Consider the following 56,183-nt stretch of genomic DNA (forward strand, 5'->3'; position numbering starts at 1 on the left):
GGGTCCATGCTGCCCGTCCCCTTGCGGTGCAGTCCAGTTGGCGGACGGTCGGTTCACGCCACCGATCGTGACCGACCGCCTTCCGGCTCCAGATGCCAGGAGATGATTCGGCGCGGATGGACTCTGATCACCTCGCGGCTGAAGAAGTCCGGGGCCAGCGGCGGGTCGACATCGCGCAGCACCTCGGCCACGCCCCTGATCTCGACCCCGCGCCCCCGGCCGGGGGCGACCGCCTCCTCGTCGTCCGCCGGGGTCATGTCGTCCACCACGAAGGAGACCTGCGGGCGTTCGGCGGCGTTGCGGAACTTCTGACTGCCGCTGAGGCGCGGGCCGCCGATGTCGATGGTGCCGTCCTCGTTGAGCCGGAAGCCGACCGGGCGGACCTGGGGGCCGCCGTCCGGTCCTGTGGTGGCGAGCCGTCCGAGCGACTGGCCGCGGAGGTAGGCCCTCTCGGCGGCGTTGAAGGGAGTCTCGGTGTCCATGCCTCGCACGCTAGGACTTCAACCGCACTTGAGGTCAAGGGCGGGCAAGGGGAACCGGGGAGTCCGCGGGGGAGAGAACAGGCGGGCAGGTGGGGCAACCTGCCCGCCTTCGTTGAGACGCCGACCTGGAACCGGTCCCCACCGGTCCGGTCGCCCTCTCCTCCCGTTCCTGCGATTCTTTCACGTACCGGACACTATGAGTGCACGCGGTCAGATAACGGCTTGGAATCTTCGCTTCCGGTCGCCGGCGATGAACTCGCGGTCACCGCGGAGTCCCCACTTCTGAGAAGCCGCCGCTCCACCCATCGAGGAGTACCGCTGATGGCGCAGCAGAAGATCACCCCGTTCCTGTGGTTCGACGACCAGGCGGAGGAGGCCGCCGAGTTCTACACCTCCGTCTTCCCGGACGGCCGGGTGCTCGGCAGCACCCGCTACTCGGACAGCGGGCCCGGCAAGCCGGGCTCGGTGATGACCGTGACCTTCGAGGCCGCCGGGATCACGTTCACCGCGCTCAACGGAGGCCCGCACCACACCTTCAGCCCGGCGGTCTCGTTCGTCGTCGACTGCGCCGACCAGGTCGAGGTGGACCGCTACTGGGCGGCGTTGACCGCGGACGGCGGCCAGGAGGGCCCCTGCGGCTGGCTCACCGACAGGTACGGCCTCTCCTGGCAGATCGTGCCGCACGAGCTGCGCACCCTGGTCGCCGACCCGGATCCGGGCCGCGCCCAGCGCGCCACCCAGGCGATGCTCGGCATGAAGAAGATCGACATCGGGGCGATGCGCGCGGCCGCCGACGCGGGCTGAAACGGCCTCCGCGTACCGGGGCCGCCGTGCCACCGACCCCTCCCTCCCGACCCCCGCGCCCCGCTTCGGGCGCGGGGGTCGGCTGTCAGTGGAGCGTGGTATAGGGGGTGGTCCTCGGGGCGCATTCGGACGTAGTATCGAACATGTGAGCGAAAGTCTGTGGCCGGAAGACATCCCCACCCCCGACAGCCCCGGCTGGCAGGAGGCGGCAGCCGAGTGGCTCGGGCGGCAACTGCCCCCCTACCTCACCGCCGACCCGTATCTCGGCGGCTCGCCCGTGCTCACCGCCTGGCTCGGCCGACATCATCTGTACGGGCAGATCCAGGGGGTACGGGAGTCCCACGCCACCGCGCGGATTCGGCTGGCCTCCCTGGCCGGACCGGCGCTCGGCCTCGAACTCGCCCTGATCGACCGGGTGTTGGAGCCGCTGGCCGAGGAGGCCGACCGGCTGTCGCGACTCGAACGCCAGGTGTGGGCGGTGGACGACGCCCTCGCCGCGGCCCGCTGGGGCACCCACCGCCTGCCGCCGGAACGGGACGGCGGCGGGGGCGCGGCGGGTGCCGGCGGGGTGTGAGGGAGGGAGGGGGAGGGGAGATCGGCAGGGGGCCGTCAGGTGTTCGAGCCGTCGGTGGAATCGGCTCCGTCGCCCCGCTCCTCCGGCGTCGGCGCCGGCGCCGACTGGGGCCTGGGTCCCGGCCCGGACTTGGGCTCGCGGTGGAGGAGGCTGGAGACCTCCGCCTCCACGGTGTGCACCACGTCCTCCACTCCGCGCTTGACCGCGCCGAGCACCGAGTGCTGCGCGCCCTGCGCGGGGGCGGGTTCCGGGGCAGGGGCCGGGGCCGGGGTCTCCGCCGGTGGCTGCTCCGGCGGGCGTGCCGGGGTCGGCTCGGAGGAGGGCTGCGGGATGGTGCTCCTGGCGGTGTTCGAGAGGCGCGCGCGGGCCCAGGAGCGCAGGCCGGCCTCGGTGGAGAAGTTCGCCAGATCGCGGTCGATGCCGCCGGCCTCCGAGTACTGGTGGATCGTCCAGGCGTGCTTGACAGCCGGGTGGCCGGCGGGGGAGCTGGGATCGGCGATCCACAGGCCGTCGCCGCAGTCCGAGGTGGTGTCGCGGTCCAGCCAGAACGAGCGGTTGCAGTAGAGGAGCACCTTGTGCTGCGGGCGCAGGCGCCGGACCGCGGCGAGGAAGGCGTCCTTCTCCGCTCCGGTGGCGGCCGTGCCGTCGGTGGTGATCTCCCAGTCGCAGGCCAGCAGGTCGCCCTCGACGCTGGCGCACTGGGTGACGAAGTACTCGGCCTGGGTCTCGATGTTCCCCGGCCACAGGAAGTGGTAGAAGCCGACGACCAGTCCCGCGGCGCGGGCGTGCGCGGCCTGTTCCACCTGTACCGGGCTGGTGTAGGTGTGGCCCTCGGTCGCCTTGACGATGGCGAAGGAGAGCCCTGTGGTGCTGGGCTTGGCCGGCTGGTTCGCGGACCAGTCCTGCCCGTAGACCGCCATGTCTGTTCCCCCTGTCCCCGAAGTGGATGCTGCGGAGCGCGTGCCGCTCGTGGCGAATGTCGGGATTCGCCGGTTCTGCACGGGTGATTCTCCCGGGGGAGGCGAGGGTGCGGGGGGCAGCGTTGCGGTGTTCACCGGATCGGGCGGAATCACGAACACCGGATCCACATACGTGCGCCGGGTGGCGAGCGCCGTGCGCCGGGCGGCGTGCTGCGTGCGCTCTGCGCAGGGTGGCGGCGTGCGGCGAGCGCCGTGCGCCGGGCGGCGTGCGCTCTGCGCCGGGTGGCGGCGTGCGGTCAGCCGAGGCAGGCGCCGGTGCTGGTGCCGTCGCCGGTGGGTGGATCGGTGGGGGCGGCGGAGGAGACGGGGGCGGGGCCGAGGGTGGGGCCGAGCGCCGGGCCGAAGGCGTTTCCCAGGCCGAAGGCGATGGTCGCGTCCCGTGCGGGCGGATACGGGCGGCGGCGGGGCAGCCCGGGGCCGGGGCCGGGCATCCGCGGCACGGCCGGGGGCCGAGGCGCGGCGAACGCCTGCGCGGGGGGTGCCGAGGACGCGGTCGCCGTCGGCCCGGCGGACGTCCACCCGGTCGGGATGATCGGTGGCCCGAACGCCGCAGGGGGCGCGGGGGCCGCCGGCCGCGCCTGTGCCCTCGGGATCGGCGGGACCTTGGGGGCGAAGTACGGCCTGCTGGTCAGGCGCGCCCACTCCTCGTCCTGTTCCCGCCGGCCGGGGACGCAGCGCCCGGCCTCGGCCCAGGCCGCGGCGAGCTCGGCGAAGATCGGCTCCTCCCCGAAGTAGCCGAGCGGGCCGGGCGGACGGTCGGGGCCGGCGGGCCCGACGCCCTCGGCCGGCGCAGAGAGGATCGTTTCTTCGCGGCGCTCACGCTCGGCGGAGTACGCCGCGGAGGAGAACGGGCGCGGTGGTTCGACGCGGCGCCGTCTGCCCTTACCGGGCGCCGTGGATGGAAGCGCGCTTGTCGGCAGGTTCGCATTCACCCCCTGCCAACGGCCCCCGCCCCCGCCCGGCAACGCGCCCGCGGACACCCTCACCCGGTCGAGTGAGTGCCCGGGGCACCGGGTGCGCCGGGGTGCTCGGCGCGCGGGGCGGCGAGCCGGCGAGGCGGGAGGGGCGACGGGGAGGAGGGCCCGCGTCGCCTTCGGCCGTCGGCCCGGGGGAGGGCGCGGCCCGCAGGTCAGACGGCGTCCGTGCCGGCGGTGCTGCGCGGGCGGTCCGGCGGCGCGACCGCGAGACGGTGGAGGTCGGCGGGGGTGACGTAGCCGGGCCACCGGTGGTCGTCGAAGAGGTGGACGCCGGCCTTCTCATAGGAGGCGTCCACCAGTTGACTGCAGATCATGTGTTTGGTGGTGGCCACGTAGTGCCGCAGGAAGGGGCCGCCGGGCAGGTGGAAGCGGTGGGCGGCGATGGCCAGGTAGTCCAGGAAGCTGTACGGGACGCCGAGGAAGCCGCGGGCCGCGTCGGCTATCGCGGCGCGCTGGGCCTCCGTCAGGTCGAAGCCGCCGGTGGACCAGACGATCGCCCGGTCCGCGTACTCGTCGGCCGGGGCGAGCCGGGCGCCGTGCGGCTCGGCCTCGACCACCTGGCCGTTCCCGACGTACACCCCGGCGTGGTCCCAGGGGCCGAAGCCGTCGCCGTTGAGCCACTCTCCGACGGAGATCAGCCGTCCGATCGTGCCCGCGCCGCTCACCACGAAGTAGTCGCCCAGCAAAGGGGTCTGACCGTCCATCAGCCACCGGTCCCTGACGTGCACCGAACGAGGTCGCGGTGGTGATGCCCGTTCCGGCACGGCTCACACCTGGTGTCCGGCCCGTCTCCCGGCTAACCGGCCGCGGGCTCCTCCACCAGGCAGAACGGGTGGCCCACCGGGTCGGCGTAGACCCGGAAGTCGCGGCCCGGCGGGCCCGGGTCGAGCAGCCGGGCGCCGGAGGCGATCGCGGCCTTCTCGGCGGCGTCGAGGTCGGTCACCCCGATGTCGATATGGGCCTGCTGCGGCCGGTCCTGGCACGGCCAGGTCGGCGGCCGGTAGCCGGAGGCCCGCTGGAAGGCGAGCACGGCGCCGCGCTCGGTGTGGAGGGTGACCCAGCCCGCGTCGGTCTGCCAGCGCGGATCGGGGCGGTTGACCTCCCCGCCGAGCAGTTCCCGGTAGAACCCGGCCAGGGCGGCCGGATCGGGACAGTCCAATGCCACGCACTGCAGGTATCCGGACATGGCACCACAGTACGCAGGGCGGAGCGGCCCGCCTATCCTCGCGTAGCGCCGCGCCCGCCGCCTCCGGCCGGGCCGAGGCGGCTCCGCCAACTCCCGTGCGGGGTAAGCGATTCCGCGACGTCGCCCTTCCTGGGCGAGACGGGCCCGGGCGGCGTGCCGTGGCGGCGCTGCTGCGCGCGGTGGTCGGACGCGCGGGCCCCCCGGCCGGTCTGGCTCGACGTCAGGTCCGGGGATTGGCGCGCGCGTTCGCTGTACGAGCCCGCGGGGCTCCGCCCGCCGCCCGGGCGTCGCGCGGGCGGCGGGCGGTGCTGCGCCGCCGGGCCGGTCCCGGTGGGGCGCGCGCCGCGAGGGGCCGGAGGTTGCCGGTCCCGGTGGGGCGCGCGCCGCGAGGGGCCGGAGGTTGCCGGTCCCGGTGGGGCGCGCGCCGCGAGGGGCCGGAGGTTGCCGGTCCCGGTGGGGCCCGTGCTCCGAGGGGCCGGAGGTTGCCGGTCCCGGTGGGGCCCGTGCTCCGAGGGGCCGGAGGTTCCCGGGCCGGTGGGGCCCGAGCGCCGTGGGCCCGGCCGTGGTCATCTGCTCCGGGCGGGGCTGACGGCGGTGGCGGGGCCGGCGATCCGGGCGGGGCTGCCGGGCCGGGCAGGGCCTGCGGGCCGGGTGGGGCCGGCGATCGGAGCGGGGCCGGCGGTCGGTCAGCTGAAGTAGTGCTTGCCGGCGAGGTCGGCGAGGAGCGTCGGGTGGGTCGGCGACCAGCCCAGCAGCTCGCGGGTCGGCTCGATGGGCATGGTGATGTCCATGCCTATGAAGGGGAAGCCGTGGAAGTGCTCCGCGGCCTCCTCGTCCGGGATGCTCTTGGCCGGGATGCCCAGGCGGTCGGCGATGGCCTCGGCGATCTCGCGGACCGGGATCCCCTCCTCGGCGGCCCCGTACAGCCGCGCTCCGGCCGGGGCCTTCTCCAGGGCGAGCCGGTAGAGCCGGGCGAGGTCCAGGGTGTGGACGGCCGGCCAGCGGTTGGCGCCCTCGCCGAGGTAGCCGGAGACGCCGCTCTCGCGGGCGAAGGCGATCAGCCGCGGGACGAAGCCGTGCCGGTCCCGCGAGCTGTGGGTGACCGGCGGCACCCCGACCAGGATGCTGCGGACCCCGCGCTCGGCGAAGCCGGCGATCTCCCGGGAGACGGCCACCCGGGGGTTGGCCTCGATCGTCGCGTCCCGCTCCGGGTCCCCGGTGGGGGTCAGGCCGATGCCGAAGAGGGCCTTTCCGGTGCCGGCCAGGGCCTCACCGAAGGTCCGCACCACGGTCAGGTCGGCGGCGACGGCGTCGGCGAACCGTCCCACGGCGATGGAGTCGTGGTCGAAGGCGAGGTGGATGACGGCGTCCGCCTCGGTCGCGGCCCGGTGGAGGCCGTCCAGATCGGCCAGGTCGCCGCGGCGCACCTCCGCGCCCAGGGCCTGGACGGCGGCGGCCGACGCGTCGGAGCGGACCAGGCCGACGACCTGGTGGCCGGCCTGGAGGAGTTCGGGGATCACGGCCGAGGCGATGTGGCCGCCGGCACCAGTGACGAAAACGCGCATGTCAGCTCCCTGCACACAGTGATGTGACTTGGTAACATCACCATAGCAGAGTGACGGTACCGAGTAACATCACATAGGGTGGGGTCATGGCTCGATGGGAACCCAATGCGCGGGAGCGGCTGGTGGTCGCCGCGATCGACCTCTTCGCGGAGCAGGGCTACGACGGCACGGCGGTCGCCCAGATCGCCGAGCGGGCGGGCCTGACCAAGACCACCTTCTTCCGGCACTTCCCGGACAAGCGCGAGGTGCTCTTCGCCGGCCAGGCGGTGCACGGCCGGCTGCTGGCCGAGGGGATCGCCGGGGCACCCGACGGGGCGGACCCGCTGGCCGCGGTCGCCGCCGGGCTCGACCGGGCGACCGACTCCTTCACGCCCGAGCAGCGGGAGTTCGGCCCGCGGCTGCGGGCGGTCGTGGAGAGCAACGCGGAACTGCGGGAGCGCGCCGTCTTCAAGCAGGCCAGCCTGGTCGAGGCGATGAGCGGGGCGCTGCGCGGGCGCGGGGTGCCCGAGCGGGTGGCCGCGGTGGCGGCGGAGCTCGGGGGGCGGGCGTTCCACAGCGCCTATGCGCGCTGGTGCGAGCCCGCCGAGCGGCGGTCCTTCGGCGAGCTCGCGCGCCGGGAACTGGACGAACTCCGGACCGCCGCAGCGGAGTTGGGCGCGGCGGACTAGCGGTCGGCCCGAGCCGTCAGCCTTCGTCCGAGAGTTGACGTCGGGTCAGGAAGACGGTGGTGCTGCCGTCCTTCTCGGCTATGTCCCGGACCTTGGTGAAGCCGACGGCGCGCAGCACCGCCAGCGACGCGGCGTTGGGGGCGGCCACGGTGGCGTGCACCTCGGTGAGACCGAGGGCGTCGAAGGCATGCTCGACGAGGGTGCCGGCCAGCTCGCGTCCCAGCCCCGCGCCCCAGACGTCGTGGGCCAGCATGTAGATGATCTCGTGGCCCCCGGATACCGCCGTCGGCTTCACCTCGGCGTGGCCGATGTAGCGGGAGTCGTGGGGCTGCCGTACCGCCCAGACGTCGAAGAGGTCCTGGTCGTAGACCTTGCTGAAGATGCGGCCGAACAGCGCGCGGTCGGCGGCCTCGGTGGACGGCCCGTCACCCATCCAGCGCGAGACCCGGTGGTCCTGGAAGAGATCGACGAAGTCCTCCTCGTCGGACGGGTCGTAGGGCGCCAGCACCAGGCGTTCGGAGCGGAGGATCGTCGACGTCATGGGCGGCGACGCTAGACGGTGCGGCGCCGCTGGGCAAACCGGTTGCGGAGGCTCCGCCTCGTACCCCGCCGCAGGCCCTTCCGCGGTGGCGGCACGGGCCCGCCGTTCCCGCCGGGCCGGGTCCAGCGCGGATCCGGGGAGGGAGCCTGGAGGATGCGGTCGGCCTGGGCGCGGAGCTCGTGGTGGGCCGCGTGCGAGGTGGTGCGCATCGCCTCCTCGTAGGAGGCGAGCGCGCCGCTCAGCCCCGAGCCCACCCTGCCGTTCCGGCGGGCCCAGGACTTCACCCAGGTCAGGCCGGAGAGGAGGAGGCCGAGGGCGGCGGCGAGGATCAGATACGGCAGTACGGGTCCCATGGAGCGCTTCCCCTGGTTCGCTTCCCCTCGGTCCTTCTCGGTCTTTCTCGGGCCTTCTCAGTCCTTGCGGCCGGTGACGGCGACCGTCACGCCCAGGCCGATCATCGTCAGTCCGCCGACGCCGCCGATGGCGGCCATCCGGCGCGGAGAGCGGGCGAACCAGGCGCGGGCGCCGGCGGCGGCCATGCCCCAGACGCTGTCCGAGACCAGCGCGATGAGGTTGAAGACCACCCCGAGCAGCAGCATCTGCAGGACCGTGTGCCCGGCCCCGCGGTCGACGAACTGCGGGAGGACGGCGGCGAAGAAGACCACCGTCTTCGGGTTGGAGACCCCGACCAGCAGGCCCTCGCCCATCGCCCGGAGGACGCCCGATGCCGATGCCGATGCCGATCCCGAGGCCGAATCCGATGCCGAGGCGGACGCGGACGCGGGGGCGGTCGCCGGGGTGGCGAGCGCGGCCCGTAGTGAGCCGCGGTGCCGGATCGCCCGGACGCCGAGCCAGATCAGATACACGGCCCCGGCCAGCTTCACCGCCGTGTAGACGGCGACTGAGCGTTCGACGAGGCCGCCGACGCCCGCCGCCACGGCGGCCACCAGCAGCAGCGCGCCTGCGGCGTTGCCGGCCACGCTGGCCAGCGCGGTCCGGCGGCCGTGGGCGAGGGCGCGTCCGACGACGAAGAGGACACTGGGCCCGGGCACGACGATGAGCAGCGCCGAGACGGCCGCGAAGACGAGTATCCGGTCGGGGGAGGGCATGCGACGCATGCTACGCCGCAGGCGCCGGAGAGGGGCGCGGGGAACTGCGCGGCCCGCCGCTTACGGTCCGTACGCGGCAGCGGAGTTCGGGTTGCAACCCCCCGGCCGCTCCCGATTGCGGCGCCGTAGTCGCCTGGCCGCGCAGTTCCCCGCGCCCCTGCCTGGCGCCTGCGGGTGCTGCGCCGGGGGGCACGACATCACGCCGCGAAGCCCGGTGGCCCCGCGACCGGCCGGCCGGGGGTGGTGCCGCGGTACGGGTGGGCGGGGGAAGGGGGGGTTCTCCACCCGTACCGCGTGTCGGGGGCGTCGGCGGTCGATTGGTCGGCTGCAATCATGCGCGGGACCTGACAAGTGGGCAACGAATCCCCTGGGCCGCCCGCACGGATCCCCGCCTCAGGCGTCACACCAGCAACAGGAGGCGACTCGGATGCTGCCCAGCCCAGGAGTCCGTCGGTTCCCCACGGATTGCTGTGCCCATGCCGAGCCACCTTTGGCGTAGCCATCCCGGTCAGGCCCCCGGCCCTCGTCTAGTCACACGCCTCCCGCCCGCGGGCGGTTCAGACCGCCGGCTGCTGTTGGGTGATGCAGTGGATGCCGCCGCCGTTGGCGAAGATCTCGCGGGCGTCGACCAGTTCGACCTTGCGGTGGGGGAAGGCGCGGGCGAAGACCTCGGCGGCCCGTTCGTCGTGGGGGTCGTCGAAGGCGCAGAGGACGACGGCGCCGTTGCAGAGGTAGTGGTTGATGTACGAGTAGTCGACCGGGGCGCCGTCGGGGTCGGTGAGGGTGCGGGGGGCCGGGATCTCGACGACCTCCAGGGGGCAGCCGTGGGCGTCCGTCGAGGCGCGGAGAAGGGCGGCGATCTCCCGGGTCGGCTCGAAGTCCGGGTGCGCCGGGTCGAGTTGGCGGTGGACGGCGACGACGCCGTGCCGGAGGAAGGAGGCCACGATGTCGACGTGGCCGCGGGTGCCGTACTCGTCGTAGTCGCGGGTGAGGCCGCGGGGGAGCCAGAGGGCCTTGCGGGTGCCCAGGCGGGCGTGGATCTCGGCCTCCACCTCGGCCTTGCCGAGGCCGGGGTTGCGCCCCTGGTCGAGCTGGACGGTCTCGGTGAGGAGGACGGTGCCCTCGCCGTCGACGTGGATCCCGCCGCCCTCGTTGACCAGGGTGGAGGGGATGCGTTCGGCGCCCGCGAGTGCGGCCACCTCGCCCGCGATGTGCCGGTCGTGCTCCCAGGTGGCCCAGGACTGGGCGCCCCAGCCGTTGAAGACCCAGTCCACGGCGGCCAGTCGGCCGGTCCGGGCGGAGGTGACGAAGGTCGGGCCGATGTCCCGCATCCAGGCGTCGTCGAGGGGGCGCTCGGCCAGGGTGATCTGAGGGGACGTCAGGTACTCGCGGGCGAGGGCGGACTCGCCGACGGCCGTGATCAGGGTGACCGGCTCGTAGCGGGCGATGGTGTCGGCGACCGCCGCCCAGGCGCGGCGGGCGGCGTCCAGGCCCTGCGGGTCGTCGAAGGTGGGGTTGGCCGAGGGGAACGCCATCCAGGTGCGTTCGTGCGGCGCCCACTCGGCGGGCATGGTGAAGGCGGGGGCGGTGCTGGCCATGGGCGGTGTCACGTCCTACAGGAAGTAGAGGCGGGAGAGGGAGACGGATTCGGCGGGCTCCGAACGCAGCGGGTCGCCGTCCAGGGTCACCAGACCGGTGCGCGGATCGACGCGGACCTCGCCGAGGCGGTCGTTGCGGAGCATGTCGCGCGGGCCGATCCCGCGGGTGCCGCGGACCCCGACCCGGCGCCGGCGGGTGGGCATCCGGTCCTCGGCGTCGACCGCGGCCTGCGCGGTGAAGGCGACCGAGAGGTCCGCCGCGGTCGCCCCGTGGGCGCCGAACTGGGGGCCGAGCACCAGCGGTTCGCAGCGGTCGGTGGACGCGTTCGGGTCCCCGGTGACCCCGTACGCCGGGAAGCCGGCCTTCAGCACCAGCTGCGGCTTGGCGCCGAAGCTGTGCGGGGCCCAGAGGACGATGTCGGCGAGCTTGCCCGGTTCGAGGGAGCCGATCTCGTGGGCGAGGCCGTGGGCGATGGCGGGGTTGATGGTGAGCTTGGCGATGTAGCGGAGCACCCGGGGGTTGTCGTCCCCGCCGGCCGTGCTGCCGAACTCGCCGTCCAGCGGGCCGAGTTCGGCCTTCATCTTGCCGGCCAGCTGGAGGGTGCGGCGGACCGTCTCGCCGGCCCGGCCCATGCCCTGGGCGTCGGAGGAGGTGATGCCGATCGCGCCCAGGTCGTGGAGGACGTCCTCGGCGCCCATCGTCCCGGCCCGGATCCGGTCGCGGGCGAGGGCGGCGTCGCCGGGCAGGTCCGGCTTGAGGTCGTGGGCCGAGACGATCATCCCGAAGTGCTCGCCCAGGGCGTCCCGGCCGAACGGCAGGGTGGGGTTGGTGGAGGAGCCGATGACGTTCTCGATGCCCGCCAACTGGAGGATGTTGGGCACATGGCCGCCGCCGCAGCCCTCGATGTGGAAGGCGTGGACGGTGCGGCCCTCCAGCACGGAGAGGGTGTCCTCGACCGAGAGGTTCTCGTTCAGCCCGTCGGTGTGGAGGGCGACCTGGACGTCGTACTCCTCGGCGGTGCGCAGGGCGGTGTCCAGGGCGCGGGCGTGGGCGCCCATGTCCTCGTGCACCTTGAAGCCGCAGGCGCCGCCCTCGGCCAGGGCCTCCACCAGCGGGGCGTCCCCACTGGACGAACCGCGGGCCAGGAAGCCGATGTTGACCGGCCAGGCGTCGAAGGCGTTGAAGGCGTGCCGCAGCGCCCAGGGCGAGTTGACGCCGACGCCCCAGACCGGGCCGAACTCCTGGCCGATGATCGTGGTCACCCCGGAGGCCAGCGAGGCCTCCATGATCCGCGGGGAGAGGAGGTGGACGTGGGTGTCCACGGCGCCCGCGGTGGCGATCAGGCCCTCGCCGGAGACGATCGAGGTGCCGGTGCCGACGACCACCTCGACCCCGTCCATGGTGTCCGGGTTGCCGGCCCGGCCGATCGCGGCGATCCGGCCCTCCCGGACGCCGATCGAGGTCTTGCGGACGCCGAGCACCGCGTCGATCACCAGGACGTTGGAGATCACCAGGTCGCAGGTCTCGCGGACGGCCGCGGCCTTGAGATGGAGGCCGTCCCGGGCGGTCTTGCCGAAGCCGGCCAGGAACTCGTCGCCGGGCTGCTGGGAGTCCGACTCGACGCGGACGATCAGGCCGGTGTCGCCGAGCCGGACCCGGTCGCCGGCCCGGGGGCCGTGGACGGCGGCGTAGTCCAGGGCGTCCTGCCTGGCGGGGGCGGGGGCGTGGGCGCGGGCGTCCCGGCGGTGCTGGTGGTGGGTGGTTCCGGTGCCGGTCACCGCGCCTGGTCCTCTCGCTCGCTCGGGACGCCGTCCTGGGCGGCGGCGTCCTGGGCCGTGGCGCCCCGGGCGGCGGCGTCCTGGGCCGTGGCGTCCTGGTGGGGGGCCTCGCCGTCGGCGGTGCCGGACGCTTCCTGATAGGTCGTCAGGAAGCCGGTGGCGCGGGCCTTCTCGAGCGCCGCCTGGCGGGCGCCGGGGGCGTCCAGCGGGCCGTCGACCAGCCCGGCGAAACCGATGGCGACCCGTTCGCCGCCGATCGGCACCAGCTCGACCTGGACCGTCGCCCCCGGGTCGAAGCGGACCGAGCTGCCGGCCGGCACCGCGAGCCGGGTGCCGTACGCGGCGTCCCGGTCGAACGCGAGCCGCGGGTTGACCTCGAAGAAGTGGAAATGGGAGGTGACCGAGATCGGCACCGGCGAGGTGTTGCGCACCGGCAGGCTGAGCACCGGCTCCGGCACCGCGGGCGGGTGCCCGGCGGCGGGCAGGATCGCCCCGGGCGCCTCCGGGTCGTAGCCGACCGGCTCCCCGGCTCGGCCGGCGTCCCCGGCGAGCTCGGCGGCCCGGAACGGGTCGTCCACCACGGCCAGTCGGGTGCCGTCCTCGAACACGGCCTCCACCTGGAGGGTGGTCACCACGTCGGCGACCCCGGGCAGGACGTCCCGCGGGCCCAGGACGCTGCGGCCGGCGTCGATCGCCTCGGCCAGACGGGCGCCGTCCCGGGCGGCCTCGCAGACGGTGTCCGCGACCAGCGCGGTGGCCTCGGGGATGTTGAGGCGGAGGCCGCGGGCGCGGCGGGCGCGGGCGAGCTCGGCGGCGGTGAAGAGGAGCAGTCGGTCCTGCTCGGTGGGCGTGAGTGGCAAGGCGTCCTCGCGGGCGGGCAAGTTTGAACGGCGTTCAAACGCATCTAACCCCGAGTCGGCCCGCCTGTCCACTGTCGCCCCTGCGGGGCGCGCGGAAAGGCCGACGCGCGGACCGCCGGCCGGCTGTCCGGCCGGGGGTGGTCCGCGCGTCGGTGGTGGGACGGGGGTCGGGAGGCGCCGCGGTCGCGGTGGAGGCAGCGGCGTTCCGGACCCTTCGGCTGCAGAGGGCTGGGCGGTCTCAGTCGGCTGGAGCGGCCTCCGGCTCGGCGGAGGCGACGGCGGTCGGGGTCGCGGTCTCGGTCGCGGTCGCCTCACCCGGCTGCTCGGGCAGCGAGATGCCGGCGGTCGCGGTCTCGGTCTCCCCCTCGGCGGGCTTGCCGGCGCCGACGAAGCCGTAGCTCACGCCGACCAGCAGGCCGCCGCCGACCAGGTTGCCGAGGCCGACCCAGAGGAGGTTCTTGGCGAAGGCGCCCAGCGTCGCGCCCTTGACCCCGGCCATCATGCCGAGCGAGAAGGTGGTCATGTTCGCCACCACGTGCTCGAAGCCGGAGGCGACGAAGGCCATCAGGCACCAGAAGATCAGCATCATCTTGGCGCCGTCCGACTTGGTCCGGACGCCCATCCAGACGGCCAGGCAGACCAGGAAGTTGCAGAGGACGCCGCGGAAGAAGAGCGCCCCGACGGACTCCGCCGTCTTGGTCTTGATCAGAGCGGCCAGCAGGGCGGCCGCCGGCGCGGGGTGGCCCGGGGTGGCGCCGATCTCCAGCATTCCGGCGCCGTAGACCAGCGCGGCGAAGCCGATCGAGCCGACCAGGTTGCCGAGGAAGGAGCCGACGATCACGGCGACGCCGCCGCCGACCCCGCGGCGCCGGGCGGAGACGCCCTGCACCATGGTCATCATGTTGCCGGTGGACAGTTCGGAGCCGGCGAAGATCACCAGGGTCAGCGCGATGCCGAAGACCAGGCCCTGCACGAGCTTGGTGTAGGGGGCGTGCGCCGCCTGCATCGGGCCGGTGACGGCGAGCATCAGCGCGACCGCGACGCCGACGTAGGCGCCGGCGAGCATCGAGTTGACGGTGAAGCGCAGGGGCGAGCGCAGACTGCTGATCTTCTCTTCTGCGGCCAGTCCCTGGGCGCGGAGCGCCTCGGGTACGGGGATGGGCACGACGAGCCTCCAGGCGTAGTACGGCGGTGCGAAGTGCGGGCGGTGCGGAGCGCGCCGGCTGCGGCGTTGCGGCCTGCGGTCCGCGCACCCGGGCGTGCTGATCCGGGCGTGCTGATCCGGAAGTGCTGGTCCGGAAGTGCTGACAAAGAACTGTGCAGAGGGAACTGCGAAGAGCCGACTGCGAATTGCTGAGTGCGAAGGAATTGACGGCGGACCGCGACGAGCTGATCGCGCAGCGCGACGCGGGGACTGCGGAGTGCGTTCGAAAGCCCACCGGAGCGCCGAGACCACTCGCTGACGGGACGTCGGAAGTCCGGTGTGCTGCGTAACGTACCGTGGCTGGATCCGTCTTGGGGAGGCGCGTGGGGCCGCAGCCACGCCTTTTCACGCGCTGTTCGCGGGACCGGCGCTCTCCTCACGGGCGCGGTCGCGGAGCGTGCGCGAACGGCAATCGGGGCTACTCATCAGGGGCCGCCGCGAAGCCTGCTCGTCATCTTTCGGACACCTGCACGCTTCTGCGGGAATCCCTCTCCGGCAAGGGAGTTGATCTCCGCGAGCGGGCAGGGGATTGGTCGGGGGAGTGGATTGCCCCTCGACGGATCATCCGACAGGATGACCGGAACGTAGGATGTGAGGACCGACTGGACAGTCGGTTCTGACGCCTGGGACCCGAGACCGAATCTGGAACAGGAAAGCGCGCACGCGGCAGGAGAACCATGGCGATCCAACCCGATCCGCCGCAGCAGCGCGCCCGGCGCAGGCGCTTCCGTCCGCCCGCGCCGCCGCTGCCCGCCGAAGGATGCCAGCCCGACCCGTCGGCCGCCCCGACCCCGGAGGGCCAGGACGGCTCCGCCGCCTGGCTCGGACCCGCCATGGCGGCCAACGGCATCGGCGCCTTCGACTGGGACATCCGCCGTGACCGGCTGGACGGCGACCTCCGGACGTTCCACATCCTCGGCCTCGACCCCGACGAGCAGAGCGACCGCAGCTCCACCGCCTTCCTCTCGCTCCTCCATCCCGACGACGCCGCCGTGGTCCGCCGCCGGGTCGCCCGCGCGGTGCTCGACCTCGGCCAGTGCGGCGCGTACTACCGCACCGTCACCCGCGACGGGGCGCTGCGCGCGGTCCGCTTCCGCGGCCGGGTGCTCGCCGACCCCGACGGCCGGCCCTCCCGGATGGTCGGCTTCGTCTGGGACGCCACCGCCGAGCTCCACAAGCGGGACCGGGACGACCAGCTGGCCCGGCTCCGCGAGGAGCGCACCCGCTTCGTCAAGGAGGCCGCCCGCCGGCTCTCCGAGGCGGTCACCGTCCCCGATGTGGCGCGGGTCTTCACCGAGCTCCCGCTGCCCGGGATCCCGCCGGACGGCATGCTCCTCTTCACCGTCGACGGCGGCCGGCTCACCCTCCTCGACTCCAGCGGCTACGACGAGGCGGTGCTCCGGCCGTACCTGCGGCTGCCGATCCACCTGAGCGGCGCGCCCGAGGCCGGGGGCGCCGCCGGGAGGCCCGCGCCGAGCCGCCCGCGGACAGCCCCGCCGCGCTCGCCGTGCGCAGCCGGGCGCCGGTCTTCATCCCCTCGCGGGCCGACTACGCGGAACGCTTCCCGGCCGCCTGGGCCATGCTCTCCGGGGAGGGTCCGGCCGACGAGGCGCCGGGGCGGGCCGGTTCGCCGCGCAACGCCTGGGCCTATCTGCCGCTGGTGGCCAGCGGGCGGGCCATCGGCGTCTGCGTGATCAGCTTCGACGACGACCGCGAGCTGGACGCCGAGGACCGCACCCTCCTCACCACGCTGGGCGGGATGGTCGCCCAGTCCCTCGCCCGGGCCCGGCTGCACGACGCCGAGCACGAGCTGGCGGCCGGGCTCCAGCGGGTGCTGCTGCCCAGGCGGGTCCCGCCCACGCCGGGGGTCTCCACCGCCGTCCGCTACCTGCCGGCCGGCTCCGGCCTGCAGATCGGCGGCGACTGGTACGACGTGGTGCCGCTGCCCGGCGGCCATGTCGGCCTGGTCATCGGCGACGTCCAGGGGCACGACGTGGCGGCGGCCGGAGTGATGGGCCAGCTGCGGATCGCCATGCGGGCGTACGCCGCGGAGGGCCACCCGCCGGCGGCGGTGATGGCCCGCGCCTCCCGCTTCCTCGCCGACCTGGACACCGGCTACTTCGCCACCTGCACCTACCTGGAGGTGAACATCGACTTCGGGGCCGTCTACGCGGTCCGGGCCGGCCACCTCGACCCGGTGGTGCGGCGGGCCGACGGCAGCTGCGCGATCCAGCCGGTGGCCGGCGGCCTCCCGCTGGGCGTGGCGCCCGAGGAGGAGTACCCGGTCACCCGCTTCACCCTCGACCCGGGCGAGCTGCTGGCGCTCTGCACGGACGGCCTGGTCGAATCGCGCACCGTCGAACTCGACCGCGGAATGGAGCAGTTGAGGTCGGTGCTGGCCGAGCACGGCGCCGAGGCCACCGGCGGCGCCCAGCGCGGCGAGCCCGGCCGGGAGGGGCTGGAGGCGCTGGCCGACCGGGTGCTCGGAGTCGGCCAGGCGCACTCCCAGGACGACGACATCGCGCTGCTGCTGTTCCGCTGGGACGGCCCCTCGGACGGACGCCCGCGCCGGATGCTGCGCCGCCGGGTCGCCCAGGCCGACCTGGCCCGGATCGCCGCCGTCCGGGCCGAACTGGTGGACGCGGTACGGCGATGGGGCGTCGGCGAGCTGGCCGACTCGGCCGAGCTGCTGGCCAGCGAGCTCCTGACGAACGCGTTGGTGCACACGGACCGGGACGCCCTGCTGACCGCTCGGCTGTACGGCTGCACGGCCGACGGCGACGGTGCGGCCGGGTCCGCGCTGCCGGTCCCGGTCCGGCTGCGGGTCGAGGTGGAGGACGAGTCGGACCAGTGGCCCAAGCGCCGTACGCCGGGGGAGCAGGCCTCGTCCGGGCGGGGGCTGCTGCTGGTCGAGGCGCTGGCCGACGACTGGGGCGTGGATCCGCGCGGGGTCGGCAAGCGGATGTGGTTCGAGCTGGTCGCCCCGGCGGGGGCGACGGCGGGGGACTGAGGTCGCTCCGTGGGGGGCTCCCCGCTCCCCGAGGCGGTCCCGCCTGCTCTCCGCCTGTTGGCCGTCTCCTCTCCGCCTGTTGTCCGGCTGCTCCGGCTGTACAGGGCCGGACAGGTATGGACAGGTCTGTACAGGTGGGCCTACAGTGCCTTCATGACCACTGTCGATCCCGCCGCCTCGGCCCTCGCCGCCAAGCACCAGCGCATCGCGCGGGCGCTCGCGGAGGAGATCCGCTCGGGCAGACTCCCCGCCGGCGCCCGGCTGCCGGGTGAGCACGCCCTCACCGAGCGGTTCTCGGTCAGCCGCGGGACCGTCCGCCAGGCCCTCCGCGCCCTCAGCGAGGAGGGGCTGATCGCCACCCGGGCCGGCATCGGCTCGGTGGTCACCTTCGACGGCGCCCCCCTGGACGACCGGCAGGGCTGGGCGGCGGCCTTCGCCCGGCGCGGGATCGAGCTGCGCACCCGCGTACTGCGGCTGTCCGCGGGCCCGGACCGGGGGCTGGCCGAGCAGCTGGGGATGCCCGCCGACACCGAGTTCCTCCACCTGGACCGGGTGCGCTCGCTGCCCGACGGCACCGGGGTCTCCCTGGAGCTCAGCCGCAGCCGGATGGTCCCCGAGCTGGCCGAGGCGGTGCGCGACGGGCTGGTCGGCGACTCGCTCCAGCGCACCCTGACCGCCGCCGGCCTCTTCGAGGCGGGCGGGCGGCAGGTGGCCTCGGTGGCCCCGCTGCCCGACCGGCAGGCGCGCGAGCTGGGCCGCGAGCCGGGCGAGGTCTTCCTGCGGGTCGACCGGACCGGGCGGGACTCGGCCGGGCGTCTGGTCGAGCACGTCACCAGCTGGCTGGCGCCGGACCACTTCCGCCTTGAGCTGGAGTTCGGCGATGTCCCGCAGACGTGAGGACCATGTGCCGCGAGACCTTCGAGAACCATGAGAACCGCGAGAACTGCGAGTTGAGATGACGGAACGTCAGACCGCCGGGCGGGAGCGCGCTCTGGGCGCCTTCTACGGGCTCGCCCTGGGCGACGCCCTGGGGATGCCCACCCAGATCATGTCCCGGGCGTCGATCACCGCCCGCTTCGGCCGGGTCGCCGGCTTCGAGCCGGGCCCCGCCGACAACCCGGTCGCCGCCGGGCTCCCGGCCGGCAGCGTCACCGACGACACCGAGCAGGCGGTACTCCTCGGGAGGCTGCTGGCGGACGGCGGGGGCCGCATCGACCCGCACCTGCTGGCCGACGCGCTCCTCGCCTGGGAGGCGGAGATGAAGGCGCGCGGGTCCTTCGACCTCCTCGGCCCCTCCACCAAGGCGGCGCTGAGCGCGGTGGCCGCAGGAGTGCCGATCGAGGAGGCGGCCAAGAGCGGCACCACCAACGGCGCCGCGATGCGGGTCACCCCGGTCGGCATCGCCTTCTCGTACCGGGAGCTCGGGGTGGCCGGCTTCGTCGACAGGGTCGCCGAGTCCTGCCAGGTCACCCACGCCACCGGGCTCGGCATCGCGGGGGCCTCCGCGGTGGCGTCCGCGGTCAGTGCGGGCGTCTCCGGCGCCGGAGTCGAGGGGGCCTTCGAGGCCGCGGTGGCCGCCGCTCGGGAGGGTGCCGGTCGCGGGCACTGGGTGGCCGGCGCCGACATCGCCGCCCGCATCGGATGGGCCCGCCGCCTCGTGGACGGTGTCCCCGAGGACCGGGCGGTGGACCTGATCAGCGAACTGATCGGGACCAGTGTGGCCGGGCAGGAGTCGGTGCCCGCCGCCTTCGCGGTGCTGGCGCTGGCCGGCCCGGACCCGTGGCGGTGCGGCCTGGTCGCGGCCAATCTGGGCGGGGACTGCGACACCATCGGCGCGATGGCCTGCGCGATCGCGGGCGCCATCGCCGGACTGCCGGCCGTGCCGCAGGCGGCGGTCGACACCCTGGACCGAGCCAATCCCGGCCTCGGCCTCGTCCCCCTCACCGACCGGCTGCTCGCGCTGCGCGCGCGGGACGGCCGCGCGGTCGGTGTCGCCGACGCTGTCGGCAGAGACTGAAACCCCCTCAGGAGGCAGAAGTGAGCGACTCAATGGTGAGTTCGGCACCGCAGCCGGAGCTGCCGCAGGAGGTCCCCGCCGACCGCGTCGGCGCGGTGGAGACCCGCGGCATCGAGCCCGTACCGGACGGGGAGCGGCACGGCCGCGCCCGGCAGATGTTCTGGACCTGGTTCGCGGCCAACATCAGCATCCTCGGGCTGCCGCTGGGGGCGACCCTGGTGGCCTTCCACGCCCTGAACTTCTGGCAGGCGGCGGTGGTCGCGGCGATCGGATCGGCCGGTTCCTTCGCCCTGGTCGGCGGGTTGAGCATCGCCGGCAAGCGCGGTGGCGCCCCGGCGATGACCCTCTCCCGCGCGGTCTTCGGCACCCGCGGCAACCTCGGCCCGACGCTGATCACCTGGTTCAGCCGGGTGGGCTGGGAGACCATCAACACCACCACCGCGGCGTACGCGCTGCTCGCGCTGCTCGCGGCGGCCTTCGGCTGGCACCAGAACACCCCGCTCACCGTCGTCTGCCTGCTGGTCTTCATCGGCTGCACCCTGCTGATCAGCGGCCTCGGGCACGCCACCATCATGTGGATCAACCGCTGGGCGACCTATGTCTTCGGCGTCCTCAACCTGGTGGTGATGGGCTTCCTGGTGGCCACCGTGGACTGGCACAAGGTGCTCCACTCGGGCACCGGCTCGGTCGCCGGGATGATCGGCGGGGTCGGCGTGATCGCCGCCGGCACCGGCATCGGCTGGGCCAACGCCGGTGCGGACTACGCCCGTTACCTGCCCCGGCGGATCCCCGGCGGGCGTCTGGTGGTCGCCTCGGCGGCCGGCGCCGGGATCCCGCTGGTGCTGCTGATCTCGCTGGGCGCGCTGCTCACCGCGGGCGATCCGACGCTGGCGACCGCGGCCGACCCGGTGGCGGCGATCCACGCCATGCTGCCGGGCTGGATGGCGGTGCCGTACCTGATCGCGGCCTTCGGCGGGCTGCTGCTCTCCAACCATCTCTCGGTCTACTCGGCCGGGTTGACGCTGGTGACCCTCGGCATCCGGGCCAGGCGGACGGTCGCGGTCGGCATCGACGTGGTGATCACGCTGGCCGGCGGGATCTACTTCATGCTGATCGCGGGCAGCTTCTACGGCCCGTTCACCACCTTCCTCACCGTGCTGGCGGTGCCGATCACCGCCTGGGTCGCCGTCTTCGGCGCCGACCTGGTGATCGGCCGGCGGTACGACCCGAAGGCGCTGATGGACACCCGGCCCGGCGGCCGCTACTGGTATCAGGGCGGCGTCAACTGGCGGGCGGTGGGCGCCTGGGCGGTCGGGATCGTGGTCGGACTGCTGCTCACCGAGGTGAAGACCAGCGACACCGACGTGTGGTTCTCCGGGCCGTTCTCGCACTCCTGGCTGGGGAGCAGCGGGCTGGGCTGGGCGGTCACCTTCGTCGTCTCGGCCGCGCTCTACCTGCTGCTGCGGAGGCTGTTCCCGGAGAGGGCGGAGAGCGAAGCCGTCGAGGAGGTGGCGGCATGACCGGCGGACCCGTGCTGTACCTGGCCGGCGGGGTGCTGGTGGACCTGGTGATGCGGGTGCCCCGGCTGCCCGAGCGCGGCGGCGACCTCTTCGCCGAGGACGCCGAGTTCACCCCCGGCGGCGGCTTCAACGTGCTGACCGCCGCCCGGCGGCAGGGACTTCGGGCCGTGTACGCCGGGGCGCACGGCACCGGTCCGTTCGGCGACCGGGTCCGGGCGGGGCTGGCGGCGGAGGGGATCGGCACACTGCTGCCGGCGGTCGAGGGGCGGGACACCGGGTTCTGCGTCGCCCTGGTCGAGCGCGGGGAGCGCACCTTCGTCACCGCGAGCGGCGCGGAGGGCCGGTTGTCGGTGGCGGACGCCGGAGCGCTGCGGGAGCGGCTGCGGCCGGGCGACCTCGTCCAGCTCTCGGGCTACCAGCTCGCCGGGGAGGGGACCGCGGAGGCGCTGGAGTGGCTGGTCAGGCGGCTGCCGGAGGAGGTGGTGCTGAGTTTCGACCCCGGGCCGATGGCGGGCGGCGTGCGGGGAGAGCTGCTCGACCTGGTGCTGGGCCGCTGCGACTGGCTGAGCCTCAACCGGAGGGAGGCGGAACTGCTGGGCGTCGACGGCGGCGAGCACGGCCGGCGTCTCAAGGGCGGGACGGTGCTGCGCGCGGACGCGGACGGCTGCTGGGTGCGCGCCCCCGGGGAGGAACGGGCCCTCCATGTGCCGGCGGTGCCGGTGGAGGCGGTGGACCCGAACGGAGCCGGGGACGCCCACGTCGGCACCTTCCTGGCCGGCCTCGCCGCCGGCCAGCCCCCGGCGGTCGCCGCCGCGCGAGCCAACGCGGCCGCCGCCTACGCCGTCACCCGCCCCGGCCCGGCGACCGCCCCGACGCCCGCCGAACTGGACGCCTTCATGGCGGCACGCTGGGCGACGGGCTGAGCGGGGCGCTGTGCGGCTGCGCGGGGCGGGGGCGGGGACGACCGCGTAGGTCGGTCGGGCGGTCCGGCGGCCCGGCGGGGCGGCGGGCGGTTGGTCCGTCCGGTGGAGTGGTCGGGGCGTGGAAGCTGGTGCTGCGCCTCGGATGGGCGGGGCCAGCCGCGGGGACCGGCCAGGGTGCCTGCCGCTCAAACGGCCGGCCGCCCAGGCCGCCCGCTCGCCAGGGTCGGCTGTGGCGGGGGACGCCGCGGGCGGCGGACGGAGGTGAACGAGGGCGGTGGCCGGTGGGGGCAGGCCGTCCCCGGGGCCCCGCTCGGGGTACGGCCGCGCCCCCGGATCGTGGCCGGTGGGGCGGGGATCCGGGGGCGCGGGGGCGGGCATGGCCTGCAGTGACGATTCGTCAGGGCTGCGGTGGGGCCGCCCGGCCGGGGGCGGGGTCAGCCGTAGAGCTGCTCCAGGCCCTTGAGCTTGCGCTCCAGTTCGTCCAGGCGGGGCAGCGCCTGGGTGTCGTCCTCGGCGGTGAGGTCGAAGAGGCCGTCACGGCTGGGCCCCGAGGCCTTCAGCGGGGGCACCAGCGCGGGGCGCCGCCGCGCCGCCCGGCGCTTGTCCCGCGAGTCGCCCTCGGCCGACAGCGCCTCGGAGGCTATGGCGGACTCCGCGGTCGCGGGCTCGCGCTCCGCGCCGAACGCGTTCGGCGTGTGCCCGCTGACGACCGTTCCGTCCGCCTCGGAGCCACTGGTCAGTGCCGCCGCGCCGGACTGCCCCCGGCCGAACCGGCCGCCGCCCTGACGGCTGATCGCCTTGATCTCCGCGCGCTCCCTGCGCACCTCCGCGCGCTGGCGCTCGCGGTTGAGCACCCGCTCGCGCTTGTCCTCGCGCACCTCGTCGACCGCCTCGTCCAGCGAGCGCACGCCCTCCAGCAGCATCAGGGACCAGGCGGCGTAGGTCTCCCTGGGCGCCCGGACCCAGCGCACGATCCGGATCTGCGGCAGCGGCCGCGGTACCAGGCCCTGCTCGCGCAGTGCCGCCCGGCGGGTCTGCTTCAGCGCGCGGTCGAAGAGGACCGCCGCGGAGAGGGACATCCCGGCGAAGAACTGCGGGGCCCCGTTGTGGTCGATCCCACGGGGCGCGTGCACCCAGTTGAACCACGCGGAGGCGGCGGCGAAGAGCCACACCAGGCAGCGCGACCCCATCGCCGCGTCGCCGTGGCTGGCCTCGCGCACGGCGAGCACCGAGCAGAACATCGCGGCGCCGTCCAGGCCGAACGGCACCAGATACTCCCAGCCGCCGCTCAGCCCCAGGTTCTGGATCCCGAAACCGACCAGTCCGTGAAAGGAGAGCGCCGCCGCGACCGCCGCGCAGCAGAACAGCAGTACGTAGGACGCCGTCCCATAGACGACCTCCTTCTTTCTGCGCCGCTCCTCGCTGCGTTCCCAGGAGTCCTCCCCGGACTCCCGGCGCGGCCGCAGCAGCGCGATCAGTACGGAGAGGACCACCAGTGCCGCGGCACCGGCGACGCCCCACCCCAGCGTTGAATCGGTCAAACTCATCGACGTGCCACCAGCCTCGCTCTCGGTGCGAGCGTCCGCCTGGACGCGGCACCCATACTGGCCCAAGCGACGGGAAAAGAATGGCGTTTTAGCGGGGACGGACCGGGACGCGTGAGAAGTGGCAAGAGACTAATTGGAAAGTCATATAAGCGTCTGCGTAAGGCCGTTCGGATTGTCGCTTCACCGTACGATTCAATGCCCTCGGCGCGGGCAGGTCGCGCAGAGTTCGGCGCCGGAGACCGTGTAATAGAGGCAGCAACTCACCCGGGTGCGGGCGCGCGCGTCCACCCCGCCCGACCCGGGATCCACTCCCGCGCCCGCGTCCGCGCCGGCGCCCCCGCTTGCGTCCGCGCCCGCGCTTGCGTCCGCGCCCGCGCAAGCGCCCGGGCGGGCGGAAGCCGCGAAGCCGGCCGCGCCGGTGAACGGCGGGGTGCCGCCCGGGAAGAGGGCGTCGAGCGCCCGCCGGGCCTCGGCCTCCCGGCCCAGCCGGCTGCCGATGTACCAGAGTCCTTCCACGATGTCGTCGGTGGCCAGCCCCCACAGCATCCGCGGCCCGCGCCGGACGAACGGCCGGAAGGCGCGCAGTAGCGGCCAGAGATGCGCGGCCAGCGCGTGCCGCACCGCGGCGGGCCCGGCGCCGGGCAGCACCCGGAGGCCGGCCGGGTCGACGGTGATCGCGTACTCCCGGGCGTCGAAGTGCACCTGGCGGGGCGTCAGCAGCGGCAGTGGCGCCCCCTCGGCCAGCAGCCAGGGGACGGTGAAGAGGAGGGCGGTCGGCCACAGCCGGCGGTGGAGCGCGAAACCGGCGGCGACGTCCGGGCGGAGCTCCTCGCCGTACGCGGCCCGGCCGCGGGCCTCCTCGGCGGCGATCTCGGCACGGGGGTCGACGGGGGCCGCCGGGCCGCCGCCGGGCGCGAGGGTCACCCGCAGGTCCGGGTAGGCGCTGCCGAGCTGGGCGTACGCGGAGGCCAGGAGAGGGTGCCCGGTGGGCGCCGGGGTGCCGCCGGTGAGGGCGCCGCCGGTGAGGGTGCCGGTCAGGGTGGTGCTGGGGAGCATGGAGCGGAGCCTGTTCGGACCGTGGGGCGGGCGCGGTACGCGGCGCGCGGGCGCGCGCCCCGGGGCGATGTCATGTCAGGAAAGGCAGGAGGAAAGGCAGGGAAGCCTTACCTTAGCTGACACCGCCCCGCTCCGCCCCTGGACGACGCGCCGCTCAGCCCTCCAGCGCCCGCTCTAGCCAGACCGGCACCCCGCCGAACGCCCGTACCAGGCGCTGCGCCTGGGCGCGGAGAATGGCCGCCTCCGCCGCAGGGGAGACCTCGGCCAGTGAGACCAGCGCGGGGGCGATGCCGATCGAGTAGCCGATCTCCTCGCGCAGCCGCAGGGACTCGGCGAAGCCGTGCCGCGCCCCGGCCAGGTTGCCGTCCGACTGGGCGAGGCCGGCCAGATGCCGCCAGGTGTAGGAGCGCAGCAGCGGGTCGTCCTGCTGCTCGGCGCCCGCGTGGGCGCGGAGGTACGCCGAGCGGGCCGCGGCGCGGTCCTTCACCAGGTTCTCCGCGACGAGGCCGCGCCGGAAGTGCACCCACACCCGCAGCCCGTCGTCCGGCGGGAGGAGGGCGGACGCCCGGCCGAGCGCAGCCTGCGCCTCGTCCAGCCGGTCGTGCTCGCCGAGGAGGGTGGAGCAGTAGGCGAGGTAGCCGCGCTCGCAGGCGGCGGCCGCCCGCTCGTGGTCGGACCGGGCCAACGCCTCGGCCTGCCGCAGGGCGGCCTCGGCGGCGGACCAGCCCTCCGCGGTGAAGAGGCACTCCTCGATCAGCAGGGCGGCCCGGACCAGTGCGGAGTCCGGGTCGGTCTCGGCGGCGGGCTCCAGCAGCCAGGCGGCCTCGCTCCAGCAGCCGCGGGAGCGGAGGCGCCAGAGGAGCTGCTCGCCGGGGGCTTCGGCGCCGAGCGCGCCGGCCGCGCCGGCCGCTCCGGCCGCACCGGCCGCGCCGTTGGCGGCGCCGGTCGTCGCCGGTCGGCCGCGGGGTGCCCGGCCCGCGCCGCCGAGGGGGCGGGGGCGGCGGCGGAGCCCCGTGCGGTACCGACCGCCTCCTCGCGGCCCACTGCGACTCGGCCGGGCCGGTCGCCCCGGTCGCGCCGGACGAGACTGCCTGCTGGTCCGACAACGCCACCTCCATGTGCGCGGTGTCAGTCAGGGCTCCGGTCGGCTCGCTGCTGCGGTCCTGGGATGCGCCACCGGATGGATGGCATTCCAACACGTGTGGCGTACGCCACGCCAGACGTCGGCCGGAGTTGGTCGATCTCCGGCCCGGCGGCCGGGGGGTCCCGGCGGCGGTCAGGACGTGCTGCCGCCGGCGATCAGGCGCCGGGCCGGACCGTTGACCGGCTGCGGCATCCCCGCGAGGTCCAACTCGAAAAGGGCGACGAGGAGTTGGTCCGCCCGGTTGAGGGCCTCGCGGGAGTAGCCGGCCAGCGTGAACATCGCCGGGGCCAGTTCGTCCGAGTGGAGGGTGTTCAGCCAGACGCACTCCACCGCCCGCAGGTCGGCCGGTTCGGTCCAGGTGTCGACCTGGGCGACGATCCGGCTGCCGAGGAGGCAGACCCCGTCCCGGTCCTGGGAGTCCGAGACCTCGAGGTCGCCGAAGCCGAGCCACTCCAGATAGCGGGCGGCGGCGAGGACGGCGTCCTCGGAGGTGCGCACCGGGTGCGGGAGGAAGGGGCTGCGGGAGCCGGGCGACTGCTCGGCGTGCTCCCGCTCGCGCTCGCGGCCGCGGTCCGGACCGTGCTCGCGGGCCGGGTCGGCTCCGGGGCGGTCCGAGGAGCCCGGGCGGTCCGAGGAGCCGGGGCGGTCCGAGGCGCCCGCGCGGCGCTGGGCGGGCGTCGGCCCGGCGGGGTTGCGCAGGTCGCGGGTGGGCAGCGGAGCCGGGGGGAGCGAGCCGGTCTGCGGCGCGCCGGGCGGGCCGGCCGGCTCCGTGGGCGGCTCGAACGGCCGGGCGGTGTCCACCGGGAGGCGGACCACCGAGCCGCAGCCGCAGGTGAACTCCGGCTGCGGCCACTGCTCGGAGCGTCCGCAGCGCGGGCAGCGCATGTTCAGCCAGGAGTCCTCCCAGGAGCGGAAGCGGACCAGCACCGGCACCCCGCCACGGAGCAGCGGCACCCGCAACGCGGCGCCGCAGGGGCACGGCAGGGCGGGCGGTTCGTAGGCGTGCTCACGGCGGCAGCTGGGGCAGCGCACCACTCTGGGCGCCGCGCTGTCCGGCTGCGAGGGCTGCGGGGTCGGCGTACCGGGCATGTTGACGTACCGTCCGTTCGCTGAGTCTGCTGGGTCCATCGTCCCCGATCCGGCGGCGCTTGGGGACGGCTTGGGAAGGCTTCTCTGCGCCCGTGCGGGCGACTGCCCGGCCGCTGCCCGGCCAAAGGTGAGGGGCGGTCGCGGGTGTGGGATGCTCGCGCACGTGAACGGAGTCGCGGGACTGGTACTGGCGGCCGGAGCCGGGCGGCGGATGGGGGGCCGGCCGAAGGCCCTGTTGCCCTACCGGGGCGGCCTGCTGGTCGAGCATGCGGCGGGGGTACTGGCGGACGGGGGGTGTGCGCCGGTGGTGGCCGTGCTGGGCGCGGGCGAGGCGGAGCTGCGCCCGGGGGTGGGCGTCGTCCGCAACCCTGACTGGGCGTCAGGAATGGGCTCCTCGCTGCGCATCGGGCTGGCGGCGCTGCCCGGCGACGCGGACGCCGTGGTCGTCTCGCTGGTCGATATGCCGGGGGTGACCGCCGAGGCGGTACGGCGGCTGGTGGCGGCGTACCGCGAGGGGGCGCGGGGCTGGCGGCGGCGGCGTACGGGGGGAGGCGGGGGCACCCGGTCCTGTTCGCGCGCGAGCACTGGGACGGGATCGCGCGGGTCGCGCGGGGGACGCGGGGGCGCGCGGGTATCTGGCCGAGCGGGCGGCCGAGTTGGCGCTGGTGGAATGCGGCGATATCGCCTCCGGTGAGGACGTCGACACTCCCGAGGCGTGGCGCGCGTGGCTCGGCGACTGATCTCCCGGGGCTGCCGTCTCGTCTCCCGGGGCGCGCTCCGTCCCGGAGCCCGTTCCGGACCCCGCCCCGGATCCCGCTTCGGAGCGCGCCTGGGGCCCCGCCCCGGCCCCCGCCCCCGCTTCGCCGGCCCGCGAAGTCGCGGAGCGGCTCAAGGGGCGCGGAGAACCGCGCGCCCCTGATGTGCCGCCTCCCGCCCTTCGGGGCGGGCGGGCGGAGCGACCGGGCGGTTACTCGCTTGCCGTCAGGGCCTTGCCCAGTCGCGCCGCGATGTCCCGCATCGTGGGGATCAGCGCGTCCGGCGCGCTCTCCGCCCGCTCCTCGAGCGTGCGGATGCGCGCCTCGGGGCCGGAGATGGAGATCGCCGTCGGCGTCGGCGCATCCGGCACGTTCACCGCGATGCAGCGCACGCCGATCTCCTGCTCCTGGTCGTCCACGGCGTAGCCGGCCAGCCGGGCGGTGTCCAACTGCCCCAGCAGCTCGGTGGGTTGGGTGACCGTGTACGCCGTGTGCGCGGGCAGCTCGGCGCTCCCGACCACCGCCGCCGCGGCGGCCGGCGGCAGCTGCGCGAGGAGCACCTTGCCCACCGCGGTGCAGTGCGGCGAGACCCGGCGGCCGACCTCGGTGAACATCCGCATGGAGTGCCGGGAGGGCACCTGGCCGACGTAGACCACCTCGCCCGCCTCCAGCACCGCGAGGTTCGCCGTCTCGCCGGTGGCCTCCATCAGTTCGGCCAGGTAGGGCCGGGCCCAGCTGCCGAGCAGCCGGCCCGCGCTCTCGCCGAGGCGGATCAGCCGGGGGCCGAGGGAGTACCGCCGGTGCTCGTCCTGGCGGACGTAGCCGTTCTGCGCGAGAGTGCGGATGAGCCGGTGGATGGTGGGCATGGGCAGACCGGAGGCGTCCGCCAGGTCGGTGAGGGTGCCGGTGCCGTCGGCGTCGGCGAGTACCTCGAGGAGCTGGAGCGCGCGCTCGACGGACTGCACCCCGCCGCCGCTGGGGCTCTCGCTTGCCACGTCTCCTCCTCGGGGACGCTGAGAGACGGCCGCCGTCCGGCGCCGACCTCAACAAAACGTTGAAATTCTGTATCGCGGAAACTAGCCTCCACCCTACAGAAGTACCCTGCAGATTGCCCGCCCGTTCGAAGATCCAGGAGCGTTGACCATGGCTGAAGCACATTCTCCGGTCGTCACCCTCGCCGGACCGCAGGTCGAGCGCGCCGGGGAGGTGCTCACCACCGAGGCGCTGGCCTTCGTCGCCGGGCTGCACCGGGCCTTCGAGGCACGCCGCCGCGAGCTCCTCGCCAAGCGCGGGGAGAAGCGCGAGGAGATCGCCCGCACCGGCCGGCTGGACTTCCTCCCGGAGACGGCCGAGATCCGGGCGGACCCGTCCTGGCGGGTCGCCGAGGCGCCGCGCGCGCTGCTCGACCGCAGGGTCGAGATCACCGGCCCGACCGACCGCAAGATGACCATCAACGCCCTCAACTCCGGTGCCCGGGTGTGGCTCGCCGACTTCGAGGACGCCTCCTCGCCCACCTGGGAGAACGCCGTCGCCGGCCAGGCGAACCTGATGGACGCCTTCGAGCGGCGGATCGACTTCACCTCGCCCGAGGGCAAGGAGTACAAGCTCAAGCCGGACGCCGAGCTGGCCACCGTGGTGGTCCGGCCGCGCGGCTGGCACCTGGTGGAGCGCCACCTGCTGGTCGACGGCCAGCCGGTGGCAGGCGCCCTCTTCGACTTCGGCCTCTACTTCTTCCACAACGCCGAGCGGCTGCTCGCCCGCGGCGCCCGGCAGGCGGACGACCCCAACTCCGGCCCGTACTTCTACCTGCCGAAGATGGAGAGCCATCTGGAGGCCCGGCTCTGGAACGACGTCTTCGTCCACGCGCAGGACGCGCTGGGCATCCCGCAGGGGACCGTCCGGGCCACCGTGCTGATCGAGACGATCACCGCGGCATTCGAGATGGAGGAGATCCTCTACGAGCTCCGCGACCACATGGCGGGACTCAACGCCGGGCGCTGGGACTACCTCTTCTCGGTGATCAAGAACTTCCGGGACGCGGGGGAGAAGTTCGTCCTGCCGGACCGCAACTCGGTCGGGATGACCTCCCCGTTCATGCGCGCCTACACCACCCTCCTCGTCCAGACCTGCCACAAGCGCGGCGCCCACGCGATCGGCGGGATGGCCGCGTTCATCCCGTCCCGCCGCGACCCCGAGGTCAACAAGGCCGCCCTGGCCAAGGTCAAGCAGGACAAGGACCGGGAGGCCGGCGGCGGCTTCGACGGCTCCTGGGTGGCGCACCCGGACCTGGTGCCGGTCTGCCGCGAGTCCTTCGACGCGGTGCTCGGCGACCGGCCGAACCAGAAGGACCGCCCGCTCCCGGACGAGGTGGTGACGGCGGACCAGCTGCTGGACGTCGCCGCCACCGAGGGCGGCCGCACCGAGGCCGGCCTCCACAACGCGGTCGCGGTCGGCCTCCGCTACATCGAGGCCTGGCTGCGCGGCCACGGCGCGGTCGCCATCTTCAACCTGATGGAGGACGCGGCCACGGCCGAGATCTCCCGCTCGCAGATCTGGCAGTGGGTCAACAACGGCGTGGTCCTCGACACCGGCGAGAAGGTGACCGCGGAGCTGGTCCGCCGACTGGCCGGCGAGGAACTGACCCACCTGCGCGAGGAACTCGGCGACTCCGCCTTCGAGAAGGGCCGCTGGGCCGAGGCCCGCGACCTCTTCCTGGAGGTCGCCCTGAGCCCCGAATTCCAGGACTTCCTCACCCTCCCCGGCTACGAGCTGCTGTAGCCGCTCGCGCGTCACTCCACCCACCGGGACCCCCCGGCCCGCCCCCGGCGCAGAAACGCGCACGGGCGCGGGCCGTCTCGGATATGGCACGATCGCACGATCGCGCACTGGCCGAGAGGGGGGCTCGTGATGGCGTCGGGGTCGGAGCCGGGATCGGGGTCGGACAAGGGCGAGCGGGGCGCGATCCTCTGGTGCGCGGCCGCTGCGCTGCTCGGCTGCGGCATCAAGCCGACGCTGTACGGCGCCGGCGGCAGCGGCCTGGTGGCGGTCCTGGCCCGCCTGCGGTCACGCGGATGACCGGCGAGCCGGGCGAACCTGACGCCCCCTCTGCTGCTGCCTGGCTGGGCGACCCGATCGACGCGCGGCCGCTCTTCGGCACGGAACTCGGCTCGCTGCTCAGCATCCTGCGGGGATTGGAGCCCGCCGACTGGCACAGGCCGGCGACCGGCATCTGGACGGTGCACGACGTCGTCGCCCACCTCCTCGGCGACTTCCGCGGCCGCCTCGGCTGCGACCATCGGGGCGGACCCGCCGACGGCGAGACGATCGCGGCGTTCATCCACCGCACGAACCAGGAATGGGTCGAACTGCACGCTGGGGACAGCCCCGCCTCGCTCGTCGAAGCCCTGGCGGACGCGGGCACCCGGCTCAGCCGCCGGTTCGCCGCGGCAGACCTGTACGCCGACGCCCTGGGAGTGTCATGGGCCGGGGCCGACCCGGCACCGGCGTGGCTCGACATCGCCAGGGAGTTCACCGAGCACTGGACCCACCGGCAGCAGATCCGCCACGCCGTCGGCCACCCCACCGACCCGGAGCCGCGCGCCCTGGCGACGGTCCTCGACACCTTCCTCCGGGCCCTGCCGCATACCCTGCGCGGTACCGAGGCGCCCCCCGGCACCCAGGTCCGCGTGATCGTCGAGGGCCCCGCCGGCGGCACCTGGACGGCGACCGCGACCGAGTCCGCCGGCGTACAGAGATGGACACTCGCCCAGCCGTCCACCCGCAGCGGCCCCCCGACGGCCGTCCTCCGCCTGGACGCCGAGACCGCCTGGCGGGCGGCCACCCGACTCCTCCACCCCACCGAGACCCTGGCCCGCGCCCACGTATGCGGAGACCACCACCTGGCCGAAGCCGTCTGCCGGCTCGTGTCCATCGTCTACTGACGAGGGCCGCGAGTGGCCAACTTGACTGTCATACCCGGAAGTTGCATCTGCGCAGAACCTTGACGCACCGTCATCGGATCTTTACTGTCGCGTTCTGGTTGTTTGAGTTCGGGTTTGTCGCTCCGCCGAGACGAAGGGTGGCACCCTCATGCGGGACGCCGTTCGCAACACCAGAACCCTGGCGGCGCTGGCCGCCGTTCTCGCGCTGGTCCTCGGGGCCTTCTGGGCGCAGCAGTCGCCCGCGCGGGCCGTTTCCGCGACCACGAGTGGGACTACCAGTACGGCGGTGAATGTCGACGGCGGCTCCGCGGCCCGGATCTTCGACGGGATCGGGGCGATCAGCGGTGGCGGCGGCAACTCCCGCCTGCTGATCGACTATCCGGAGCCGCAGCGCAGCCAGATCCTCGACTACCTCTTCAAGCCCGGCTACGGCGCCGCGCTGCAGATCCTGAAGGTCGAGATCGGCGGCGACACCAACTCCACGGACGGCTCCGAGTCCAGCTATCAGCACACCCAGGGCAGCGTGAACTGCGACACCGGCTACGAGTGGTGGCTGATGGAGCAGGCGAAGCTGCGCAACCCGCACATCAAGCTGTACGGCCTGGCCTGGGGCGCCCCCGGCTGGACCAGTGAGGGCAAGGGCGACGACTTCTTCACCACCACCGGGGTGAACTACCTGATGGGCTGGCTGGGTTGCGCCCGCCACCACGGCCTGAACATCGACTACCTCGGCGGCTGGAACGAGCGCGGCTACGACAAGTCCTTCTACGAGCAGCTGCACTCCGCGCTGCCGGCACACGGCTTCACCCACACCCAGGTGGTCGGCGCCGACTCCGGCTGGGACGTGGCCACGGCCATGCAGGCCGACCCGGCGTTCAAGAACTCCATCGACATCGTCGGCACCCACTACCCGTGCAACTACATGTCCGCGATGACCAGCTGCTCCACCACCCCGGACGCGCTGGCCACCGGCAAGCAGCTGTGGGCGAGCGAGAACGGCTCGGAGGACCTGAACACCGGCGGGGCGCCGATGGCCCGGGCGATCAACCGCGGCTACCTGGACGCCAAGATGTCGGCGTACATCAACTGGCCGCTGATCGCCGCGATCTACCCCAACCTCCCGTACAACACCATGGGGCTGATGACCGCGACCCAGCCCTGGTCCGGCAACTACACGGTGGGCAAGTCGCTCTGGTCCGCCGCGCAGACCACCCAGTTCACCGAGCCGGGCTGGCAGTACCTGGACAGCGGCAGCGGCTACCTCGGCGGCGACCGCGCCAACGGCAGCTACGTCAGCTACCGCTCGCCGGACAGGCGGAACTGGTCCACGGTGCTGGAGACGCTGGACGCGACGGCCGCGCAGACCGCCACGTTCAAGGTCTCTGGCGGGCTGCCCGGCGGCCGGCTGCACGTGTGGGCGAGCGACTTCGGCTCCAACAGCCAGAGCGACTACATGGTGCGGCAGCCGGACCTGACGGCCGGCTCGGACGGGACGTACACCCTCACCCTTCAGCCCGACCACGTCTACACGGTCACGACCGAGACCGGCGGCGGCGCCGGGACGGCCGCCTCGCCCGCACGCGGCACGATGAAGCTCCCGTACGCGGACAGCTTCGCCGAGGTGCCGGTGGGCCGGCAGGCCCGGCTGCTCAGCGACCAGCAGGGCGCCTTCGAGTCGGTGAAGTGCGACGGCGGCCGCAGCGGCGACTGCCTGCGGCAGATGGACACTCAGCTGCCGGTCACCTGGGACGGCGCCTCGGACCCGTACTCCACGCTGGGCGACCTCGGGTGGACCGACTACACCGTGTCGGTGGACACCCGGCTGACGCAGACGAGCGGGGCCGTGCAGTTGCTCGGGCGGGTCGGCGAGCAGCAGGGCTTCAGCCCGGCCGGGATCGACGCCTACTACCTTCAGCTGGCGCACGACGGCTCGTGGTCGGTGCTGAAGAACACCACCTCGCACACCGTCACCACGCTGGCCTCCGGCACGGATGCCGCGGCGGCGGGCGACGGCTGGCACCGGCTCTCGCTGGCCTTCGCCGGGGACGCGATCACCGCCTCGATCGACGGGGCGAAGGTGGCCTCGGTCACCGACTCCTCGTACGAGTCGGGGCAGGTCGGGATCGGGACCTCCGGCTACGTCCAGGGCGAGTTCAGCCGGCTGAGCATCACGCCCGGGGCCGGACAGCCGGCCTGGTCCGGCACCTACAAGCTGGTGAACCGGAACAGCGGCAAGGTGCTCGACGTGGCGAACCAGAACACCGCCGACGGCTCACCGGTCGACCAGTGGACGGACAACTCAGGGGCGAACCAGCAGTGGCAGGTCACCGCGGTCGGCGACGGCTACTACCGGCTGGTCGGCGTGCAGAGCGGCAAGCCGCTTGAGGTCCCGTCCGCCAATCCGAACGAGGGCACCCAGCTGGACGTCTCCACCGGTTCGGGGCCGGCCGCCGAGTGGCGGATCGTGCCCTCGGGGTCCGGCTACGCCACCCTCGAGAACCGGGCCACTGGGATGATGGTGGACGTCAACGGCCAGTCCACCTCGGACGGCGCCAAGGTGATCGAGTGGCCGCAGAACGGCGGCGCCAACCAGCAGTGGCAGCTGGTGAGCACGGGCTGACGCCGCCTGTGTGATCCGCGCCGCTCCCCGAGCGCCCGGTCCGCCGTACTTCCCCCTCAGCGGCAGACCGGGCGCTTGCCGTGGTTCGCCTTCCGCCGGCGCCACTTGCGCTTGCGTGTCCGCTTCGACATGGAGCCATCATGCGCCGCGGGGGCGGGCTTGCCCAGATGTGCTGCGGGCCGCCGCCCGGGGGTGTCTCCGCGCCACTGGTCTTGCCTCTCGCTATGCCTTTGGTCATGCCTCTGGCTATGCGGCCCAGGCGCGCTCCAGCTCACTGCGGAAGGAGGCCGGCTCCCGGCCGATCAGCCGGGCCAGGGTGGGGTCGACAGCGGTGAACTCGCCGTTCCGGGCCGCGACGAAGATGCTCAGCATCAGGTCGGCGATCGGGGCCGGGGCGCCGTGCGCCAGCGCCTGCTCGCGGAAGGCCTCGTCGGCGACGACGGTGCGGGTGAAGGGGCGCCCGGTGGCCTGGGACGCGAGCTCGGCGACGGCCTCGAAGTCCAGCGCCGCCGGTGCGGTGAGCGGCGGGGTCGGTCCCTCGAAGCGGGCCTCTCCGGCCAGGATCGCCGCGGTGGCCTCGGCGAGGTCGTCGTGGCCGGTCCAGGCGACGGGGCCGTCGGCGGGGAGGGCTATGTCCCCGGTGTGCCGGGCGGCCTCCAGGAACTGCAGGGCGCTGGCGGCGTAGAAGCCGTTGCGCAGCGCGGTCCAGGGCAGGCCGGTGGCGCGCAGCAGATCCTCGGTCTCGGCGTGGTCGCGGCAGGCCTGGAAGTGGGCGTCGTGGGCGGCGCCCATCTGGCTGGTGTAGAGGATGCGGCCTGCCCCGGCCCGTACGGCGGCGTCGATGGCGGCGCGGTGGCCGTCGACGCACTCCGCGCCGGTGCGGTCCAGGGAGACGAGGAGCAGCTGCTCGGCGTCCGCGAAGGAGTGGGCGAGCGAGGCGGGGTCGTCGAAGCTGCCCTGCCGGACGCGGACGCCGCGGTCGGCGAGGGCCTGGGCCTTGCGGGGGTCGCGGACGCTGACGCCGACGCGGTCGGCGGGGACGCGCAGCAGAAGGCGTTCGACGATGCGGCGGCCGAGCTTTCCGGTGGCTCCGGTCACGATGATCATGGGTTCTCCCGATGCTGTTTCCAGTGGAATCATCTCCACGATAACACCGGAAATATCGATGGAAGCAAATCTCCGATACCATCGGTTCCATGACTCCCCGCGAAACCGCCGACAGCCCCCGCCGCCGCATCGTCGAGGCCGCCGTGGAGCTGCTGGAGAAGGGCGGCCCCGAGGCGGTGAGCACCCGCGCCGTCGCCGCGGCCGCGGGGATGCAGCCGCCCGCGATCTACCGCCTCTTCGGGGACAAGGAAGGGCTTCTGGAGGCCGTCGCCGAGCACGGCTACGCGCAGTTCCTGGAGAGCAAGCGCGCGCAGCTGGATCCCGCGCCCGAGGATCCGGTGGAGGAGCTGCGCCGCGGCTGGGACCTGGTGGTCGGGTTCGGGGTCGCCCGCCCGGAGCTGTTCGCGGTGATGAACCGGGCCGCCGGCCGCGGATCGGACGCGGCGCACCGCGCCGGCCTGGAGATCCTCCACGGCCGGGTGCGCCGGCTGGCGGCCGGCGGGTGGCTGCGGGTGAGCGAGGAGCTGGCCGCCCAGATCATCCAGGCGACCGGCCAGGGCGCGGTCACCACCTGGCACGCGACCCCCGCGGACCTCCGCGATCCGGCGCTGCTGACCGTCCTGCGGGAGTCCATGGTCGCGGCCGTGACCCGGGCCGAGCCGGCGCTGCCGGCCGCGGAGTCGGGCGTGGCGGCGGCGGCTCGCGCGCTGCGCGCGGCGCTCTCCGGCGATGACTCGCTTTCCGGCGACGGCGCGCGCTCCGGCGACCGCGCGCCCTCCGGCGACGACGATGCGGCCTTCCCCGCCGGCCGCGCCCCCGCCGGCCGCGCCCCCGGCGGCGTCGCAGGCGGCGGCGTCACAGCCAGCCGCGCCCCCGGCGTCCTGAGCGACGCCGAGCTGCGGCTGCTGCGCGAGTGGCTGGCGCGCCTGGCCGGGGACGCGGGCGCGGGCGCGCCGTCGTCCTGACCGCCCGTCAGGCGTCTTGACCTCGCAGGTGCTCGCCGCCGCTTCCCGGCCGGAGTAGCGTCGTTGGCCTGGTTCCGGAGGTGGCAGGAGCATCGCCGGGGGAGGGGGAGCTGATGTCTTTCGAGACTCCGAAGGGCACCCGGGGCGGCCGGGGTTCGACCGGGCCGGGGGTCCGGGCGCTGAAGGGTTCGATGGTCCGCTGGCACCGGCGGACCGGATACAAGCTGATGGGGATGGATCTGGTGATCCTGACCACCATCGGCGCCAAGTCCGGTCGGCGCAGGGAGAATCCGGTCGCCTGGACGGCGGACGGGGAGGACGCCTGGCTGGTGGTCGCCTCCGCGGCCGGCTCCCGCCACAACCCCGCCTGGTTCCACAACATCGCCGCCCATCCGGACCAGGTGTGGGCCGAGTTCAAGCACCGCAGGCTGCGCGTCATACCGGAGCAGCTGCACGGCGAGCGGCGGGCGGAGGCCTGGGCGCGGCTGGTGGAGAGGTTCCCGAGGTACGCCGAGTACCAGCGGAAGACCGACCGCGAGGTGCCGGTCATCCGGCTGACCCCGGCACCGGAGAACCATACCTAAGGAACCTTACTTAGGCCACCCTGGCAAGCGCGCCGGACCCGCTGGTTACCCTCATGTCATGACTCGTACCAACGGACGCCGGGTCCGGGACGGCGACGCCTGGCGGGCCGGTGCGCTGCTGCGTCCCGTGCACCAGCGGATGCACCGGACGATCGACCTCGCGCTCGCCCCGCTGGGCACGTCCATGTCCCAGTACGTGGTGCTGCTCGCGGTGGAGGAGGCCAAGGGCGCCTCGGCGCACGAACTCGCCGTGCGGACGTACCAGACCGACCAGTCGATCGGTGCGCTGCTGCGCAGGCTGGTCGAGTCCGGCCTGGTGGAGCGGGACGCCGGGCCCGGCCGCATCCACCGCCACCGGCTCAGCGAGGCGGGGCGGCGGCTGGTCGAGCGCTGCGAGGAGCCGGTCCGCACCGCCCTGGAGTCCGAGTTCGCCGCGCTCGAGGCGGCGGAGGTGCGCCAACTGCGGGCGCTGCTGGAGAAGTTGTAGGCCGGCGGCGACCCGCGGTACGGGGCGGCGGCGGGGGCCGGTTTCGCGGCCGGGGTTGACAGCGGGGCGGGCTGGGGGTTTCTTCTAAGGCACCTTATATTTCAGCCCTTAGCTACCGGGTGGTGGTTCCTGCTGTGAAACCGGGCCCCTTCGACTACGCCGCGCCGGCCTCGCTCGACGAGATGCTGGCGCTGCTCTCCGATCCCGAGCGGGAGGCGAAGGTGCTGGCCGGCGGCCAGTCCCTGATCCCGATGCTGAACATGCGGCTGGCCCGACCGGACCTGCTGGTGGACATCACCGGGCTGCCCGGCCTCGACGTCCTCGCCGTCGACCCGGCCACCGGCGCGCTGCGGATCGGCGCCGCCGTACGGCAGTCCGCCGTCGCCGCCGACCCGGCGGTGGGCGCCGGCTGGCCGCTGCTCGCCGCGGCCGCCGGGCACATCGGCCACCCGCAGATCCGCAACCGCGGCACCGTCTGCGGCAGCCTGGTCCACCACGACCCGGCCGCCGAGCTGCCGGCCGCCGCGGTCGCGCTGGACGCCGAGCTGGTGGTGGCCGGACCGCGCGGGACGCGGACCGTGCCCGCCGCCGACTTCTTCCTCGGCACCTTCGCCACCGCCGTCGAGCCGGACGAACTGCTCATCGAGGCGGTGCTGCCGGCCGTCCCCGCCGGCGCCGGCTGGGGCTTCGCCGAACTCGCCCGGCGGCACGGGGACTTCGCCGCGGTGGGGGTCGCCGTGCTGGTCGCCGAGGGGCATGCCCGGGTGGTCTGCTTCGGGGCCGGCTTCACCCCCGTACGGCTGCCGGCGGCCGAGGCCGCCGCGCTGGCCGGCGACCCTGCCGCGGCGCGCCAGGCGCTCCGGGCCGGGCTGGAGCCGCCGGGCGACGTCCACGCCTCGGGCGAATGGCGGCGCGAGGCCGCCGAGGAACTCCTCGTACAGGCCCTCGAAGACGCCTGGGAGCGGCGCTCATGACGACACCTCGGAACACCGCGGCCGCAGCCGCCACCGGCGGGCGCAACCGGATCCGCCCGCAGAGTCCGCCGCTCGCCGAGCCCAGCGCCTGGCGCGAGCTGGCCCTCACCGTCAACGGCGAGAGCGTCGCCGTACGGGCGGAGTCCCGGCTGCTCCTCAGCGACCTGCTGCGGGACAGGCTGGGGCTCACCGGCACCCACACCGGCTGCGAGCACGGCGTCTGCGGCGCCTGCACAGTGCTCCTCGACGGCGAGCCGGTGCGGTCCTGCCTCACCCTGGCCGCGCAGTGCCAGGACGCCGAGGTCCGCACCGTGGAGGGCCTCGCGCCGGACGGCAAGGAGCTCGGCCCTGTGCAGCGCGCCTTCCACGAACAGCACGGCCTGCAGTGCGGCTACTGCACCCCCGGGCTGCTGATGACCTGCACCGCCCTGGCCGAACGGGCCGAGCGGCCGGACGAGGCGGCGGTCGCCGACGCCCTCAGCGGCCACCTCTGCCGCTGCACCGGCTACCGGGGGATCCGGGCCGCGGCCCGGCAGGCGCTCGACGAGGTGCACGGCGCACCCGCCGGCCACGAGGAGGCAGAGCGATGAGCGGAGAGGTCCGCACCCACATCGGGCGGGCAATGCCCCGGATCGAGGACGATCGGCTGCTGCGCGGCCAGGGCCGCTATGTGGACGACATCGCCCTGCCCGGCACCCTCCACGCCGCCTTCCTGCGCAGCACCCAGGCGCACGCCCGCATCCTGCGGATCGACACCGAGCGGGCGGCCGCGCTGCCCGGCGTCCACGCGGTGCTGACCGCGGCCGACGTCGCCGCGCTGCCGCCGGTGGTCAACGAGGCCGAGCTGCGGGTGCCACCGGCGCTCGCCGAGGCGCTCCGTCCGGTGGTGCGCCGGCTGCCGCTGCCGGCGCTGGCCGACGGCCGGGTCGGCTACGTCGGCCAGGCGGTGGCCATGGTCGTCGCGGACAGCCGCTATCTGGCGGAGGACGCCCTGGAGGAGATCGAGGTCGACTACCAGCCGCTGCCGGTCGTCGTCGACCCCGAGGAGGCGCTGGCCGAGGGGGCTCCCCGGCTCGCCGGCGAGGGCACCGAGGAGGAGTGGCCGGACAACCTGGCGCTGGCCGTCCACACCGTGGTCGGCGACCCGGAGGCGGCCTTCGCCGAGCCGGGCGCGGTGATCGTGGAGGAGGAGTTCGAGGCCCACCGCTATGTGGCCTCGCCGATGGAGACCCGGGCGCTGCTGGCCGCCCCCGGCGGCTACGACGGGCGGCTGACAGTGTGGTCCAACACCCAGACGCCGCACCGGCTGCGGGACCACATCGCCGAGTCGCTGGGGCGGCCGGCGGGCGAGGTGCGGGTGGTCGCGGCGGACGTCGGCGGCGGCTTCGGGCAGAAGGGGATCATCTACCCGGAGGAGGTCCTCGTCCCGTTCGCGGCGCAGGCGCTCGGGCGGCCGGTGCTGTGGCGGGAGGACCGCAACGAGAACCTGGTGGCGGCCTCGCACGCGCGCGAGCAGCGGCACCGGATCGCGCTGGCGGCGGACGGGGAGGGGCGGCTGCTGGGGCTGCGCGACCGGTTCACGGTCAACTTCGGCGCGGGGACGCTGACCGGCCTCGTGGTCCCCTACAACAGCGTGGTGCACCTCCTCGGGCCGTACCGGGTGCCGAACGTGGAGATCGACGTCCGGGCGGCGCTCACCAACACCGCGCCGACCTCCCCGTACCGGGGCGCCGGGCGGCCGGAGGCGGTCTTCGCGATGGAGCGGGCGCTGGACCGGCTGGCCCGGAGGCTGGGGATGGAGCCGGCCGAGCTGCGCCGCCGCAATCTGCTGACGCCCGATCAGCTTCCTTACCGGACAGGGCTGCTGGACCGGTCGGGCAGCGATCAGGAGTACGACTCCGGGGACTTTCCGGAGCTGCTGCGCAGGGCGGTGGCGGCGGTCGACCTGCCGGCGCTGCGGAAGCGGCAGGCGGAGGAGGCGGCGGCGGGCGCGCGGCGACGGGTAGGCGTCGGGTTCGCCGTCTACCTGGAGTCGACCGGGCTCGGCCCGTTCGAGTCGGCGCGGCTGTCGGTGCGGCCGGACGGGCGGTTGCTGCTGGCGCTGGGCGCCCCCTCGCAGGGGCAGGGCCACCGGACCAGCATGGCGCAGATCGCGGCGGACGCGGTCGGCGTGCCGGTCGAGCTGATCGACGTGGTGGGCGGGGACACCGACACCGTCCCGCACGGGGTCGGCACGATCGCTTCGCGGGCGCTGGTGACGGCCGGGAACGCGACGCATCTGGCGGGGCGGCGGCTGCGCGAGCGGATCGCGGCGGAGGTCCGGGCCGAGGCTCAGGATGCCTGGGGGCAGCGGGAGTTGGCGCGGCTGGTGGCCGACGGGGTCGAGCTGGGCGAGACCGCGTACTTCCGGCCGCCGGGGTTCACCATGTCCTCGGGCGCGCATGCGGCGGTGGTGGAGGTGGACACCCGGACGGGGGCGGTGTCCGTCGAGCGGTATGTGGTGGTGCACGACGCCGGGCGGATCGTCAATCCGCTGATCGCGGAGGGGCAGATCACCGGCGGAGTCGCGCAGGGCATCGCGGGAGCGCTGTTCGAGGAGATGGTCTACGGGCCGGACGGGCAACCGGTGACCACCACGTACATGGACTACCTGGTGCCGACCTCCTCCGAGATCCCGGATCTGGAGCTGGACGAGATCCACACCTTCAGCACCCTCAACCCGCTGGGAGTGAAGGGGCTCGGCGAGGGCGGGGCGATCGCCCCGCAGGCGGTGCTGGCCAACGCGGTGGAGGACGCCCTGCGGGGAGTGGGCGGCGCGGACGAGGTGGTCGTGCGGCGGGGGCCGCTGACGCCCGAACGGGTTCGGGGGCTGATTCGCAGGACCGAGAACACCGGCAAGGAGACACACTGATGGAGCTCGACCATTCATTCACCGTGCCCGTCGCGCGGGCGGAGGCCTGGAAGGTCTTCCAGGACCTGGAGGGAATCGCCCCGTGCATGCCGGGGGCGGTGCTCGACGGGGTCGACGGGGACGCGTTCCGGGGCCGGGTCCGGGTCAAGGCCGGTGCGGTGCAGATGAGTTACCGGGGGGAGGGGACCATCGCCTATGACGAGGGCCGCTGGGAGGTCGTGCTGGACCTGCGCGGGAGCGAGGCGCGGGGGGCGGGGACGGCGGCGGCGCGGGTCGTGGCGACGCTGACGGAGGAGGGCGCCGGGGCGGCGGCGACGCGGGTACGGGTGCGGACCTCGCTGGAGCTGACGGGTCGGCCGGCGCAGTTCGGGAGGGGGATCCTCAGCGAGATCGGGGATCGGCTGGTGGGGCAGTTCGCGGGGAATCTGGAGCGACGGCTGGCGCCTGCGACGTCGGCTGCGGCGTCGTCGGCGGTGTCGGCTGCGGTGTCGGCTGCGGAGCCGGAGCGGTTGGATCTGGGGGCGGCGGTGTGGCCGGTGCTGCTGCGGCGGATTGCGGTGCCGGTGGGGTCCGCGGTGGTGGCGGCGGGCGTCACCTGGGCGGTGTGCCGGGTGCGTTGTCGGCGGTGAGGGGTGGATGCGCGCCTGGCGGCTTCGTTCGCCGGAGAGTGGCGAAGCCGCCAGGCGCGCGGCCGGGGAGCCGGCGCCGTCCCGCGCCGGGCCCCGGGTCTTTGGGGGCGATTTTTCTTGCCCCAGCCCCGCCCCTTCCCTCCCCCACGCCTGAACGGCGCGGGGACCCCCATCCGGGGCTGCCGCCCCGCGCCCCGCCTTGGCTGCCCCGGGATGAAGCCCGAAGGGCGAATCCAGGGGCGCGGGGAACTGCGCGCCCAGCCACTTATGGTCTGTCAGTCGGCAGCGGAGTCCGGGTTGCATCCCGTTGTCCGTTGCCGGGTGCGGCGCCGTAGACAGCTGGCCGCGCAGTTCCCCGCGCCCCTGAAGTTGCTGCGCAACTTACGGGACTAGCCCCGCGATGCCAGCTCGCGTGCCGCGTTCGCGCACGCCTGCGCGATGCGGGACTCGTCGACCGTTGTCAGGTTGCCGTTTTCGACTACCGGGCGGCCGTTGACCAGGAGCAGCGTCAGCGGTGGGAGGGCGCCCAGGACCAGCGCGGCCACCGGGTCGGGGATGGAGGAGTGGAGGACCCCGTCCAGCTTCCAGAGGGCCAGGTCGGCCAGCTTGCCCGGTTCGAGGGAGCCGATCTCGGCCTCGCGGCCGAGGACCCGGGCTCCGCCCATCGTGCCCAGGCGCAGGGCCTGGCGGACCGTCAGCGCGTCGGGGCGCCCGTGAAGGCGGTTGATCAGGGTGGCGTTGCGCAGCTCCGTGCCCAGCTCGCCGGACTCGTTGGAGGCGGTGCCGTCCACGCCGAGGCCGACCGGGACGCCCGCCGCCAGCATGTCGGGGACCCGGGCGATGCCGGCCGCGAGGCGCGCGTTGGAGGAGGGGCAGTGGGCGACCCCCGTCCCGGTGGACGCGAACTTGTCGATGTCCGAGTCGTTCATGTGGACGCAGTGCGCCATCCAGACGTCCTCGCCGAGCCAGCCGGTGCTCTCGAAGTAGTCGGTCGGGCCCATGCCGAAGCGCTCCTTGCAGAAGGCCTCCTCCTCGGCCGTCTCGGAGCCGTGGGTGTGCAGCCGGACGCCCTTCGCGCGGGCGAGTTCCGCGCTCTCCGTGAGGAGCCGCGTGGTGACGGAGAAGGGGGAGCAGGGGGCGACGGCGATCCGCAGCATCGAGTCGAAGGAGGCGTCGTGGTGGCGTTCGATGGCCGACTCCGTCGCGGCCAGGATGTCGTCGGTGGTCTCGACGGCGTCGTCCGGCGGCAGGCCGCCGTCCTTCTCGCCGAGGTCCATCGAGCCCCGGGTGGCGGTGAAGCGCATCCCCAGCTCGGCGAGGGCCTCGATCTCGGCGCCCAGCAGGTCGCCGCCGCCGCGCGGGAAGACGTAGTGGTGGTCCATCGCCGTGGAGCAGCCGGACTTGAGGAGGGCGGCGGCCGAGCCCTGGGCGGCGGCGTGGACGAGGCCGGCGTCGATCCTCGCCCAGGTCGGGTAGAGGGCGGTCAGCCAGTCGAAGAGGATGCTGTTCTGCGCCTGGCCGCGGGTGATCCACTGGTAGAAGTGGTGGTGGGAGTTGACCAGTCCGGGCGTCACCAGGTGCCCGGTCGCGTCGATCCGCCTGACCACCCCGTCCAGCCCGGCGGGCGCGGGTCCGTCGCCCACCGACTCGAGGCGGTTGCCGGCGATCACCACATGGCCCGAGGCGTACTCGGTGTCCTGGGCGTCGACGGTGGCGATGGCCGCGTTCTCGATGACGGTGCGCTGCTGTCCGGGGTGGGTCTGGCTCATGGAGGCGGTCTCCTGTCGGTCGGTCAGTGCGGTTGCGGCTCCCCCAGCGGCTCCCCCAGCGGAAGTGTCTCGGCCGCGGGGTCGCCGGCGGGGGAGGGCCCGCCGGTCCTGCCCAGATGGTGGAAGAGGAGGTTGAGGAGGACCGCGGTGATGCATCCGGCGGAGATGCCGGAGCCCATCACGGTCTGTACCCAGGTGGGGAAGGCGTCGTAGAAGGTCGGGTCGGCGATCGGGACGACGCCGACGCCGATCGAGACGCCGATCACGATGACGTTGCGGCTGTCCGTGAGGTCGGCCTTGAGGAGGGTGCGGACGCCGCTGGCCGCCACCGAGCCGAAGAGGACGATCCCGGCCCCGCCCAGCACGGGTTCCGGCACCAGCGACACCAGGCCGCCGATCACCGGGAAGAGCCCGGCCAGGAAGAGGATCGCCCCGCCGGCCGCGACCACGAACCGGCTGCGGATCCCGGTGATCGCCACCAGCCCGATGTTCTGCGCGAAGGCGCTGTTGGCGAAGCCGTTGAAGAACGGGGAGAGGGCCGTGGAGAGCCCGTCGGCGCGCAGCCCGCGGGCGATCACGTCCTGGGTCGCGGGCCGGTCGACGATCTCGCCGAGGGCGAGGATGTCCGCGGTCGACTCCGTCATGGACACCAGCATCACGATGCACAGGGAGACGATGGCGGCGATGTCGAACCTCGGCGCGCCGAAGTGCAGCGGGGAGGGCAGGGCGAAGACCGCGTCGTGCTGGACGCCGCCGGCGTCCACCATGCCGAACGGGATCGCCACCAGGGTGCCGACGACGAGGCCGATCAGCAGGGCGACCTGCCGGGCGAACCCCCTGAGGAGGCGGTTGCCGAGGAGGACGACGGCGAGGGTGAAGAGGGCGACCCCGACGTTGCGCGGGGCGGCGCCGCGGGTGCTGTTCTCGGCGATCCAGCCCATCGGGACGGGCAGCAGGGTGAGCCCGATCAGGGTGATCACGGTGCCGCTGACCACCGGCGGGAAGAAGCGCAGCAGCCGGCAGAACCAGGGCGCGGCGAGGAAGCAGAAGGCCCCGCCGACGATCACGGCCCCGTAGATGACCGGCAGCGCGGCCCGGCCGTTCGCGCCGTGCTGGCTGACGATCGCCGTCATGGTGGCGACGCCGGCGAAGGAGACGCCGTTGACGAACGGCAGTCTGGTGCCGATCTTCCAGAAGCCGAGGGTCTGCAGGAGGGTGGCGATCCCGGCGGTGAAGAGCGACGCGGTGATGAGGAGGGCGAGCTCTCCGGGGGAGAGCCGCGCGGACTGGCCGACGATCAGCGGCGGGGCGATGACTCCGGCGTACATCGCGGCGACGTGCTGGAGGCCGGTGGTGAAGAGCTTGGCGGGGGGCAGCCGCTCGTCCACGGGGTGGACGGCGGCGGCAGCGCCCTCGTCCTCCGTTCCGGCGGGGGATATGCCGGGTGGTACGGGGGCAGTGGTGGTCGTGGTCGTCTCGGCCGGCTTCGCTGGCGGCGCCGTAGAGCTGGTGGTACCGCCGTCAGTGGTCCTGGTGGAGCGGAGTGCCATGGTGAGCCTTCCGTTCGCGGATGGTTGGGGGGTGCGGCCCGGCCCCCGGGGCGGGACGGCGGATCGAGAGTCCCCGGGGGCTGTGGGTGGGTGCGGTCAGTCGACCGGGATCACCGCGGTGGCGCCCTCGCGCAGCACGGTGCCCTCGATCAGGCCGTAGGGGCGGTCGGCGGCGTGGTAGACCTCGCGGTCGTTCTTCAGCCCTTCGACGGCGAAACCGTCGAAGTCGACCAGGAAGTGGTGCTTGTTGGGCAGCGAGAGGCGGACCTCGTCCACCTCGGGGCGGTTGTCCAGGACCCGGTTGCCCATCGCGAACAGGGTCTGCTGCAGAGAGTAGGAGTAGGTCTCGGCGAAGGCCTCCAGCAGGTGCTTGCGGACCTTGGCGTAGGAGCGGTTCCAGTCCGGCTCGCGCTCGTCCTCCCGGCCCTCGAAGCCGAACGCCCAGCGGGCGGTGACCTGGGTGGCCAGGATCCGGTCGTAGTCCTCCTTGAGGGTGGTGTACTCGTCCTTGATGTACCCCCAGAACTCGGAGTTGGTGCTGTTGAGCACCACCAGGTCCTTGAGGCCCGAGATGACCTGGACGCGTTCGCCGTCGTAGGTGATCTCGGTGGTGCGCACCTCTCCGCCGCGGCGGACGAAGGAGTGGCCGATCTCGTCGGAGCCGATGAAGCGGGCGCGGGAGTCCGGGGTCTTGATCCGGTCCCAGAAGTACTCCTCGATCCGGATCCGGGACCGGTGGATCGGCTCGGTGTCGTCCACGAAGTGCCGCGCCAGCTTGATGCCGTAGGCCTCGGCGGACTCGATGCCGTACTGCTTGGCGAAGGCGAAGCAGGTGTTCTTGGTGGTGTCGGTGGGCAGGCAGTGGGCGTTGGAGCCGGTGAGGTGCACATCACTGAGGTCACCGGAGAGCGCCACCGAGACGTTGAGGTCCTTGATCTCGTGGCGGTCCGTGTCCTTGTAGATGCGGACGACGCGGGTCTCCGCCTTGCCGTACTGGTTCTGGCCGAGCACATGCGGCATGGGTGGCTAGCTCCCTCGGTAGACCGAATATCCGTACGGGTTGAGCAGCAGCGGTACGTGGTAGTGCGGCTGGGCGGGATCGACGGTGAAGACGATCGAGACCTCGGGGAAGAACGGCGTCGAGGTCTCGAACCGCAGCCGGAGGACGACCCCTGACGTGGTGTCAGGAGCGGGCAGGTCCTTGCAGCGGCCGTCCGCGTCGGTGGCGGAGGAGCCGAGCTCGCGCCATTCGCCGGTGCCGGCGTCGCGCTGGTCCAGGGCGACCGGGATCCCCTGGGCGGGGCGGCCGGCGCTGGTGTCCAGCACATGGGTGGAGACGGTGGTCATGGCGGTGGGTCCCGTCGTGAGTGGGGCGGGGCCGGCCGGGCCGGCCGGGTGGATCCGGCGGCCCGGACGGCCCGTCAGGCTTTCTCGCCCAGCAGGCGGTTGAGCCGGATCGCATTGATCTTGCCCAGTTCGCCGCGGACGATCTCGCGTTCGCGGTCCATGTCGTTCGGATACCGGTCGCGCAGCGCGGCGAGCATGGTCTCCGCGGTTCGACCGGTGGCGCAGATCAGGAAGACATGGCCGAACTTCGCCTCGTAGGCGGCGTTGGCCGCGGAGAGCTCGGCGAGGAGGGCGGCGTCGGCTCCGCGGACCCCCGACTGCTCGCGCTGCGAGGTGGCGTCGCCGGCCTTCGGGGTGCCGATCCGGGCGTGCCCGGACATGGCGTCGGCGAGGTCGCCCGGGGTGAGGGCGGCCATCGCCTCCTGGTTGGCGGCCAGCAGCGCACGGGGGTCCGGCCACGGGCGGGACGCCTCGACGGTCTTCGCCCACGCGGGGCTGGAGCAGACTTCGGTGAGGACGGAGTGCAGCTCTGCCGCCGGGAGGGCGTTGAGCGCATCGAGTGTCATGGGCACGGGCACGGACGACCTCCGGGTGCGGTGCTGGCCGTTGCCGGAGACCGTAGAGCGGCCCGACCCCCACGTCAACAGTTTGTTGAAAGCACGTGTCCCGGTGGCGTGCCGTTCACCCGGTTCAGGAGCCGGGGTTTCGCTGCGACTTCGCCTGCATCCGGTTGAGGTAGTTGTAGACCGTGAACCGGCTGACCCCGAGGGCGCCGGCCACCGTCTCCACGCCGTGCCGGACGGTGAACGCGCCGCGCTCCTCCAGGGCAGCGACGACCTGCTGCTTCTCCGCCCGGCCGAGCTCGTTCAGCGGGGCGCCGAACTGCCGTTCCATCTCGGCGAGCAGCCGGTCCAGGGCGCTCTCCAGACCGGCCAGCCGGACGGCCACCGCGGGCTCGCCCTCCCAGCGCAGTACGACGTCGTCCGGGCGGGCCCGGTCCAGCGCGACTATCCGGCCGCCGACGGCGTCGAGCAGCGGTTCGATCGCGTCGGCGAGCGGGTGCTGCTCCCGGGCGGGCCGGGCCGGCCGGGGCGGGTTCCCGTTGCTCACTCGGTGTCCTCCGCGATCTCGTTCCCGTCCTCGTCGACGACGCTGACCTGGACCGAGATCCGCGTCGCGCCGGCCGCGAGGGAGTCCCGGACCAGCCGGTCGACGGCGGTGAGCGCCGCCTCGGCCGGGCCCTCGGCGCTGGTGCCGAACGGGCCGACGTCCACCGTCAGCCCGGCCTCGTCGACCACGCGGCGGGCCGCCACGGCATGCGGGGGGAAGCCGTCCAGCTGGAACGGCTCGGTCGTGAACTCCACCTTCAAACGCACGGCCCGAGGGTATCCAACGGCCCGCTCCGGGGTCGGCGGGCCTTGACAGTCGAAGCGAGTGCGCTACGGTGATTCCGCGAGCCAGAAAAGCAATTCCACTATACGAAAACAGATCGACGACGGAAGTGAGTCGCCGTGGAGCCCTCCAAGGACCAGCTCGACCGCAGGTGGACCGTCAACCTCTCCATCCTGCTGACCGACCTCCCGCTGCTGGAGCGGCCCGCGGCCGCGGCCGCCGCCGGCTTCACCGCGGCCGAGCTGTGGTGGCCGTTCGGCGCGGACCACGTGCCGGACGAGAAGGAGGTCGACGCGCTGCGCCGGGCGTTCACCGACGCCGGCGTGCGGCTCACCGGGCTGAACTTCCTGGACGGGCTCACCGAGGGCGAGAAGGGCGTGCTGTCGCTGCCCGAGCAGTCCCGGCGGTTCCGGGAGAACATCCCGGTGGCGGCCGAGCTGGCCGGTTCGCTGGGCTGCGGCGCGCTCAACGCGCTGTACGGCAACCGGCTCGCCGGAGCGGCGCCGGAGGCGCAGGACGAGCTCGCCCTGGAGAACCTCTCGCTGGCCGCCCAGGCGGCGGCGGGGATCGGCGCCGTGCTGCTGGTGGAGGCCCTGAACAAGGTCGAGGCGCCGGACTACGCGCTGCTGAGCGCCGACGCCGCGGTCTCGGTCGTGGACCGGGTCAACGCCGCCACCGGCCTCGGCAACGCCCGCTTCCTCTGCGACCTCTACCACCTCGCCCGCAACGGCGAGCGGCTGTCCGGCGAGGACGGCGTGATCCGGCGGTTCGGCGACCGCATCGGGCATGTGCAGATCGCCGACACGCCGGGGCGCGGCGCGCCGGGATCCGGCGAGCTGGACCTGCCGGCGCTCCTCGCCGAGCTGGACGCCGTGGGGTACGGGGGGAACGTGGGCCTGGAGTACAAGTCGCCCGCGGCGAGCGCGTTCGACTGGCTGCCGCGAGCCTCGCGGGCGAACGGCTGACTCCCGCCCCTGGGACCCTCCACGCCGCACCGCACAACATCGCACAGCAGAGGAGCGCACATGCCCAGCAAGAAGATCGCCTTCATCGGGCTCGGGATCATGGGGCGGCCGATGGCCGCCAACCTCGTGAAGGCCGGGCACCAGGTCACCGGCTACAACCGCAGCCGCCCGGCGGTGGACGCGCTGGTGGAGGCCGGCGGCCGGGCCGCCGACTCGGTCGCGGACGCGGTCCGCGGCGCCGAGGTGGTGATCACCATGCTTCCCGCCGACCCCGAGGTCACCGAGGTGGTGACCGGTGAGGACGGCGTCCTGGCCCATGCCGCCGAGGGGACCCTCCTCATCGACATGTCGACCATCACCCCGCAGACCAGCCTCGCCGTCCAGGAGACCGCCGCCCCGCGCGGGGTCCGCACCCTCGACGCGCCGGTCTCCGGCGGCGAGGCGGGGGCGGTCGAGGGCGTCCTCTCCATCATGGTCGGCGGCGACGCCGAGGACGTGGCCGAGGCCCGCCCGGTGCTGGAGGCGCTCGGCACCACCATCGTCCACGTCGGCCCGCACGGCGCCGGGCAGACGGTCAAGGCCGCCAACCAGCTGATCGTGGCCAGCAACATCCAGGCGCTCGCCGAGGCCGTGGTCTTCCTGGAGAGGTCCGGCGTCGACCTGGCCTCCGCCCTGGACGTCCTCGGCGGCGGACTGGCCGGCTCCACCGTGCTCAACCGCAAGAGGGCGAACATCCTCAACCGGGACTTCAAGCCCGGCTTCCGGATCGACCTCCACCACAAGGACATGGGGATCGTCACCGACGCCGCCCGCGCGGTCGGCGCCCCGCTGCCGGTCGGCGCGCTGGTCGCCCAGCTGGTCGCCTCGGCGCGGTCCAACGGCGACGGCGGCCTGGACCACTCCGCGCTGCTGCGCGGCGTTCAGCGGCTGGCCGGCACGGACGAGAAGTAGTCCCGGAACACCTTTCGAGAGGCGAGAGTCACATGGCGCGAATGACCGCGGCCCAGGCGGCCGTCGAGATCCTCAAGCGCGAGGGCGTGGACACCGTCTTCGGTCTCCCCGGCGCGGCCATCAACCCCTTCTACGCGGCGATGCGCACCAACGGCGGCCTCCGGCACGTGCTGGCCCGGCACGTCGAGGGCGCCTCGCACATGGCCGAGGGCTACACCCGGGCCCGCGCCGGCAACATCGGCGTCTGCGTCGGCACCAGCGGGCCGGCCGGCACCGACATGATCACCGGGCTCTACTCGGCGAGCGCCGACTCCATCCCGATCCTCTGCATCACCGGCCAGGCCCCGGTGGCCAAGCTGCACAAGGAGGATTTCCAGGCGGTGGACATCCCCTCCATCGCCAGGCCGCTGACCAAGATGGCGGTCACCGTGCTGGAGCCGGCCCAGGTGCCGGGTGCCTTCCAGCAGGCCTTCCATCTGATGCGGTCCGGCCGGCCCGGGCCGGTGCTGATCGACCTGCCGATCGACGTCCAGATGGCCGAGATCGACTTCGACCCGGACACCTACCAGCCGCTGCCGGCCTTCAAGCCGGCGGCGACCCGGGCCCAGATCGACCGGGCGCTGGACCTCCTCTGCGCCGCCGAGCGCCCGCTGATCATCAGCGGCGGCGGGGTGGTCAACGCCGACGCGGCCGCACTGCTGGTCGAGTTCGCCGAGCTGACCGGCGTCCCGGTGGTGCCCACACTGATGGGCTGGGGCACCATCCCGGACGACCACCCGCTCACCGCCGGCATGGTCGGCCTGCAGACCCACCAGCGGTTCGCCAACCAGACCTTCCTCGCCTCCGACTTCGTGCTGGGCATCGGCAACCGCTGGGCCAACCGCCACACCGGCGGCCTGGACACCTACACCCGCGGCCGCACCTTCGTCCACGTCGACATCGAACCCACCCAGATCGGGCGGGTGTTCGCGCCGGACTACGGCATCGCCTCCGACGCCCGCGCCGCGCTGGAGCTGTTCGTGGCGGCGGCGAAGGAGCGCGCGGCGGCCGGGACACTGCCGGACCGCTCGCAGTGGGCCGCCGAGTGCCGGGAGCGCAAGACCGATCCGGCGAACGTCCGCAAGACCCACTTCGACGAGGTGCCGGTGAAGCCGCAGCGGGTCTACGAGGAGATGAACCGGGTCTTCGGACCGGAGACCCGGTACGTCACCACCATCGGCCTCTCCCAGATCCAGGCCGCGCAGATGCTCCACGTCTACCGTCCCCGGCACTGGATCAACGCCGGGCAGGCCGGGCCGCTGGGCTGGACGCTGCCGGCCGCGCTCGGTGTGGCCACCGCGGAACCCGAGGCCCAGGTGGTCGCGCTGTCGGGGGACTACGACTTCCAGTTCATGCTGGAAGAGCTGGCGGTGGGGGCGCAGTTCAACATCCCCTACGTCCACGTGCTGGTGAACAACGCCTACCTGGGGCTGATCCGGCAGGCGCAGCGCGGCTTCGACATGGACTACTGCGTCCAGCTCTCCTTCGACAACATCAACGCCCCGGAGGTCGGCGGCTACGGTGTCGACCACGTCAAGGTCGTCGAGGGACTGGGCGGGAAGGCGCTGCGGGTCTTCGAGCCGGAGGGGATCGCCCCGGCGCTGGAGGAGGCCAGGAAGCTGGCCGCCGAGCACCGGGTCCCGGTCGTCGTCGAGGTGATCCTGGAGCGGGTCACCAACGTCTCGATGGGCACCGAACTCGACAACGTCAACGAGTTCGAGCCCCTCGCGGCGGATCTGGTGGCCGACGCCCCGACGGCGCTGGCCTAGGCTCCTCCCGGTGACGCGCCGCCTTACACAGACAATGACGTCAGGTGGGGACCGGTCGTGCCGACTAGGCGCGTCGCCGGGAGGGATCGACTCGATGCGGACAGAACGGAACGACGACGCATGCCGGTGACGGTCGTGGTGGCACCCGACAAGTTCAAGGGGACGCTGGACGCGGCGGAGGCCGCCGAGCGGATCGCCGAGGGCGTCCGCCGGGCCGCCCCCGAGGGCACGGTCGTCCGCACCTTCCCGGTCGCCGACGGGGGAGAGGGGACGGTACGCGCCGCCCTCGCCTCCACGGCGGCCGGGTACCGGGCGGAGACGGTGACCGTCTCCGGCCCGACCGGGGAGCCGGTGCCGGCGGCGCTGGCGTTCGACGCGGAGTCCGGGACGGCGGTCGTGGAGATCGCCCAGGCGTCCGGCCTGGCCCGGCTCCCCGGTGGGCGGCCGGCCCCGCTGACCGCCTCCAGCTACGGCACCGGCGAGCTGATCCGGCACGCGGTCCGGGAGCTGGGCTGCCGGCGGATCGTGCTGGGGGTCGGCGGCAGCGCCTCCACGGACGGCGGCGCCGGCCTCGCACAGGCGCTCGGCGCCCGGCTGCTGGACTCGACCGGCCGCGAACTCCCGCCGGGGGGACGGGAGTTGGCCCGGCTGGCAACGGTAAGGCTGCCGGTGGGCGGACTGCTGCCGGAGGGCGTCGAGCTCGCCCTCGCCTCGGACGTGGACAACCCCCTCCTGGGGGAGTACGGGGCCGCGGCGGTGTACGGACCGCAGAAGGGCGCCTCGAAGGAGGACGTCAGCACCCTGGACGCGGCCCTCGGCGTCTGGGCCGACGCGGTCGCCCGGGTGACCGGCGAGGATCTGCGGGACGCGGCGGGGGCGGGCGCGGCCGGCGGGATCGGCTTCGCGGCGCTCGCGCTGCTGGGGGCGGAGATGCGGCCGGGGATCGCGCTGCTGCTGGACCTCCTCGGCTTCGAGGAGGTCGTGGCGGGGGCGGACCTGGTGCTGACCGGGGAGGGCTGCCTGGACGAGCAGTCGCTGCGGGGGAAGGCCCCGATGGGGGTCGCGGCGGCGGCGGGGCGCGCGGGGCGCGGGTGGCGGCGGTGGCGGGCCTGGTCGCGCTGCCGGAGGCCCGGTGGCGGGGGGCGGGGTTCGCGGCCGCGTACGCGCTGTCGGCCCTCGCGCGCGAGGGCGAGGACTCCTTCGCCGACGCGGCGCTGCTGGCGACGCGGGCGGGCGAACTGGCGGCGCGCGAGCTGCTGGGCTGACATTCCCTCCGGCCCCGGCTCCGCGCCCCTGAGGTCGCCGCGCGACTTCGCTCCGAACGTTGACGTTTTGTTGAAGGCGGGCCTAGGCTCATGGGCAGGCCGCCGCGGACAGGAGGTAGTGATGACCCGTCAGGACACGGTGTTCCGCTCCCGCAGGGCGGAGCTTCCGGACGGGCCCCGCGCCGCCGACGTACGCGTCCGGGACGGCCGAATCGCCGAGATCGGCGGGTACGGGGCCCTCCGGGGCGCGGAGGTCCAGGACCTCGGCGAGCTGGCCCTCCTCCCCGGCCTGGTGGACACCCACGTCCACGTCAACGAGCCGGGCCGGACGGAGTGGGAGGGCTTCGCCACCGCCACCCGCGCCGCCGCGGCCGGCGGCGTCACCACCCTCGTCGACATGCCGCTCAACTCGCTCCCGCCCACCACCACCGTCGACAACCTGGCCGTCAAGCGCTCCGCCGCCCGCGGCCAGACCTTCGTCGACGTCGGCTTCTGGGGCGGGGCGATCCCCGGCAACGTCAAGGACATCGAGCCCCTCCACGAGGCCGGCGTCTTCGGCTTCAAGGGCTTCCTCGCCCCCTCCGGGGTGGACGAGTTCCCCCACCTCCCGCAGCCCGACCTGGAGGCCGCGCTCGCCGAGACGGCCAGGGTCGGCGCCCTCGCCATCATCCACGCCGAGGACCCCGCGGTCCTGGACGCCGCCCCGCAGCGGCCGGGTCCGCACTACCGCGACTTCCTGGCCTCCCGTCCGGACGACGCCGAGGCCGCCGCCGTCGCGCGGCTGCTGGACACCGCCCGGCGGACCGGCGCCCGCGTCCACATCCTCCACGTCTCCTCGGCGGCCGTGCTGCCGCTGCTGCGGCAGGCCAGGGAGGACGGGGTCGAGGTCACCGCCGAGACCTGCCCCCACTACCTCACCCTGGCCGCCGAGCGGGTCCCGGACGGCGACACCGCGTACAAGTGCTGCCCGCCGATCCGCGGCGAGGCCAACCGGGACGCCCTCTGGGCGGCGCTGGCGGCGGGCGAGTTCGCGGCGATCGTCTCCGACCACTCGCCCTCCACCCCCGAGCTGAAGCTGCTGCCGCGACTGGGCGGCAGCGGGGACTTCGCGCAGGCCTGGGGCGGGATCGCGTCCCTCCAGGTCGGGCTGCCGGCGATCTGGACCGAGGCCCGCAGGCGCGGCCACACGCTGTCCGACGTGGTGCGGTGGATGTCGAGCGGCCCGGCCGCCCTGGTCGGCCTCGCGGACCGCAAGGGCGCCCTCGCGGTGGGCCGGGACGCGGACCTGGTCGCCTTCGACCCGGACGGCGAACTCCTGGTCCAGGCCGAGGAGTTGCACCACCGCAACCCGGTCACCCCGTACGCCGGGGCGACGCTGACCGGCGTCGTCCGCGGCAGCTGGCTGCGCGGGGCGCCGATCGACACCGCCGACGGCGCCGAGCCGGCGGGCCGGCAGCTGCTGCGCTGACGCGCCGGCCGGGCCCCCAGGACCACACTGTCACCGACGCACTGCCTTCCCCACTCCATGCCACGCCATCACAGAGACCGAGCAGAGGTAGCACCATGGCGCAAGCCCGCAAGACGCTGACGACCGAGTCCGGCGCACCCGTCGCCGACAACCAGAACTCCGCCGCCGCCGGCATCGGCGGCCCGCTGCTCCTCCAGGACCAGCACCTGCTGGAGAAGCTGGCCCGGTTCAACCGGGAGCGGATCCCGGAGCGGGTGGTGCACGCCCGCGGCTCCGGGGCGTACGGCTTCTTCGAGGTGACCGAGGACGTCACCGACTACACCAGCGCCGCCTTCCTGGGCACTGTGGGGAAGCGGACCGAGGTCTTCGCCCGGTTCTCCACAGTGGCGGGCAGCCTCGGCGCCGGCGACGCGGTGCGCGACCCGCGCGGCTTCGCGCTGAAGTTCTACACCGAGGAGGGCAACTACGACCTCGTCGGCAACAACACCCCGGTCTTCTTCATCAAGGACCCGCTGAAGTTCCCGGACTTCATCCACTCCCAGAAGCGCGACCCCCACACCGGGATGACCGAGGCGGACAACGTCTTCGACTTCTGGGCCCACTCCCCGGAGGCCACCCACCAGGTCACCTGGCTCTTCGGCGACCGCGGCATCCCCGCCTCGTACCGGCACATGAACGGCTACGGCTCGCACACCTACCAGTGGACCGCCGAGGACGGCCGCGCCTACTGGGTGAAGTACCACTTCAAGACCAACCAAGGGATCCGCTGCCTGGACGAGGCCCAGGCCGCCGAGCTGGCCGGCCGGGACCCGGACAGCCACCAGCGAGACCTCCACCAGGCCATCGAGCGCGGGGTGTTCCCGTCCTGGACGCTGTACGTCCAGCTGATGCCGGTGGAGGAGGCGGCGGACTACCGCTTCAACCCGTTCGATCTGACCAAGGTGTGGCCGCACGGCGACTACCCGCTGGTCAAGGTCGGTCGCCTGGTGCTGGACCGGAACCCGGAGAACGTCTTCGCCGAGGTCGAGCAGGCCGCCTTCTCCCCGAACAACTTCGTGCCGGGCATCGGGCCGTCCCCGGACAAGATGCTCCAGGGCCGGCTGTTCGCCTACGCGGACGCCCACCGCTACCGGCTCGGGGTCAACCACACCCAGCTGCGGGTCAACGCCCCGCGGGCGACCGAGGCGCACAACTACGGCCGGGACGGGCTGATGGCCGTCAACGCCGGGGGCCGGGCGAAGAACTACGAACCCAATTCCTACGGCGGCCCGGTGGAGACCGGCCGGCCGCTGTCCGCGCCGACGGCGGTCGAGGGGCACACCGGCACCCACGAGGCGCCCGCGCACAGCAAGGACGACGACTTCTACCAGGCCGGCGAGCTCTACCGGTTGATGTCCGCGGCCGAGCGGCAGCGGCTGGTGGACAACCTGGCCGGGGCGCTGGCCGGGGTGGAGCGCGAGGACGTGGTGGAGAAGGTGATCGGCCACTTCCGGGCCGCCGACGCCGAGTACGGCCGCCGGGTCGCGAAGGCGGTCGCCGAGCGCCGGGAGGAGGCCGACTCCGACTGAGCGGCGGCGGAGACGTGGTCTTCGGCCGGGTCGTCCCCGGGGGGTGGAATACGGTATTCCCATTGGCATATGACGGATTATCATGCCAGGTCAATTGGGGTGGGGAACCGGGCGCAGTAGGCCACACGGGGAGCTTCCGCCCGATACCCTGAGAGACATGGCGGTGCGGAGTGAGCGGGGGGGAGTCCCCGAACGGCCCGATCGACCCGATCGTTCGCAACGCCCCGGTGTGCCCGACCAGTTCGGGATCGCCGGGGCCGGCCGCGATGCGGCCGCGGGCCGCCGCGGCGGAGACGAGGGGCGCTGGGCGCGCGGCGCCGAGGCGCCCCACGACCCGTATGACCCGCACGTTCACGCGGGTGCGGGTGACGGCCGGGCCGCGCCCAGGAGCTCCGTGCAGCGCGCGCTGCGCCTGCTGGAGATCGTCGACCGGCACCACGAGGGGGCGCCCCTACCGGTGCTCGCGGCCGATGTGGACCTCCCGCGCGAAACGG

General features: G+C 73.9%; 51 protein-coding genes and 4 pseudogenes (1 of these 55 only partly in view). 28 read left to right on the forward strand and 27 right to left on the reverse strand.

Annotation, left to right across the window (positions count from 1 at the left end):
- Positions 1-53 precede the first annotated feature (53 nt).
- Entirely contained in the window at positions 54-482 is a 429-nt protein-coding gene (locus tag BS73_RS29390) for a PPOX class F420-dependent oxidoreductase (protein WP_037577514.1), read from the reverse strand.
- 321 nt (positions 483-803) lie between these two features.
- Here BS73_RS29390 and BS73_RS29395 point away from each other — a divergent pair, with 321 nt between their 5' ends.
- Both BS73_RS29395 and BS73_RS29400 read left to right on the forward strand, forming a co-directional pair.
- Positions 804-1,286, forward strand: a complete 483-nt coding sequence (locus tag BS73_RS29395) for a VOC family protein (protein ID WP_037577515.1) — start codon at positions 804-806, stop codon at positions 1,284-1,286.
- A 145-nt stretch (positions 1,287-1,431) separates the two neighbouring features.
- Positions 1,432-1,860: a hypothetical protein gene (locus BS73_RS29400; RefSeq protein ID WP_037577517.1), complete on the forward strand. Its 429-nt coding sequence runs from the start codon at positions 1,432-1,434 to the stop codon at positions 1,858-1,860.
- A 35-nt stretch (positions 1,861-1,895) separates the two neighbouring features.
- Here BS73_RS29400 and BS73_RS38960 read toward each other — a convergent pair whose 3' ends face one another.
- The 5 genes from BS73_RS38960 to BS73_RS29425 form a co-directional block, all read right to left on the reverse strand.
- Complete coding sequence (locus tag BS73_RS38960; protein WP_063837089.1) at positions 1,896-2,780, reverse strand: GH25 family lysozyme; 885 nt, start codon at positions 2,778-2,780, stop codon at positions 1,896-1,898.
- 296 nt (positions 2,781-3,076) lie between these two features.
- Positions 3,077-3,772 (reverse strand): hypothetical protein, encoded by a 696-nt coding sequence (locus tag BS73_RS29410; protein ID WP_037577519.1) that lies wholly within the window; start codon positions 3,770-3,772, stop codon positions 3,077-3,079.
- 197 nt (positions 3,773-3,969) lie between these two features.
- Positions 3,970-4,521, reverse strand: a complete 552-nt coding sequence (locus tag BS73_RS29415; protein WP_051941594.1) for a hypothetical protein — start codon at positions 4,519-4,521, stop codon at positions 3,970-3,972.
- Between the two features lie 92 nt (positions 4,522-4,613).
- Complete coding sequence (locus BS73_RS29420; protein ID WP_051941081.1) at positions 4,614-5,003, reverse strand: VOC family protein; 390 nt, start codon at positions 5,001-5,003, stop codon at positions 4,614-4,616.
- A 686-nt stretch (positions 5,004-5,689) separates the two neighbouring features.
- On the reverse strand, positions 5,690-6,568 hold the full coding sequence (locus tag BS73_RS29425; RefSeq protein WP_037577521.1) for an SDR family oxidoreductase: 879 nt from the start codon (positions 6,566-6,568) through the stop codon (positions 5,690-5,692).
- A gap of 86 nt (positions 6,569-6,654) precedes the next feature.
- On the opposite strand from BS73_RS29425, the gene BS73_RS29430 reads away from it, so the two are divergent.
- A complete protein-coding gene (locus tag BS73_RS29430; RefSeq protein WP_037577522.1) occupies positions 6,655-7,236 on the forward strand; it encodes a TetR/AcrR family transcriptional regulator in 582 nt (193 codons plus the stop codon).
- Positions 7,237-7,252: 16 nt separating this feature from the next.
- Here the strand turns inward: BS73_RS29430 and BS73_RS29435 are convergent, their stop codons facing one another.
- The 7 genes from BS73_RS29435 to BS73_RS29465 form a co-directional block, all read right to left on the reverse strand.
- On the reverse strand, positions 7,253-7,777 hold the full coding sequence (locus BS73_RS29435; protein WP_037577523.1) for a GNAT family N-acetyltransferase: 525 nt from the start codon (positions 7,775-7,777) through the stop codon (positions 7,253-7,255).
- An 11-nt stretch (positions 7,778-7,788) separates the two neighbouring features.
- Entirely contained in the window at positions 7,789-8,130 is a 342-nt protein-coding gene (locus tag BS73_RS38965) for a hypothetical protein (RefSeq protein ID WP_037577525.1), read from the reverse strand.
- Between the two features lie 57 nt (positions 8,131-8,187).
- A complete protein-coding gene (locus BS73_RS29445; protein WP_037577527.1) occupies positions 8,188-8,886 on the reverse strand; it encodes a LysE family translocator in 699 nt (232 codons plus the stop codon).
- Between the two features lie 557 nt (positions 8,887-9,443).
- The gene (locus BS73_RS29450) at positions 9,444-10,484 is read right to left on the reverse strand and encodes an agmatine deiminase family protein (RefSeq protein WP_235215576.1); all 1,041 of its coding nucleotides are present in this window, start codon (positions 10,482-10,484) and stop codon (positions 9,444-9,446) included.
- Between the two features lie 15 nt (positions 10,485-10,499).
- A complete protein-coding gene (locus tag BS73_RS29455; RefSeq protein WP_037581674.1) occupies positions 10,500-12,182 on the reverse strand; it encodes an urease subunit alpha in 1,683 nt (560 codons plus the stop codon).
- A 77-nt stretch (positions 12,183-12,259) separates the two neighbouring features.
- On the reverse strand, positions 12,260-13,123 hold the full coding sequence (gene ureA / locus BS73_RS29460) for an urease subunit gamma (protein ID WP_084704436.1): 864 nt from the start codon (positions 13,121-13,123) through the stop codon (positions 12,260-12,262).
- A 238-nt stretch (positions 13,124-13,361) separates the two neighbouring features.
- Positions 13,362-14,288, reverse strand: a complete 927-nt coding sequence (locus BS73_RS29465) for a formate/nitrite transporter family protein (RefSeq protein ID WP_084704437.1) — start codon at positions 14,286-14,288, stop codon at positions 13,362-13,364.
- A gap of 872 nt (positions 14,289-15,160) precedes the next feature.
- Here BS73_RS29465 and BS73_RS40035 point away from each other — a divergent pair.
- The 6 genes and pseudogenes from BS73_RS40035 to BS73_RS29490 form a co-directional block, all read left to right on the forward strand.
- A pseudogene (locus tag BS73_RS40035) lies at positions 15,161-15,466 on the forward strand (PAS domain-containing protein); the annotation flags it as partial.
- A complete protein-coding gene (locus BS73_RS29470) occupies positions 15,364-17,337 on the forward strand; it encodes an ATP-binding SpoIIE family protein phosphatase (RefSeq protein WP_084704438.1) in 1,974 nt (657 codons plus the stop codon). The pseudogene BS73_RS40035 and the gene BS73_RS29470, both read left to right, overlap by 103 nt.
- A 153-nt stretch (positions 17,338-17,490) precedes the next feature.
- Positions 17,491-18,234, forward strand: coding sequence for a GntR family transcriptional regulator (locus BS73_RS29475; protein WP_051941085.1), 744 nt, complete (start codon positions 17,491-17,493; stop codon positions 18,232-18,234).
- A 58-nt stretch (positions 18,235-18,292) separates the two neighbouring features.
- Positions 18,293-19,354, forward strand: coding sequence for an ADP-ribosylglycohydrolase family protein (locus BS73_RS29480; RefSeq protein ID WP_037577531.1), 1,062 nt, complete (start codon positions 18,293-18,295; stop codon positions 19,352-19,354).
- A 32-nt stretch (positions 19,355-19,386) separates the two neighbouring features.
- Positions 19,387-20,874 carry a purine-cytosine permease family protein gene (locus tag BS73_RS29485; RefSeq protein ID WP_051941086.1) on the forward strand — a complete coding sequence of 496 codons (1,488 nt, stop codon included), beginning with the start codon at positions 19,387-19,389 and terminating at the stop codon, positions 20,872-20,874.
- Positions 20,871-21,797 (forward strand): PfkB family carbohydrate kinase, encoded by a 927-nt coding sequence (locus BS73_RS29490; protein WP_037577533.1) that lies wholly within the window; start codon positions 20,871-20,873, stop codon positions 21,795-21,797. Before BS73_RS29485 ends, BS73_RS29490 begins: the two co-directional genes overlap by 4 nt.
- A 434-nt stretch (positions 21,798-22,231) precedes the next feature.
- Here the strand turns inward: BS73_RS29490 and BS73_RS29495 are convergent, their stop codons facing one another.
- From BS73_RS29495 to BS73_RS29510, 4 genes and pseudogenes are all read right to left on the reverse strand, one after another.
- Positions 22,232-23,344: a DUF2637 domain-containing protein gene (locus BS73_RS29495; RefSeq protein ID WP_037577535.1), complete on the reverse strand. Its 1,113-nt coding sequence runs from the start codon at positions 23,342-23,344 to the stop codon at positions 22,232-22,234.
- Between the two features lie 192 nt (positions 23,345-23,536).
- Positions 23,537-24,400 carry a (2Fe-2S)-binding protein gene (locus tag BS73_RS29500; protein ID WP_051941088.1) on the reverse strand — a complete coding sequence of 288 codons (864 nt, stop codon included), beginning with the start codon at positions 24,398-24,400 and terminating at the stop codon, positions 23,537-23,539.
- A gap of 154 nt (positions 24,401-24,554) precedes the next feature.
- A pseudogene (locus tag BS73_RS29505) lies at positions 24,555-25,259 on the reverse strand (hypothetical protein); the annotation flags it as partial.
- A gap of 417 nt (positions 25,260-25,676) precedes the next feature.
- Entirely contained in the window at positions 25,677-26,633 is a 957-nt protein-coding gene (locus BS73_RS29510) for a hypothetical protein (protein ID WP_051941093.1), read from the reverse strand.
- Between the two features lie 151 nt (positions 26,634-26,784).
- On the opposite strand from BS73_RS29510, the pseudogene BS73_RS29515 reads away from it, so the two are divergent.
- Positions 26,785-27,373, forward strand: a pseudogene (locus tag BS73_RS29515) (nucleotidyltransferase family protein).
- Positions 27,374-27,600: 227 nt separating this feature from the next.
- Here the strand turns inward: BS73_RS29515 and BS73_RS29520 are convergent.
- On the reverse strand, positions 27,601-28,383 hold the full coding sequence (locus BS73_RS29520; protein WP_037577539.1) for an IclR family transcriptional regulator: 783 nt from the start codon (positions 28,381-28,383) through the stop codon (positions 27,601-27,603).
- Positions 28,384-28,531: 148 nt separating this feature from the next.
- Here BS73_RS29520 and aceB point away from each other — a divergent pair, with 148 nt between their 5' ends.
- The 4 genes from aceB (at position 28,532) to BS73_RS29535 (ending at position 33,949) form a co-directional block, all read left to right on the forward strand.
- Entirely contained in the window at positions 28,532-30,166 is a 1,635-nt protein-coding gene (aceB, locus tag BS73_RS29525; RefSeq protein WP_037577541.1) for a malate synthase A, read from the forward strand.
- A gap of 129 nt (positions 30,167-30,295) precedes the next feature.
- Positions 30,296-30,463 (forward strand): hypothetical protein, encoded by a 168-nt coding sequence (locus BS73_RS38435; RefSeq protein ID WP_161789716.1) that lies wholly within the window; start codon positions 30,296-30,298, stop codon positions 30,461-30,463.
- Positions 30,460-31,329 (forward strand): maleylpyruvate isomerase family mycothiol-dependent enzyme, encoded by an 870-nt coding sequence (locus BS73_RS29530; RefSeq protein ID WP_037577543.1) that lies wholly within the window; start codon positions 30,460-30,462, stop codon positions 31,327-31,329. Before BS73_RS38435 ends, BS73_RS29530 begins: the two co-directional genes overlap by 4 nt.
- A 148-nt stretch (positions 31,330-31,477) precedes the next feature.
- The gene (locus BS73_RS29535; RefSeq protein ID WP_051941095.1) at positions 31,478-33,949 is read left to right on the forward strand and encodes an RICIN domain-containing protein; all 2,472 of its coding nucleotides are present in this window, start codon (positions 31,478-31,480) and stop codon (positions 33,947-33,949) included.
- Positions 33,950-34,005: 56 nt separating this feature from the next.
- On the opposite strand, the gene BS73_RS41040 is transcribed toward BS73_RS29535, so the two are convergent.
- Together BS73_RS41040 and BS73_RS29540 are read right to left on the reverse strand one after the other, a co-directional pair.
- Positions 34,006-34,080 (reverse strand): 50S ribosomal protein bL37, encoded by a 75-nt coding sequence (locus BS73_RS41040; protein WP_407675152.1) that lies wholly within the window; start codon positions 34,078-34,080, stop codon positions 34,006-34,008.
- Between the two features lie 115 nt (positions 34,081-34,195).
- The gene (locus tag BS73_RS29540; protein WP_037577545.1) at positions 34,196-35,056 is read right to left on the reverse strand and encodes an SDR family oxidoreductase; all 861 of its coding nucleotides are present in this window, start codon (positions 35,054-35,056) and stop codon (positions 34,196-34,198) included.
- Between the two features lie 89 nt (positions 35,057-35,145).
- Between BS73_RS29540 and BS73_RS29545 the strand changes: the two genes are divergently transcribed.
- The 7 genes from BS73_RS29545 (at position 35,146) to BS73_RS29575 (ending at position 41,606) form a co-directional block, all read left to right on the forward strand.
- Complete coding sequence (locus BS73_RS29545; RefSeq protein WP_037577546.1) at positions 35,146-36,021, forward strand: TetR/AcrR family transcriptional regulator; 876 nt, start codon at positions 35,146-35,148, stop codon at positions 36,019-36,021.
- A 113-nt stretch (positions 36,022-36,134) separates the two neighbouring features.
- Positions 36,135-36,605: a nitroreductase/quinone reductase family protein gene (locus BS73_RS29550; RefSeq protein ID WP_235215578.1), complete on the forward strand. Its 471-nt coding sequence runs from the start codon at positions 36,135-36,137 to the stop codon at positions 36,603-36,605.
- Positions 36,606-36,663: 58 nt separating this feature from the next.
- Positions 36,664-37,092, forward strand: a complete 429-nt coding sequence (locus BS73_RS29555) for a MarR family winged helix-turn-helix transcriptional regulator (RefSeq protein ID WP_051941097.1) — start codon at positions 36,664-36,666, stop codon at positions 37,090-37,092.
- A gap of 134 nt (positions 37,093-37,226) precedes the next feature.
- Positions 37,227-38,066 (forward strand): FAD binding domain-containing protein, encoded by an 840-nt coding sequence (locus BS73_RS29560; RefSeq protein ID WP_037577547.1) that lies wholly within the window; start codon positions 37,227-37,229, stop codon positions 38,064-38,066.
- On the forward strand, positions 38,063-38,656 hold the full coding sequence (locus BS73_RS29565; RefSeq protein ID WP_084704441.1) for a (2Fe-2S)-binding protein: 594 nt from the start codon (positions 38,063-38,065) through the stop codon (positions 38,654-38,656). The genes BS73_RS29560 and BS73_RS29565 overlap by 4 nt, the downstream gene beginning before the upstream one ends.
- Positions 38,653-40,977, forward strand: a complete 2,325-nt coding sequence (locus BS73_RS29570; RefSeq protein ID WP_037577548.1) for a xanthine dehydrogenase family protein molybdopterin-binding subunit — start codon at positions 38,653-38,655, stop codon at positions 40,975-40,977. Before BS73_RS29565 ends, BS73_RS29570 begins: the two co-directional genes overlap by 4 nt.
- On the forward strand, positions 40,977-41,606 hold the full coding sequence (locus BS73_RS29575; protein WP_051941099.1) for an SRPBCC family protein: 630 nt from the start codon (positions 40,977-40,979) through the stop codon (positions 41,604-41,606). The genes BS73_RS29570 and BS73_RS29575 overlap by 1 nt, the downstream gene beginning before the upstream one ends.
- A 389-nt stretch (positions 41,607-41,995) precedes the next feature.
- Here BS73_RS29575 and BS73_RS29580 read toward each other — a convergent pair whose 3' ends face one another.
- The 7 genes from BS73_RS29580 to BS73_RS29610 all read right to left on the reverse strand — a co-directional run bounded on the left by BS73_RS29580 (position 41,996) and on the right by BS73_RS29610 (position 47,648).
- The gene (locus tag BS73_RS29580) at positions 41,996-43,375 is read right to left on the reverse strand and encodes an 8-oxoguanine deaminase (RefSeq protein WP_037577549.1); all 1,380 of its coding nucleotides are present in this window, start codon (positions 43,373-43,375) and stop codon (positions 41,996-41,998) included.
- 23 nt (positions 43,376-43,398) lie between these two features.
- Positions 43,399-44,925 carry a nucleobase:cation symporter-2 family protein gene (locus BS73_RS29585; protein WP_084704442.1) on the reverse strand — a complete coding sequence of 509 codons (1,527 nt, stop codon included), beginning with the start codon at positions 44,923-44,925 and terminating at the stop codon, positions 43,399-43,401.
- 96 nt (positions 44,926-45,021) lie between these two features.
- Complete coding sequence (pucL, locus tag BS73_RS29590; protein ID WP_037577550.1) at positions 45,022-45,945, reverse strand: factor-independent urate hydroxylase; 924 nt, start codon at positions 45,943-45,945, stop codon at positions 45,022-45,024.
- Positions 45,946-45,951: 6 nt separating this feature from the next.
- Positions 45,952-46,272: a hydroxyisourate hydrolase gene (uraH, locus tag BS73_RS29595; protein ID WP_037577551.1), complete on the reverse strand. Its 321-nt coding sequence runs from the start codon at positions 46,270-46,272 to the stop codon at positions 45,952-45,954.
- 74 nt (positions 46,273-46,346) lie between these two features.
- Positions 46,347-46,838 carry a 2-oxo-4-hydroxy-4-carboxy-5-ureidoimidazoline decarboxylase gene (uraD, locus tag BS73_RS29600; protein WP_037577552.1) on the reverse strand — a complete coding sequence of 164 codons (492 nt, stop codon included), beginning with the start codon at positions 46,836-46,838 and terminating at the stop codon, positions 46,347-46,349.
- Positions 46,839-46,962: 124 nt separating this feature from the next.
- Complete coding sequence (locus BS73_RS29605) at positions 46,963-47,382, reverse strand: helix-turn-helix domain-containing protein (RefSeq protein WP_037577553.1); 420 nt, start codon at positions 47,380-47,382, stop codon at positions 46,963-46,965.
- The gene (locus BS73_RS29610) at positions 47,379-47,648 is read right to left on the reverse strand and encodes a thiamine-binding protein (protein WP_037577554.1); all 270 of its coding nucleotides are present in this window, start codon (positions 47,646-47,648) and stop codon (positions 47,379-47,381) included. Before BS73_RS29610 ends, BS73_RS29605 begins: the two co-directional genes overlap by 4 nt.
- 135 nt (positions 47,649-47,783) lie before the next feature.
- On the opposite strand from BS73_RS29610, the gene BS73_RS29615 reads away from it, so the two are divergent.
- The 7 genes and pseudogenes from BS73_RS29615 to BS73_RS29640 form a co-directional block, all read left to right on the forward strand.
- The gene (locus BS73_RS29615; protein WP_037577555.1) at positions 47,784-48,629 is read left to right on the forward strand and encodes a TIM barrel protein; all 846 of its coding nucleotides are present in this window, start codon (positions 47,784-47,786) and stop codon (positions 48,627-48,629) included.
- A 9-nt stretch (positions 48,630-48,638) separates the two neighbouring features.
- Positions 48,639-49,580: a 2-hydroxy-3-oxopropionate reductase gene (locus BS73_RS29620; protein WP_265736894.1), complete on the forward strand. Its 942-nt coding sequence runs from the start codon at positions 48,639-48,641 to the stop codon at positions 49,578-49,580.
- A 32-nt stretch (positions 49,581-49,612) separates the two neighbouring features.
- Entirely contained in the window at positions 49,613-51,388 is a 1,776-nt protein-coding gene (gene gcl / locus BS73_RS29625) for a glyoxylate carboligase (protein ID WP_037577557.1), read from the forward strand.
- 120 nt (positions 51,389-51,508) lie between these two features.
- Positions 51,509-52,411, forward strand: a pseudogene (locus tag BS73_RS40040) (glycerate kinase); the annotation flags it as partial.
- 363 nt (positions 52,412-52,774) lie between these two features.
- Complete coding sequence (allB, locus tag BS73_RS40045) at positions 52,775-54,121, forward strand: allantoinase AllB (RefSeq protein ID WP_037581710.1); 1,347 nt, start codon at positions 52,775-52,777, stop codon at positions 54,119-54,121.
- Positions 54,122-54,216: 95 nt separating this feature from the next.
- On the forward strand, positions 54,217-55,689 hold the full coding sequence (locus BS73_RS29635; protein WP_037577558.1) for a catalase: 1,473 nt from the start codon (positions 54,217-54,219) through the stop codon (positions 55,687-55,689).
- Positions 55,690-56,083: 394 nt separating this feature from the next.
- Positions 56,084-56,183, forward strand: the beginning of a protein-coding gene (locus BS73_RS29640; RefSeq protein WP_037581713.1) for an IclR family transcriptional regulator. It continues 617 nt past the right edge of the window; the window shows 100 of its 717 coding nt (coding positions 1-100); the start codon lies at positions 56,084-56,086; the stop codon falls past the right edge of the window.

Origin of the sequence: Phaeacidiphilus oryzae TH49 (assembly GCF_000744815.1) — a bacterium.
Lineage (GTDB): Bacteria > Actinomycetota > Actinomycetes > Streptomycetales > Streptomycetaceae > Phaeacidiphilus > Phaeacidiphilus oryzae.

Coding starts and splice junctions, on each gene's coding strand:
- BS73_RS29390 (WP_037577514.1), bottom strand. CDS start 482: ATGGACACCGAGACTCCCTTCAACGCCGCCGAGAGGGCCTACCTCCGC.
- BS73_RS29395 (WP_037577515.1), top strand. CDS start 804: ATGGCGCAGCAGAAGATCACCCCGTTCCTGTGGTTCGACGACCAGGCG.
- BS73_RS38960 (WP_063837089.1), bottom strand. CDS start 2,780: ATGGCGGTCTACGGGCAGGACTGGTCCGCGAACCAGCCGGCCAAGCCC.
- BS73_RS29415 (WP_051941594.1), bottom strand. CDS start 4,521: ATGGACGGTCAGACCCCTTTGCTGGGCGACTACTTCGTGGTGAGCGGC.
- BS73_RS29420 (WP_051941081.1), bottom strand. CDS start 5,003: ATGTCCGGATACCTGCAGTGCGTGGCATTGGACTGTCCCGATCCGGCC.
- BS73_RS29425 (WP_037577521.1), bottom strand. CDS start 6,568: ATGCGCGTTTTCGTCACTGGTGCCGGCGGCCACATCGCCTCGGCCGTG.
- BS73_RS29430 (WP_037577522.1), top strand. CDS start 6,655: ATGGCTCGATGGGAACCCAATGCGCGGGAGCGGCTGGTGGTCGCCGCG.
- BS73_RS29435 (WP_037577523.1), bottom strand. CDS start 7,777: ATGACGTCGACGATCCTCCGCTCCGAACGCCTGGTGCTGGCGCCCTAC.
- BS73_RS38965 (WP_037577525.1), bottom strand. CDS start 8,130: ATGGGACCCGTACTGCCGTATCTGATCCTCGCCGCCGCCCTCGGCCTC.
- BS73_RS29445 (WP_037577527.1), bottom strand. CDS start 8,886: ATGCCCTCCCCCGACCGGATACTCGTCTTCGCGGCCGTCTCGGCGCTG.
- BS73_RS29450 (WP_235215576.1), bottom strand. CDS start 10,484: ATGGCCAGCACCGCCCCCGCCTTCACCATGCCCGCCGAGTGGGCGCCG.
- BS73_RS29475 (WP_051941085.1), top strand. CDS start 17,491: ATGACCACTGTCGATCCCGCCGCCTCGGCCCTCGCCGCCAAGCACCAG.
- BS73_RS29480 (WP_037577531.1), top strand. CDS start 18,293: ATGACGGAACGTCAGACCGCCGGGCGGGAGCGCGCTCTGGGCGCCTTC.
- BS73_RS29485 (WP_051941086.1), top strand. CDS start 19,387: ATGGTGAGTTCGGCACCGCAGCCGGAGCTGCCGCAGGAGGTCCCCGCC.
- BS73_RS29490 (WP_037577533.1), top strand. CDS start 20,871: ATGACCGGCGGACCCGTGCTGTACCTGGCCGGCGGGGTGCTGGTGGAC.
- BS73_RS29495 (WP_037577535.1), bottom strand. CDS start 23,344: ATGAGTTTGACCGATTCAACGCTGGGGTGGGGCGTCGCCGGTGCCGCG.
- BS73_RS29500 (WP_051941088.1), bottom strand. CDS start 24,400: ATGCTCCCCAGCACCACCCTGACCGGCACCCTCACCGGCGGCGCCCTC.
- BS73_RS29510 (WP_051941093.1), bottom strand. CDS start 26,633: ATGCCCGGTACGCCGACCCCGCAGCCCTCGCAGCCGGACAGCGCGGCG.
- aceB (WP_037577541.1), top strand. CDS start 28,532: ATGGCTGAAGCACATTCTCCGGTCGTCACCCTCGCCGGACCGCAGGTC.
- BS73_RS38435 (WP_161789716.1), top strand. CDS start 30,296: ATGGCGTCGGGGTCGGAGCCGGGATCGGGGTCGGACAAGGGCGAGCGG.
- BS73_RS29530 (WP_037577543.1), top strand. CDS start 30,460: ATGACCGGCGAGCCGGGCGAACCTGACGCCCCCTCTGCTGCTGCCTGG.
- BS73_RS29535 (WP_051941095.1), top strand. CDS start 31,478: ATGCGGGACGCCGTTCGCAACACCAGAACCCTGGCGGCGCTGGCCGCC.
- BS73_RS29540 (WP_037577545.1), bottom strand. CDS start 35,056: ATGATCATCGTGACCGGAGCCACCGGAAAGCTCGGCCGCCGCATCGTC.
- BS73_RS29545 (WP_037577546.1), top strand. CDS start 35,146: ATGACTCCCCGCGAAACCGCCGACAGCCCCCGCCGCCGCATCGTCGAG.
- BS73_RS29550 (WP_235215578.1), top strand. CDS start 36,135: ATGTCTTTCGAGACTCCGAAGGGCACCCGGGGCGGCCGGGGTTCGACC.
- BS73_RS29555 (WP_051941097.1), top strand. CDS start 36,664: ATGACTCGTACCAACGGACGCCGGGTCCGGGACGGCGACGCCTGGCGG.
- BS73_RS29565 (WP_084704441.1), top strand. CDS start 38,063: ATGACGACACCTCGGAACACCGCGGCCGCAGCCGCCACCGGCGGGCGC.
- BS73_RS29570 (WP_037577548.1), top strand. CDS start 38,653: ATGAGCGGAGAGGTCCGCACCCACATCGGGCGGGCAATGCCCCGGATC.
- BS73_RS29575 (WP_051941099.1), top strand. CDS start 40,977: ATGGAGCTCGACCATTCATTCACCGTGCCCGTCGCGCGGGCGGAGGCC.
- BS73_RS29580 (WP_037577549.1), bottom strand. CDS start 43,375: ATGAGCCAGACCCACCCCGGACAGCAGCGCACCGTCATCGAGAACGCG.
- BS73_RS29585 (WP_084704442.1), bottom strand. CDS start 44,925: ATGGCACTCCGCTCCACCAGGACCACTGACGGCGGTACCACCAGCTCT.
- pucL (WP_037577550.1), bottom strand. CDS start 45,945: ATGCCGCATGTGCTCGGCCAGAACCAGTACGGCAAGGCGGAGACCCGC.
- uraH (WP_037577551.1), bottom strand. CDS start 46,272: ATGACCACCGTCTCCACCCATGTGCTGGACACCAGCGCCGGCCGCCCC.
- uraD (WP_037577552.1), bottom strand. CDS start 46,838: ATGACACTCGATGCGCTCAACGCCCTCCCGGCGGCAGAGCTGCACTCC.
- gcl (WP_037577557.1), top strand. CDS start 49,613: ATGGCGCGAATGACCGCGGCCCAGGCGGCCGTCGAGATCCTCAAGCGC.
- allB (WP_037581710.1), top strand. CDS start 52,775: ATGACCCGTCAGGACACGGTGTTCCGCTCCCGCAGGGCGGAGCTTCCG.
- BS73_RS29635 (WP_037577558.1), top strand. CDS start 54,217: ATGGCGCAAGCCCGCAAGACGCTGACGACCGAGTCCGGCGCACCCGTC.